The organism is Glycomyces tenuis DSM 44171, assembly GCF_000427885.1.
Taxonomy (GTDB): domain Bacteria; phylum Actinomycetota; class Actinomycetes; order Mycobacteriales; family Micromonosporaceae; genus Glycomyces; species Glycomyces tenuis.
In genome coordinates, this window is the sequence record NZ_ATYW01000014.1 from 56,713 (window position 1) to 114,383 (window position 57,671).

46 protein-coding genes and 1 pseudogene (1 of these 47 running past the window's edge) are annotated in these 57,671 nt (G+C 71.3%); 27 read left to right on the plus strand and 20 right to left on the minus strand.

The genetic code is table 11. The features are described 5' to 3' along the window. The first annotated feature begins 115 nt into the window (after positions 1–115). Both YWW_RS0115355 and YWW_RS36010 read left to right on the plus strand, forming a co-directional pair. Positions 116–1,558: a S8 family serine peptidase gene (locus tag YWW_RS0115355; protein WP_026930801.1), complete on the plus strand. Its 1,443-nt coding sequence runs from the start codon at positions 116–118 to the stop codon at positions 1,556–1,558. Positions 1,559–1,580: 22 nt separating this feature from the next. Continuing rightward, positions 1,581–1,739 carry a VOC family protein gene (locus YWW_RS36010; protein ID WP_155830197.1) on the plus strand — a complete coding sequence of 53 codons (159 nt, stop codon included), beginning with the start codon at positions 1,581–1,583 and terminating at the stop codon, positions 1,737–1,739. Between the two features lie 168 nt (positions 1,740–1,907). On the opposite strand, the gene YWW_RS36015 is transcribed toward YWW_RS36010, so the two are convergent. After that, the gene (locus tag YWW_RS36015) at positions 1,908–2,483 is read right to left on the minus strand and encodes a hypothetical protein (RefSeq protein ID WP_026930802.1); all 576 of its coding nucleotides are present in this window, start codon (positions 2,481–2,483) and stop codon (positions 1,908–1,910) included. 285 nt (positions 2,484–2,768) lie between these two features. Between YWW_RS36015 and YWW_RS30785 the strand changes: the two genes are divergently transcribed. Next, positions 2,769–4,577, plus strand: coding sequence for an AfsR/SARP family transcriptional regulator (locus tag YWW_RS30785; protein WP_051325875.1), 1,809 nt, complete (start codon positions 2,769–2,771; stop codon positions 4,575–4,577). A 255-nt stretch (positions 4,578–4,832) separates the two neighbouring features. On the opposite strand, the gene YWW_RS30790 is transcribed toward YWW_RS30785, so the two are convergent. Next, a complete protein-coding gene (locus tag YWW_RS30790; RefSeq protein ID WP_155830199.1) occupies positions 4,833–5,612 on the minus strand; it encodes an IclR family transcriptional regulator in 780 nt (259 codons plus the stop codon). Between the two features lie 98 nt (positions 5,613–5,710). On the opposite strand from YWW_RS30790, the gene YWW_RS30795 reads away from it, so the two are divergent. From YWW_RS30795 to manD, 4 genes are read left to right on the plus strand one after another with little or no spacing between them, the layout of a single operon-like run. After that, positions 5,711–7,132 carry an FAD-binding oxidoreductase gene (locus YWW_RS30795; protein WP_081687489.1) on the plus strand — a complete coding sequence of 474 codons (1,422 nt, stop codon included), beginning with the start codon at positions 5,711–5,713 and terminating at the stop codon, positions 7,130–7,132. Next, positions 7,129–9,306, plus strand: coding sequence for a malate synthase G (locus YWW_RS0115385; RefSeq protein WP_026930803.1), 2,178 nt, complete (start codon positions 7,129–7,131; stop codon positions 9,304–9,306). The genes YWW_RS30795 and YWW_RS0115385 overlap by 4 nt, the downstream gene beginning before the upstream one ends. A gap of 15 nt (positions 9,307–9,321) precedes the next feature. Continuing rightward, complete coding sequence (locus YWW_RS0115390) at positions 9,322–9,747, plus strand: GlcG/HbpS family heme-binding protein (protein ID WP_026930804.1); 426 nt, start codon at positions 9,322–9,324, stop codon at positions 9,745–9,747. A gap of 60 nt (positions 9,748–9,807) precedes the next feature. After that, complete coding sequence (gene manD / locus YWW_RS0115395; protein WP_026930805.1) at positions 9,808–11,046, plus strand: D-mannonate dehydratase ManD; 1,239 nt, start codon at positions 9,808–9,810, stop codon at positions 11,044–11,046. Positions 11,047–11,064: 18 nt separating this feature from the next. On the opposite strand, the gene YWW_RS0115400 is transcribed toward manD, so the two are convergent. After that, positions 11,065–11,931 (minus strand): N-acyl homoserine lactonase family protein, encoded by an 867-nt coding sequence (locus YWW_RS0115400; protein ID WP_026930806.1) that lies wholly within the window; start codon positions 11,929–11,931, stop codon positions 11,065–11,067. Between the two features lie 466 nt (positions 11,932–12,397). Between YWW_RS0115400 and YWW_RS0115410 the strand changes: the two genes are divergently transcribed. The 3 genes from YWW_RS0115410 to YWW_RS0115420 all read left to right on the plus strand — a co-directional run bounded on the left by YWW_RS0115410 (position 12,398) and on the right by YWW_RS0115420 (position 16,182). After that, a complete protein-coding gene (locus tag YWW_RS0115410) occupies positions 12,398–13,945 on the plus strand; it encodes a glycosyltransferase family 4 protein (protein ID WP_162145960.1) in 1,548 nt (515 codons plus the stop codon). Between the two features lie 104 nt (positions 13,946–14,049). After that, positions 14,050–14,736, plus strand: a complete 687-nt coding sequence (locus tag YWW_RS0115415) for a D-glucuronyl C5-epimerase family protein (protein ID WP_026930808.1) — start codon at positions 14,050–14,052, stop codon at positions 14,734–14,736. A 174-nt stretch (positions 14,737–14,910) separates the two neighbouring features. Continuing rightward, a complete protein-coding gene (locus YWW_RS0115420) occupies positions 14,911–16,182 on the plus strand; it encodes a M20 metallopeptidase family protein (RefSeq protein WP_026930809.1) in 1,272 nt (423 codons plus the stop codon). 22 nt (positions 16,183–16,204) lie between these two features. Here YWW_RS0115420 and YWW_RS0115425 read toward each other — a convergent pair whose 3' ends face one another. The 6 genes from YWW_RS0115425 to YWW_RS0115450 all read right to left on the minus strand — a co-directional run bounded on the left by YWW_RS0115425 (position 16,205) and on the right by YWW_RS0115450 (position 25,027). Beyond that, positions 16,205–18,280, minus strand: a complete 2,076-nt coding sequence (locus tag YWW_RS0115425) for an alpha-galactosidase (RefSeq protein ID WP_026930810.1) — start codon at positions 18,278–18,280, stop codon at positions 16,205–16,207. Positions 18,281–18,373: 93 nt separating this feature from the next. Then, the gene (locus YWW_RS0115430) at positions 18,374–20,812 is read right to left on the minus strand and encodes a carbohydrate-binding protein (RefSeq protein ID WP_051325877.1); all 2,439 of its coding nucleotides are present in this window, start codon (positions 20,810–20,812) and stop codon (positions 18,374–18,376) included. Positions 20,813–20,825: 13 nt separating this feature from the next. Next, positions 20,826–21,851 carry a LacI family DNA-binding transcriptional regulator gene (locus YWW_RS0115435; protein ID WP_026930812.1) on the minus strand — a complete coding sequence of 342 codons (1,026 nt, stop codon included), beginning with the start codon at positions 21,849–21,851 and terminating at the stop codon, positions 20,826–20,828. Positions 21,852–21,883: 32 nt separating this feature from the next. Further along, positions 21,884–23,206, minus strand: a complete 1,323-nt coding sequence (locus YWW_RS30800) for an ABC transporter substrate-binding protein (RefSeq protein WP_051325878.1) — start codon at positions 23,204–23,206, stop codon at positions 21,884–21,886. Positions 23,207–23,252: 46 nt separating this feature from the next. After that, entirely contained in the window at positions 23,253–24,071 is an 819-nt protein-coding gene (locus YWW_RS0115445; protein ID WP_169732267.1) for a carbohydrate ABC transporter permease, read from the minus strand. Positions 24,072–24,079: 8 nt separating this feature from the next. Then, entirely contained in the window at positions 24,080–25,027 is a 948-nt protein-coding gene (locus YWW_RS0115450) for a carbohydrate ABC transporter permease (protein WP_026930814.1), read from the minus strand. A 286-nt stretch (positions 25,028–25,313) separates the two neighbouring features. Here YWW_RS0115450 and YWW_RS30805 point away from each other — a divergent pair, with 286 nt between their 5' ends. Beyond that, positions 25,314–27,026, plus strand: a complete 1,713-nt coding sequence (locus YWW_RS30805) for an RICIN domain-containing protein (RefSeq protein WP_051325879.1) — start codon at positions 25,314–25,316, stop codon at positions 27,024–27,026. 111 nt (positions 27,027–27,137) lie between these two features. Here the strand turns inward: YWW_RS30805 and YWW_RS0115460 are convergent, their stop codons facing one another. Then, the gene (locus tag YWW_RS0115460) at positions 27,138–28,940 is read right to left on the minus strand and encodes a sugar-binding domain-containing protein (RefSeq protein ID WP_051325880.1); all 1,803 of its coding nucleotides are present in this window, start codon (positions 28,938–28,940) and stop codon (positions 27,138–27,140) included. Between the two features lie 306 nt (positions 28,941–29,246). On the opposite strand from YWW_RS0115460, the gene YWW_RS0115465 reads away from it, so the two are divergent. From YWW_RS0115465 to YWW_RS0115495, 7 genes are all read left to right on the plus strand, one after another. Beyond that, a complete protein-coding gene (locus YWW_RS0115465) occupies positions 29,247–30,260 on the plus strand; it encodes a LacI family DNA-binding transcriptional regulator (protein ID WP_026930817.1) in 1,014 nt (337 codons plus the stop codon). 148 nt (positions 30,261–30,408) lie between these two features. Further along, a complete protein-coding gene (locus YWW_RS0115470; RefSeq protein WP_026930818.1) occupies positions 30,409–31,329 on the plus strand; it encodes a carbohydrate ABC transporter permease in 921 nt (306 codons plus the stop codon). After that, positions 31,322–32,218: a carbohydrate ABC transporter permease gene (locus YWW_RS0115475; RefSeq protein ID WP_026930819.1), complete on the plus strand. Its 897-nt coding sequence runs from the start codon at positions 31,322–31,324 to the stop codon at positions 32,216–32,218. Before YWW_RS0115470 ends, YWW_RS0115475 begins: the two co-directional genes overlap by 8 nt. A 29-nt stretch (positions 32,219–32,247) precedes the next feature. Further along, a complete protein-coding gene (locus YWW_RS0115480; protein ID WP_051325881.1) occupies positions 32,248–33,570 on the plus strand; it encodes an ABC transporter substrate-binding protein in 1,323 nt (440 codons plus the stop codon). Positions 33,571–33,599: 29 nt separating this feature from the next. After that, positions 33,600–34,709: a Gfo/Idh/MocA family protein gene (locus YWW_RS0115485; protein WP_026930821.1), complete on the plus strand. Its 1,110-nt coding sequence runs from the start codon at positions 33,600–33,602 to the stop codon at positions 34,707–34,709. Further along, positions 34,706–35,629 carry a DUF6807 domain-containing protein gene (locus YWW_RS30810; RefSeq protein ID WP_051325882.1) on the plus strand — a complete coding sequence of 308 codons (924 nt, stop codon included), beginning with the start codon at positions 34,706–34,708 and terminating at the stop codon, positions 35,627–35,629. The genes YWW_RS0115485 and YWW_RS30810 overlap by 4 nt, the downstream gene beginning before the upstream one ends. Before the next feature lie 360 nt (positions 35,630–35,989). Then, positions 35,990–36,637 (plus strand): DUF4360 domain-containing protein, encoded by a 648-nt coding sequence (locus tag YWW_RS0115495; protein ID WP_051325899.1) that lies wholly within the window; start codon positions 35,990–35,992, stop codon positions 36,635–36,637. Positions 36,638–36,697: 60 nt separating this feature from the next. On the opposite strand, the gene YWW_RS30815 is transcribed toward YWW_RS0115495, so the two are convergent. The 3 genes from YWW_RS30815 to YWW_RS0115510 all read right to left on the minus strand — a co-directional run bounded on the left by YWW_RS30815 (position 36,698) and on the right by YWW_RS0115510 (position 39,292). Then, complete coding sequence (locus YWW_RS30815) at positions 36,698–38,068, minus strand: MFS transporter (protein WP_051325883.1); 1,371 nt, start codon at positions 38,066–38,068, stop codon at positions 36,698–36,700. After that, entirely contained in the window at positions 38,069–38,644 is a 576-nt protein-coding gene (locus YWW_RS0115505) for a winged helix-turn-helix domain-containing protein (protein WP_026930823.1), read from the minus strand. Between the two features lie 72 nt (positions 38,645–38,716). Beyond that, positions 38,717–39,292: a TetR/AcrR family transcriptional regulator gene (locus tag YWW_RS0115510; protein ID WP_026930824.1), complete on the minus strand. Its 576-nt coding sequence runs from the start codon at positions 39,290–39,292 to the stop codon at positions 38,717–38,719. Positions 39,293–39,387: 95 nt separating this feature from the next. On the opposite strand from YWW_RS0115510, the gene YWW_RS30820 reads away from it, so the two are divergent. The 3 genes from YWW_RS30820 to YWW_RS0115525 all read left to right on the plus strand — a co-directional run bounded on the left by YWW_RS30820 (position 39,388) and on the right by YWW_RS0115525 (position 41,643). Next, on the plus strand, positions 39,388–39,873 hold the full coding sequence (locus YWW_RS30820) for a nuclear transport factor 2 family protein (protein WP_081687493.1): 486 nt from the start codon (positions 39,388–39,390) through the stop codon (positions 39,871–39,873). 88 nt (positions 39,874–39,961) lie between these two features. After that, positions 39,962–40,903, plus strand: a complete 942-nt coding sequence (locus tag YWW_RS0115520; protein ID WP_026930825.1) for a daunorubicin resistance protein DrrA family ABC transporter ATP-binding protein — start codon at positions 39,962–39,964, stop codon at positions 40,901–40,903. Then, positions 40,900–41,643, plus strand: coding sequence for an ABC transporter permease (locus YWW_RS0115525; protein WP_026930826.1), 744 nt, complete (start codon positions 40,900–40,902; stop codon positions 41,641–41,643). The genes YWW_RS0115520 and YWW_RS0115525 overlap by 4 nt, the downstream gene beginning before the upstream one ends. Here YWW_RS0115525 and YWW_RS0115530 read toward each other — a convergent pair. The 6 genes from YWW_RS0115530 to YWW_RS0115555 all read right to left on the minus strand — a co-directional run bounded on the left by YWW_RS0115530 (position 41,627) and on the right by YWW_RS0115555 (position 51,111). Then, on the minus strand, positions 41,627–44,758 hold the full coding sequence (locus YWW_RS0115530; RefSeq protein WP_026930827.1) for an ATP-binding protein: 3,132 nt from the start codon (positions 44,756–44,758) through the stop codon (positions 41,627–41,629). The two genes, YWW_RS0115525 and YWW_RS0115530, sit on opposite strands and share 17 nt — an antisense overlap. Positions 44,759–44,830: 72 nt before the next feature. Then, positions 44,831–46,279 (minus strand): aldehyde dehydrogenase family protein, encoded by a 1,449-nt coding sequence (locus YWW_RS0115535; protein WP_026930828.1) that lies wholly within the window; start codon positions 46,277–46,279, stop codon positions 44,831–44,833. Next, on the minus strand, positions 46,276–48,003 hold the full coding sequence (locus YWW_RS0115540) for a GH39 family glycosyl hydrolase (protein ID WP_026930829.1): 1,728 nt from the start codon (positions 48,001–48,003) through the stop codon (positions 46,276–46,278). Before YWW_RS0115540 ends, YWW_RS0115535 begins: the two co-directional genes overlap by 4 nt. A gap of 2 nt (positions 48,004–48,005) precedes the next feature. Then, positions 48,006–48,914, minus strand: a complete 909-nt coding sequence (locus YWW_RS0115545; RefSeq protein WP_026930830.1) for a carbohydrate ABC transporter permease — start codon at positions 48,912–48,914, stop codon at positions 48,006–48,008. After that, positions 48,914–49,837 carry a carbohydrate ABC transporter permease gene (locus YWW_RS0115550; protein WP_026930831.1) on the minus strand — a complete coding sequence of 308 codons (924 nt, stop codon included), beginning with the start codon at positions 49,835–49,837 and terminating at the stop codon, positions 48,914–48,916. The genes YWW_RS0115545 and YWW_RS0115550 overlap by 1 nt, the downstream gene beginning before the upstream one ends. Next, positions 49,834–51,111: an extracellular solute-binding protein gene (locus tag YWW_RS0115555; RefSeq protein ID WP_026930832.1), complete on the minus strand. Its 1,278-nt coding sequence runs from the start codon at positions 51,109–51,111 to the stop codon at positions 49,834–49,836. Before YWW_RS0115555 ends, YWW_RS0115550 begins: the two co-directional genes overlap by 4 nt. Positions 51,112–51,436: 325 nt before the next feature. Between YWW_RS0115555 and YWW_RS30825 the strand changes: the two genes are divergently transcribed. After that, positions 51,437–52,171: a GntR family transcriptional regulator gene (locus tag YWW_RS30825; RefSeq protein WP_211228579.1), complete on the plus strand. Its 735-nt coding sequence runs from the start codon at positions 51,437–51,439 to the stop codon at positions 52,169–52,171. Positions 52,172–52,205: 34 nt separating this feature from the next. On the opposite strand, the gene YWW_RS30830 is transcribed toward YWW_RS30825, so the two are convergent. After that, a complete protein-coding gene (locus tag YWW_RS30830; RefSeq protein WP_035698549.1) occupies positions 52,206–53,372 on the minus strand; it encodes an RNA-guided endonuclease InsQ/TnpB family protein in 1,167 nt (388 codons plus the stop codon). 24 nt (positions 53,373–53,396) lie between these two features. Here YWW_RS30830 and tnpA point away from each other — a divergent pair. The 5 genes and pseudogenes from tnpA to YWW_RS30840 all read left to right on the plus strand — a co-directional run. Then, positions 53,397–53,805, plus strand: a pseudogene (gene tnpA / locus YWW_RS0115570) (IS200/IS605 family transposase). Positions 53,806–54,003: 198 nt separating this feature from the next. Next, positions 54,004–54,375: a YidH family protein gene (locus tag YWW_RS0115575; RefSeq protein ID WP_026930834.1), complete on the plus strand. Its 372-nt coding sequence runs from the start codon at positions 54,004–54,006 to the stop codon at positions 54,373–54,375. Beyond that, positions 54,372–54,719: a DUF202 domain-containing protein gene (locus YWW_RS30835; RefSeq protein ID WP_035698548.1), complete on the plus strand. Its 348-nt coding sequence runs from the start codon at positions 54,372–54,374 to the stop codon at positions 54,717–54,719. Before YWW_RS0115575 ends, YWW_RS30835 begins: the two co-directional genes overlap by 4 nt. A 93-nt stretch (positions 54,720–54,812) precedes the next feature. Next, positions 54,813–56,783, plus strand: coding sequence for an ABC1 kinase family protein (locus tag YWW_RS0115585; RefSeq protein ID WP_026930835.1), 1,971 nt, complete (start codon positions 54,813–54,815; stop codon positions 56,781–56,783). 131 nt (positions 56,784–56,914) lie between these two features. After that, a protein-coding gene (locus YWW_RS30840) for a LacI family DNA-binding transcriptional regulator (protein ID WP_211228580.1) crosses the window boundary here: on the plus strand, positions 56,915–57,671 show its 5' portion. The gene runs 524 nt beyond the window's last position; the window shows 757 of its 1,281 coding nt (coding positions 1–757); its start codon is at positions 56,915–56,917; the stop codon falls past the right edge of the window.

Sequence of the window (57,671 nt, forward strand, 5' to 3'; positions counted from 1 at the left end):
GGCCCAAGACTGGCACGCTAGCGGTAGAGAGAACACGCTCGCAACAGCGTCCCAGCCATACCCCTTGTGGCAGAGCGGCCTTCGCGGACATCGACCCATATAGGAGAGCTGCACAGTGACCGAACGACGATGGCGCGTCGTCCTCGCCGGAGCGATGACACTCGGACTGGCGCAACTGGCCGCGTCCCCCGTCGCGGCCGAGACCGACCCCGCCGCGGAGCGACTCGCGGACAAGGCCGCTCCGTCCCTGCTCGCGGAGCTCGAATCCGAAGGCGAGGCCGAGATCTGGGTTCGCTTCCACGGCGCGCCGGACTACGGCGACGCCCTCGGCGCCGACACGAAGACCGAGAAAGGCGCCGCCGCCGTGGCCGCGGCACAGGAGTTCGCCGAGCGCTCCCAGTCCGAGGCGGTCGACCTCCTCGCCGGCGCCGGAGTCGGCTACGAGTCGTATTGGGCGTCCTCATCGATCAGCGCCGTAGCCGACGAAGCCCTGGTCGCCGACCTGGCCGCGCTCGACTCGGTCGCCGAGATCCACCCGGCCGTCGAATACCCGGTGATCGAGCCGCCGGAACCGGACACGACCGACGCCTCGGCCGCCGCCGAGCAATGGGGACTCGACGACATCCGCGCCCCGGAGGTCTGGGAGCAGGGCTTCGACGGCACCGGTGTCGTCGTCGCCGGCAACGACAGCGGCGTCGACTACGACCACCCCGCACTGGTCGACCAATACCGGGGCGACAACGGCGACGGCACCTTCACCCACGACTACAACTTCTTCGACGCCCAAGGCGTCTGCGGCGGCGAGCCGTGCGACGAGCGAGGGCACGGCACGCACACGATGGGCACCATGGTCGGCGACGACGGGGCGGGGAACCGGATCGGCGTCGCCCCGGGCGCCGAATGGATCGCCGTGAACGGCTGCTGCCCCGACCGCGACACGCTCATGGCGGCCGGCCAGTGGCTCGCGGCCCCGACCGACATGGCCGGGAACGACCCCGACCCGTCGAAAGCGCCCCACATCGTCGTCAACTCCTGGGGCTCGCCGTACTGGCAGGACGACCCCTGGTACGAGGACGTCGTGGCCATGTGGCACGCCGCCGGCATCATCCCGGTGTTCTCCGCGGGCAACTTCGGATACCTGGGATGCCGCTCGACCGGCTCACCGGCGGTCTACTCGAACGTGATCGCGGTCGGCTCGCACGACAGCACCGGGACGATCGACCCGGACTCCTCCCGCGGGCCGAACTCCCACGGTGAGCTCAAGCCCGATGTCACGGCACCGGGGGTGGAGATCCTCTCCTCCGAACCGGGAGGCGCTTACGGCACGAGGTCCGGCACCTCGATGGCGGCGCCGCACGTCGCCGGCATGATCGCGCTGATGATCTCGGCGGAGCCGTCGCTGGCGGGCGACTACGACGAGATATACCGGATCCTGACCGGCACCACCGTGGACGCCGAGGACCTGAGCTGCGGAGGCACGGCCGAGGTCGACAACGTCTACGGCCACGGGCGGATCGACGCCTACGCGGCGGTCCAGAGCGCGCTCGCGCTGAACTGACGACCGTGCGGTTCGCCGCGCCGTGTTCGCCGTCGGCGACATCGACGAGCGCGTGGCCCGGCTGCCGGCCAAGGGCGCTCGGCCGGTCGGTGAGATCGTGCCGTACGAGGACCGCTATCGGCTCTGCCGCGTCCGCGGCCCTGAAGGCATCGTCGTCGGCCTGGCCGAGCCGCTCGACTGACCCCGACGCCGTCGAGCGCCGCCGGACGAGTCGGCCTCGGACACCCCGCGGAACGCCCGGCGGGACCCGTGGAGGAACGAACTCATCCGCGCCGGAACCATGAGCGGCACGGAAACGGGTGCGTCGCCCACTCGGCGACGCACCCGTTCGCTCACACTGCGGACACGGTCAGGAGATCTTGAACGCGTCCGCCCGGTTGTTCAGGGCGCCCAGCAGGCGGTCCTGGTCGATCCAGGCGCTGGCGTCGCCGGTGGCGGCGTCGCCCAGCTTGACGTCGCAGTGGTTGTAGGTCTGCACCGAGCTGACGTCGTTGATGAAACCGCCCGGGAGGTTGGCTCCTCCTTCGTCGTCCCCGTAGCCGGCGGAGCACCCGTACTCGTATTCCGGATTGGTGATCACGATCATCCAACCCGCCTGGTACTTGTTGAAGTCCGACCGCTGGTAGAGCCTGGCGACGACCAGGCCCTCCTCCGGCGGCTCCCCAGTGCAGCCGTAGCGTCCGTCGCGGACCGAGCAGTGGTAGAACGTCGTCGAGGCGCTCATGTCCACGTCCCCGAGGTCCTCGAACGTGACGGGCCGGTCGCTCTCGACCGCTTCGATCTGGATCTCGTCGGACTCCTCGGCCGCCGGAGCCTCCGCGCTCACCGGAGCGCTCGGGGCGAGTCCGATCAGGAGCAGCGCCCCCGCGACTACGACCGCGACTCGTGCCCATGCCGCGCGGGCCCTCGTGATGGTGGTTTCCATGGTTCCTCCTCAGCCCCGCCTTCCGGCGGATGCGAATCCGGCGCCGGCGGGGCGTGCATGTGTTCACTTGCGACTGCAATCTTGAACACCTCGGCTAGAAGGAATATCGACGGAACCCAGAAGCGGCCGGACCGCGCATATGCTTGCGGTGGAACGCCGGCCGCGGGGGGCATTTCCGACATCTGGTCACGCGATCTCGACGGAGACTCGATCATGGAGTTCAAGGTGCTCGGCGCGCTCGAGGTGCGCGAGTGTGGAACACCGCTGCCGCTTGGTACCCCACGGATGAGGGCGGTGTTGAGCGTCCTGCTGACCCATCCGAACCAAGTTGTCAGCGTCGACCGCTTCGTCGACGAGCTGTGGCCCGACGGTGGTCCGGCGGCGGCTCGCGGCCAAGTCCACGACTACGTCTCGCGGCTGCGCCGGGCCTTCCGGTCCGCCCCCACCGAGGCACCTGCGAGGCGGCTCGTCACCCGCAAACCCGGCTACCTGCTCGAAGTGGGGGAGGAGGAGCTCGATCGCCACCGGTACGAGCGGCTGTTGGCCGACGCCCGCTCCGCCAGGGAATCGAACGACCTCCAGACGAGTCTGAAGTGCTACCGGGAGGCCGACCGGCTGTGGCGTGGCGGGCCGTTCAGCGACGTGCCGCCGATCAGCTCGGTCGTCGCGGCACAGACCGCACTGGCCGAGCTCCGGCTGATCAGCCGGGAGGAAGGGTACGAGACCGCGCTCGACCTCGGAGTCGAGGAAGGACTGGTGACGGAGCTGTCCAGGCTGGTCGAGGCCTACCCGTTGCGAGAGCGGCTCGTCGCGCAGCTCATGCGGGCGCTGTACCGGACCGGCCGCACCGCCGATGCGCTCGGACTGGCTCGCAGGACGAGGCGACGCCTGGCCGAGGAGATCGGTGCCGACCCCGGGCCCGAGCTCAGGCACCGCGAACTGGCCATCCTTCGCGGCGAGCCGGACCCCCCGCCGCCGGCCGCGCGCGGCCGAGCCGGCGCCGCGGCGCTCGCGCAACTCCCGGCCGACGTCCCCGTCTTCATCGGTCGGCGCGCCGAACTCGAACAGCTGAGGGCGGATCCGAACGGCGGCCCGCGCGGCTCACACGGCCCGTCGATCACCGTGATCGACGGGATGCCCGGAGTCGGAAAGACCGCCTTGGCGGTCCACGCGGCGCACTCGCTCGCGCCGATGTACCCCGACGGGCAGCTCTTCCTCGACCTCCACGGCCATACCGAAGGGCTGGAGCCACTCGAACCGGGGGAGGCGCTCGGATCGCTCCTCCGCCGCCTCGGCGTGTCCGAGCCGCAGATGCCGCCGACCGTCGACGAGCGTGCCGCCCTCTACCGCGGCCTGCTGACCGGTCGGCGGATGCTCATCGTCCTGGACAACGCGTTGGCATCCGGACAGGTGGCACCGCTGCTCCCCGGTGCGGGCGGATCCATGGTGATCGTGACGAGCCGGAGTCGTTCGACGGGATTCCATCATGGGCGGTCCTTGACGCTGGGAGCGATGCCCCGAGACGAAGCGGCGGAGCTGATGCGCCTGTCCGTCCCCGAGGACCGGATCGACGACCGCACCCGGGAGCACATCGCGGAGGCCGTCGACCTGTGCGGTGCGCTGCCGCTCGCGCTGGTGATCTGCGCGTCCCGCCTGGGCGCGCACTCGACCTGGAGCTTCGAGTACCTGGTGGACAGCTTGCGCGGGTGGCGGCGGGAACTGATGGGCGCCGACGCCCCCGAATGCCCGGTGATGGCCTCGGTCGAGCTGTCATTCCAGCGGCTGGCCCCCGAGGAGCGGCGTCTGTACCGGTTTCTCGGCATCGGCTCCGAGCCCGGCGTGGACGCATACGAGGCGGCGGTGCTGATCGGCGTCGAACCGGATCGAGCGCGATACCTTCTGGACCGACTCTTCGAGGCACATCTGCTGGACGAGCCCGCCGAAGGGCGGTACGCGTTCCACGAGCTGCTCCGCCTGCACGCGCTCCGGGCCGCCGAGCGCGATCTGTCCGAGGCCGAACGCCGCTCCGCCGCAGACCGGCTTCGCGAGCACCGCCGGCGGAGCAGACCGGTCGCGGCGCCCCCTCGCCGATGAGAGGCGGAGCGGCTGCGGTGTCGGAGATCCAGTTGCGTTCGTCGAGGGTCCGGAGATGCCGGGCGGACTCGAAGTCGAAGGGGGGTTTGAGCAGTCGGACCTGGGCGGTGACTGATGTGCGGTGGCCGGGTGACAGGTGGCGGCGGGCGGCGGGCACACGGCCTGCCCCGCGCAGGGGCGTCTGGTTCGGTGGTGATGGGCGACGGGCGGGCCGAACGGGCCGGATGACGCCCAATCCGATGCGCAGGGCAGGCCCTACGACTTCGCGCCGTCGGGTCCGTCTCGGGCACCCGCGTCGTCCAGTTCCGCTCGGAGCTTGTCGGCGGCGAGGGCGAGCGCCCGCGCCGCCTTCGCCAGCAGCTCGTCGGTCATGCGGGGCTCGGGCCCGGACACCGACACGGCGTAGGGCAGCCCCGCGAAGAAGGGGACCGCGACGCAGCGGACGCCGAGCTCCATCTCGGAGTCGTCCACCGCGTATCCCCGGCCGCGGACGCCGTCGAGTTCGGTCAGCATCGCCGCGAGGTCCACGATGGTGTTCGGCGTGTGGCGGCGCATTCCCGCCCTGCCCAGGAGCCTGCGCACCGACTGCTCGGGCAGCTGCGACAGCAGCGCCTTGCCGACACCGGTGCTGTGCAGGGGCGCCCGGTGCCCGACCTCGGTGAACATCCGGATGGAGTGCGTCCCCGCGACCTGCGCGATGTATTCGGCCGCGTCCGAGGAGAGCATCGCGAGGTTCGCGGTCTCGCCCAGCTCCCGCGCGAGGTCGCGCAGCACCGGCCGGGCCCGGAGCCCCAGGAGGGCGTTCGCGTTCGCGGCCAGCTGCGCGATGCGCGAGCCGGTCGCGTACCGGCGGTCGGGGAGCTGGTGCGCGTACCCGCGGTCGACGAGGGTGCGCAGGAGCCGGTGGATCGTCCCCGCCGGGAGCCCGATCGCGGCGGCGAGCTCGCTGACGCTCATGGCCCGCCCCGCGGCGTCCAGCGCCTCGATGAGGTCCAGCGCCCGCTCGACCGACTGCACTCCAGGTCTCCGATCCATCAGTGCCCCCTTTCCCGTTGGCATCCGATTGCCACGCGCGCCGTCTGACGGTAGCATTCGATCATGCGATATCAGTATTCCACGATGCGGAATATCAGATGAGCGATCCGCTTGAGGAGCTTCGCGCGGCGCTGGGCGACGCCGCCCTCGTCACGGAGCCCGCGGCGAAGGAGCCGTACCGCCGCGATCGCGCGCTCGACCCCCGCCCCGGCATGCCCCTCGCCGTCGTCCTGCCGGAGACCACGGCCGAGGTCCAGGCCGTCATGCGGTGGGCGTCCGCGCACGGCGTGCCGGTGACGCCCCGCGGGGCGGGGACCGGGCTCTCCGGCGGCGCCACGGCGATCGAGGGCGGCGTCGTGCTGAGCACCGAGCGGATGCGCGCGGTCCGCGTGGACGCCGCCACCCGGATGGCCGTCGTGCAGCCCGGCCTGCTCAACGCCGAGGTCAAGGCCGCGGTCGCGGCGCAAGGCCTGTGGTATCCGCCGGATCCCGCGTCGTTCGAGATCTGCACCATCGGCGGGAACGCGGCGACGAACGCCGGCGGCCTGTGCTGCGTCAAGTACGGCGTCACCGCCGACTACATCCTCGGCGCGGAGGTCGTCCTGGCCGACGGGCGCGCGGTGAGGGTCGGCGGCCCGCGGCTCAAGGACGTCGCCGGGCTCTCGATGCTCAAGCTCTTCGTGGGCAGCGAAGGCACCCTCGGCGTCATCACCGAGCTGACCCTCCGCCTGCTGCCCGCCCCGCCGCCCGCGCGCACGGTGGTCGCATGGTTCGACGACACCGAGCGGGCGTCGGCGGCCGTCTTCGCCATCGCCTCGCGCATCCGGCCCTCCATGCTCGAGTACATGGACCGCACCGCGATCGGCGCGGTCGAGGACGTCCTCGGCATGGGCCTGCACCGCGACGCCGCCGCGCTGGTCGTCGCCCGCTCGGACGACCAGCATCCCGACGGCGCCGAAGTGGCGTCCATGCTCGGGGCCTTCACCGACCACGGCGCGTTCGAGACCTTCGAAGCGGCCGATCAGTCCGAGGGCGAGCGCTTCGCGCACGCGCGCCGGATCGCCATCCCCGCCGTCGAGCGCCTCGGCCCGCTGCTCCTGGAGGACGTGGGGGTCCCCATCCCGCTCCTCGCGGAACTGGTGGCGGGCGTCGAGGAGATCGCCCGCGCCCGCGAGGTCACGATCGCCTTCATCGCGCACGCCGGAGACGGCAACACCCATCCGCTGATCGTCTACGACCCCGAGGACACCGCGCTCACCGAACGCGCCCACCTCGCCTACGGGGAGGTGATGGACCTCGCCATCCGCCTGGGCGGGACGATCACCGGCGAGCACGGCGTCGGCCGGCTCAAGCGGCCGTGGCTCGTCGAGCAGATCGGCGACGACCTCCTCGAGGTGTCCCACCGCGTGAAGCGGGCCCTCGACCCTCAAGGCATCCTCAACCCCGGAACGATCTTCGCGGCCGACAGCGCCGCATCCGACGACAGCGCCGCACCAGACGAAGGAGCACACACTCGATGACGCACATCGCCGCCGGAGGACTCTCGGTCGACAGCGCACTGCACGCCTTCGTGGAGCGCGAGCTCCTGCCCGCCGCGTCGATCGACGCCCGGACCTTCTGGGACGGCTTCGCGCGCATCGTCGCCGAGCTCGGACCGCGCAACCGGGAGCTGCTGGCCGAGCGCGACCGCTTGCAGGCCGCGATCGACGACTGGCACCGGTCGCACCCCTCGCCGTTCGACCCGGGGGAGTACCGGAGCTTCCTGGAGTCGATCGGGTACCTCGCACCGGAACCGGCCGAGGTCGCCGTGACGACCGGCGGCGTCGACGACGAGGTCGCCACTCTCGCCGGTCCGCAGCTGGTCGTGCCGGTCTCGAACGCCCGCTACGCGCTCAACGCGGCGAACGCGCGATGGGGCTCGCTCTACGACGCGCTCTACGGGACCGACGCCCTGCCGGGGAAGGCGGCCCCCGGCGGCTACGACGCCGCCCGCGGCGCGCAGGTCGTCGAATACGTCAAGTCGCTGCTGGACGAGACCGTCCCGCTCGAATCGGGCAGCCACCGGGACGCCGTGTCCTACGCGGTCGCCGACGGCCGGCTCACCGCGGCCCTCGCGAGCGGCGAGCGCCGCGGGCTGCGCGACCCCGCCTCGTTCGCGGGCTTCACGGGCGACCCGCGCGACCCCGAGAGCGTGCTGCTGCGCCACCACGGAATCCACATCGAACTGCGCATCGACCGCTCGAGCGCCGTCGGGGCGGCCGACCCCGCGGGCATCGCCGACGTCCAGTTGGAGTCGGCGCTGACGGCGATCGTCGACTTCGAGGACTCCGTGGCCGCCGTCGACGCCGAGGACAAGATCGCGGCCTACCGCAACTGGCTGGGGCTCAACCGAGGCGACCTGGAGGCGAGCTTCGACAAGGGCGGGCGCACCGTCGTCCGGCGCCTGGCGGACGACCGGCGCTATACCGCACCCGACGGCGGCGAGCTCGTCCTGCCGGGCCGCGCGGTGCTGTTCGTCCGCAACGTCGGGCACCTGATGACCACGGACGCCGTCCTCGACACGTCCGGAGCCGAGATCGGCGAGGGCATCCTGGACGCCGTCCTCACCACGCTCGCCGCGCTGCCGGGCCGGGACGAGTCGAACGAACGGCGCAACGGACGCCACGGCTCGGTCTACATCGTCAAACCGAAGATGCACGGACCGGCCGAGGTCGCCCTGACCGTCGACCTCTTCGCCCGCGTCGAGGAACTGCTCGGACTCCCGGCCGACACCCTGAAGCTCGGCCTCATGGACGAGGAACGTCGCACGAGCCTGAACTTGAAGGCGTGCATCGCCCAGGCCCGGGAACGCATCGTCTTCATCAACACCGGCTTCCTCGACCGGTCCGGCGACGAGATCCACACCTCCATGGAGGCGGGCGCCTTCGTCCGCAAGGCGGACATGAAGCACCAGCGCTGGATCGCGGCGTACGAGGACCAGAACGTCGACATCGGACTCGAGGCCGGCCTGCCCGGCCACGGCCAGATCGGCAAGGGCATGTGGGCCATGCCCGACCTGATGGCCGACATGATCGAGCAGAAGATCGCCCACCCGCGGGCCGGTGCCGACACCGCATGGGTGCCCTCGCCGACCGCCGCCACCCTGCACGCCCTCCACTACCACCGCGTCGACGTCGCCGAGCGCCAGCGCGAGCTGCGGGGACGGCGGCGGGGAACGGTGGACGACCTCCTGCGGATCCCCGTCGTCCCCGCTCCCGAGTGGACCGACGCCGAGCGCCGGGAAGAGCTCGACAACAACGTGCAGTCGCTCCTGGGGTACGTCGTCCGCTGGATCGACCAGGGGATCGGCTGCTCGAAGGTGCCGGACATCCACGACGTCGGGCTCATGGAGGACCGGGCCACGCTGCGGATCTCCAGCCAGCTCCTGGCGAACTGGCTCCGCCACGGCGTCGTCGCCCCCGACGAGGTCCACGAGAGCCTCCGCCGCATGGCCGCCGTCGTCGACGCGCAGAACGCCGCGGACGCCGACTACCGGGCGATGAGCGCCGACTTCGACGCCAGCGTCGCCTTCCAGACGGCCGTGGAGCTCGTGTTCGAGGGCGCCCGGCAGCCGAACGGGTACACCGAGCCGATCCTTCACCGGCGCCGCCGGGAAGTGAAGTCCGCCATGCGAACGACGCCCGTCGACCGCTGAAGAGGAGAGACCGGGATGAACCAGTACGTGGAGAGCTTCGCCGTCAGCCATGTCGCGGCGCAGGAGATCGCAGCCGCCGCGATAGCGGAGGGGGCACGGCGCGACACCCCTGTCGCGGTGGCCGTCGTCGACCCCGCGATGGCGCTCGTGGCCTTCGTGCGCGCCGACGGCACGACGCCGCACAGCGCCGAGACGAGCCGGCGCAAGGCGAACACCGCCGCCTCGACCAGGAGGCCGAGCGGGTGGATGCAGGGGGACTTCGCCCTCGCGCTGCCGCTCGGCACGGGGAACCTCCTGACCGACATCCGCGGCGGCTTCCCGCTCGTCGTCGACGGGAAGCGCATCGGCGGGCTCGGCGTCGCCGGAGGCCCGCCGGACCTGGACGCGGAGATCGCCCTGGCCGCGCTCGCCGCGACGGGATTCCAGTCCGAGTTCGCGTAGCGCCGGAACCCTCGCCCGCCCCACACCTCGTCAGTCCGATCAGACCTTTTGGAGTCCCGCATGCTCATCGACCGCGCCGAAGTCATCGTCACCAGCCCCGACCGGAACTTCGTGACCCTCAAGCTCACCACTGACGACGGTCTGACCGGTCTGGGCGATGCGACCTTGAACGGGCGCGAGCTGGCCGTGGTCGCCTATTTGAAGGATCATGTGGTGCCGTTGCTGCTGGGCCGGGACGCGGCCCGCATCGAGGACACCTGGCAGTTCCTGTACCGCTCGGCCTATTGGCGCAGGGGCCCGGTGACCATGGCCGCGATCGCCGCCGTGGACATGGCGCTGTGGGACATCAAGGGCAAGGCCGCCGGGATGCCGGTCTACCAGCTGCTCGGCGGGGCGTCGCGCAACGGCCTGCTGGCCTACGGGCACGCCTCGGGCAAGACCGTCGAGGAGCTGTTCGACTCCATTCGCGCCCACCAGGAACAGGGCTACCGGGCCATCCGCGTCCAGACCGGCGTGCCCGGCTTGAAGTCGATCTATGGGATCGCCTCCAACGCCACCTATGAGGCCAACGACGGGGTCCGCTACGACCACGAACCGGCCCAGCGGGGCGCGCTGCCGAATGAGGAGGACTGGGACACCCGCTCCTATCTGCGGCACGTCCCGACCGTGTTCGAAGCCGTCCGCGCCGAGTTCGGGCCCGAGCTGCCGCTGTTGCACGACGCCCACCACCGCCTCACCCCCGTCCAGGCCGCGCAGCTCGGCAAGAGCCTGGAGCCGTTCGACCTGTTCTGGCTCGAGGACGTCACCCCCGCCGAGAACCAGGAAGCGCTCAGACTGGTCCGCCGGCACACCACCACGCCCCTCGCCATCGGCGAGATCTTCAATACCGTGTGGGACTACCAGCAGATCATTCGCGAGCAGCTGATCGACTACGTCCGCTCGGCCGTGACGCACACCGGCGGCATCTCGCATTTGAAGAAGGTCCTGGACTACGCCGCGCAGTACCAGATCAAGTCCGGCATGCACGGGCCCACCGACATCTCCCCGGTCGGCATGGCCGCGGCGATGCACCTCGGGCTCGCGGTCCACAACTTCGGCATCCAGGAGTACATGATGCACGGGGCCAAGACCGACCAGGTCTTCCGGCAGTCCTTCTCCTGGACCGGCGGCTACCTCCACCCCGGCGAGGAGCCGGGACTCGGCGTCGGGCTCGACCTCGACGAGGCCGGGAAGTACCCCTACGTCCAGGCCTACCTCCCGTTCAACCGGCTCGCCGACGGCACCGTCCACGACTGGTGAACCCGAGCGCCGGACGCTTCAGCGGCCGTCGAGGGCGCCCTCCAGGAGGGCGCTCGCGTTCGGGTCGTGGGCGGCGAGCACGGTCAGGCCCGGCTGGCGCTCGCGCAGGGCGTTGACGGCGGCGACGGTCTCGGCCAGCCTGCGCCTGTCGCCGACCCCGGGGAGCTTCCCGGCCGCGAGGAGCTCGGCGTCGCAGGTGAGGTCGCCGACCATGAGCAGCGGCCGCCGGCCGGGCCCGCGGACCAGCATCGACATCGACCCAGGGGTGTGGCCGGGGGTGGGCAGCAAGGTGAGCGCACCGTCGCCGAACAGGTCGAGGCCGGTGGTGAACGGCGCCAGCTCGGGGTCGGCGAGCGGCGCGAACTCGACGCGGTTCCAGCGCAGTCCGGGCAGGTCGATGCGGGAGCGCAGGAGGCCGCGCGCCTCGGGCAGCGGTCCGGCCAGGGACGCCCATTCGGCTTCGCTGACGAGGATCTCGGCGTGGCCGAGCTCGCGCAGGCCGCCGATGTGGTCGTGGTGGAGATGGGAGACGACGGCCTTGCCGACATCGCCGATGCGGTAGCCGAGCTGCGCGAGCCGGGCCGGGAGGGTCTCGTCGGCGCCGATGCGGGACTTGGCGATCCTGGTGTAGACGAGGCCCACCGGACCGGCGGGGAAGTAGCCGGGCTCGGTGACCGAGGCGCGGTCCTGGCCGGTGTCGAACAGGACCAGGCCGTCGCGGTGCTCGACGACGTAGACGTTGACCGGCCTGGGGGCGGTCCACTCGCGGGAGGTGAGCAGCCAGTGGAGGACGTGCTTCCGGGTGGGGCCGACGTGCTCGGGGCGGACCACGACCGATCCGGTGCTGACGACCGCGACGCGGCGGACGGGATCGTGCGGTTCCATCGGGACTCCAAGGTAGACGGTGTGTCGCGATGACCCGCGGCACGTGCTGACTCCAGGCCATTGTGACGCAGGCTCCATGGGCGCCATGGCGCCGCCGCCGTGCTCCGGCGGGGGTCCGCTGTTCCTGATATCGGTGCGCCACGCCGTCCAGGCCGTTCCGGCGCGCGTCCTCAAGACGCCTCCTCGTGTTCCGCGGCCGTTCACCACCGCTGCTCACCGTCGTTGCCGAGGCGGGCCAGGATGGCCGGGACCCGCCGGTCGGCGCCGTCGATCCGCGGCGGCCGCGGCACGGCGAGACCGTCCTGCCTGGTCTAATATCAATGTCGACGCTGCCGTCCTGTTCGGAGGGATGCTCGTTTGTCGCCGTCCAGGTCCCGAAGCGAGCCGGTGGCTCGATCGCCCCTCCATGGCCCACTCCTGTTCGTCGAAAACCGAGGCCGCCTCCATGACCCGAAACGGAATACAGATGAAGCACTCTCCGACTGCGAAGCGGCGCGTCGTCATGCTCGTCGACAACTCTGTCGACGGGGACTCGCGGGTGCAGAAGGCCGCCCGCTCGATGGCCGAGGCCGGATGGGACGTCCACCTGATCGGACGGGCCCCCGGGGCGGTGCCCGACACCTACATGCTCGGGCGCGCCCACGTCTACCGCCTGCCGCTCCAGGCGATCTCGCCGCGCCGCTCGCTGCTCGACCGCGCCATGCGGCTGCGCTTTCCCCTCGCCTGCAAGAGCACTCCCGCCGCCGAGATCCTGCAACGGGAGATCACGCTTTCCAAGATCGAGGAGGTGCAGCGCGCGCACGCCCCCGGCACGCATGGCGGGGGCCTCCTGCCGCGCCCGGTGCGCGATCTCACCGGGAAGGTCCGGCGCCGCTACCTCAAGGAGCGGGTCCGCCAGACGCGAGTCGGCGTCAAGTGGTGCAAGCGGCATGAACAGGGCCGCATCCAGCGCCTCGACACGGCGGTGCGGAAAGCCGTGCACGGCACGCGGGCCTGGCGGCGCCTCGACCCGACGCCGCTGCGCTACGACATCACCTACGCGGCGCTGATCGACGAGCTGCGACCCGACCTCGTCCACGCCCACGACTACCGCATGATCGGCGTGGGGGCGCGGGCCGCGGCCAGGGCTCGCGCCCGCGGCGAGCGCGTGCCGCTGCTGTACGACGCCCACGAGTTCGTGCCGGGCCTGATCGACGAGACCGCGCACCGCTGGCTGGTGTCCCAGGTCCTCCATGAACGCGAGTACCTCCAGTGCGCCGACGCGGTGGTGACCGTCTCGGAGCCGCTCGCCGAGCTCCTGGTGAGCGAACACGGGCTCGCCGAGCGCCCGGCGGTGGTGCTCAACACGCCGCCGAGTCCGGCCGCGGCGCCCGAACGCACCTGCACCGACGTCCGCGACGCCTGCGGCCTGCGGCCCGAGCAGCCGCTGGCGGTCTACTGCGGCGGCGCCTCTCCGCAACGCGGACTGCACACGCTCGTGGGCACCCTCGCCCTCCTGCCCGAGCTCCACGTCGCGCTGCTCGTCAACAAGCCCGACTCGGACTACGTGACGCGCCTGCGCCGCACCGCGGCCGAGGCCGGCGCGGCCGACCGGCTGCACGTGATGGGCTACGTGCCCTATGACGAGCTGCCGGAGTTCCTGTCGACCGCCGACGTCGGCGTGCACCCGCTGATCAAGGGCCCGATCAACCACGAGGTGGCGCTGAGCACCAAGTTCTTCGAGTTCATGCAGGCGAGGATCCCCGTCGTGGTCAGCGACGTCAAGGCGATGTCGGAAGCGGTCAAGACCACCGGCATCGGCGAGGTCTTCACCGCCGAGGACACCGGCGACCTGGCCGCCGCCCTCAAGACCGTCCTGTCCGACCCCGGCCCCTACCGCGAGCCCTACTCCAGGCCCGAACTGCTCGACCGGTACACCTGGGAGCGCCAGTCCGAGGTCTACGACGAGATCTACCGCCGCCTCCTCCTCATGCCCGCTCGGACATCGCCCTCGCCGTCGCCGACTTCGATCTGAAGCCCGGGGCCGACCCCTACCGGCGCGGCCGCGCGCTCGCTCTGGACTGCGACGACGACGGCGTCCAACGCTACGAGCGGGGCGGTCGGCGTCACCGCCACCCGGTGCGGCAGACGCAGTACGCCATCTCGCTGCTGGGGGAGTACGAGGCCACGGGGGACGCCGCCAAGCTCGCCGCGGCCGAGGCCAACGCGCGCGACCTGCTCGACACCGCCGCCACCGGCTGGGTCCTCGAATACGGTTTCGACTTCGCGCTGCACGGCGACAAGAAGAACACCGTCCACGCGCCCTGGCGCTCGGCGATGGAGCAGGGGCAGTTCCTCTCGCTGGCGACCCGGCTGTGGCGGGCGACGGACGACCGGTACTGGCGGGACGCGGCGGAGCACGTCTTCCGGACGCTCCTCGACGAGGACTCCGACAGGTGGACCACCTTCGTGGACGACGACGGGTACACCTGGCTGGAGGAGTACGCCGGAGACGTCGAGCCCATGCGGGTGCTGAACGGCCACGTCTTCGCGATGTACGGGCTGTACGACTACTGGCAGGCGACGAAGGACGAGGCCGCGCTCCTGCTCTTCAACAAGGCCGCCGCCACGGTCCTCCACTACGTGCCCAGGCTCCGCGTCCCCGGCGGTCCCTCCTGGTACGGGATGCGCGTCCAGGACGACCCGAAGGCGCAGTCCGAGAAGTACCACCGCATCCACATCAGGCAATTGGAGCACCTCGCCGCCATGACCGGCGCCGACCGCTTCAAGGAACTGGCCGAGCTCCTCCGCGAGGACTTCGCCTAGGAGCCGTCGGCGGTTCGCCGCCGTTCGGCCGGAAGCCGTTCCGCGCGAAGGCCGGAGGCGGGGGTTGGCCCTACCGTGAAGAGAGGCACTGGCATGACTGTTTTCAGGTCATGGCACGGCGCACACTGACGGGACCACCCACCGCGCGTCGACGACGCCAGGCCTGGAGGAACCATGACCACTCTCAACGCTCTCACCCGCCGCACGGTCATCGGCGGCGCCGCGGCGGCCGTCGTCACGGCCGCCGCCCCGACCCCCGCCCACGCCGCATGCGGCATCGGCCAGGACGCGATCGACACCGCCGCCGCGGACATCGAGGACGCGCTCATCGCGCTGCGCCGCGACATCCACGCCAACCCCGAAGGCCCGGGGGAGGAGGAGCGCACCGCTTCCCTGGTGGCCGAACACCTCAGGGCCGCAGGGCTGCAAGTGACCACCGGCGTCGGCGGCCACGGCGTCGTCGGCGTCCTCGAAGGCGGGCGCCGCGGACGCACGGTCGCCTTCCGGGCCGACATGGACGCCGTCCCCGCCCAGGACCAGCTCGGCGGCGGCGGCGGAGCGGAGCACCTGTGCGGGCACGACCTGCACACCGCGATCGGCGTCGGCGCGGCCCGGGTGCTCGCCGGGCTGCGGCACCGCCTGCGGGGCACCGTCGTGTTCCTGTTCCAGCCCGCCGAGGAGTCCCTCCAGGGAGCGGCGGCGATGATCGAGGAGGGCGTCCTGGACTGGACCGAGCCCGAGGAGGTCCACGCCCTCCACTGCGGACTGTATCCGGTCGGCGTCTTCGCGGTCACCCCCGGCTCGGGGCTGCCGGGCCAGGACCGGGGCGGCGTCGTCCTCACCGGAGCCGACGCGGCCGGCCGCGCGGAGCGGCTGGCCGCCGAGATCGCCGCGCTCAGCACCGTGCCGCTCCCCGAGACCTCGGCCGACATCGAGCGGCTCGTGGAGGACGTCCAGACACCGGACGGTCCACTGGAGGAGTTCGTCTTCATGCAGGCGTCCCCGATCGGGAACGCCTCCGAGGAGCGGGCGGAGGTCGAACTGGTCTACCGGTGCTGGCCCGAGGAGCGGTACGTCGCGATCCGCGAGGAGGTCACGCGGATCGCGGAGTCGTACGGGGAGGCCGAGGCCGCGTTCCCCGCCGAGCCGTTCCCGGCCCTGGTCTGCCCCGAATGGGAGGCTCGCACGCTCAAGCGCCACTTGCGGCGCGCGATGGGCCGCGGCTCCACGACCGTGATGCACGCCGCGTTCCCTTTCGGCGGGGAGGACTTCGCGCTGTTCATCGACCGGATTCCGGGCACGTACACCTTCCTCGGCGTCCGCCGGCCGGGAGCCGACATCGCCACGGCCGCAATGCACTTCCCCACCTTCGACCCCGACGAGGCCGCCATCGGGCTCGGCGTGCGCGCCATGGCCGGCTGGCTCGCCGAACGCGCCGGCCGCTGAGCCGACGCCGCCGCGCGGGCGGTCACTCCTCGACCAGGTGCACCATGGCGGAGGCGTAGTCGTCCAGGCGGAGCCGCAGGTCGAGCCCGTGGCTCGCGAGGACCGCGCCGTGGTGGACCCGCTCGGTGCCCCGCTCGCGGTACCGGGCCGCCGGATCCAGCCCGGCGAGCTTCACCAGCGGGTCGCGGTAACCGAGGCGGCGCCCCAGACGCCAGGCCAGCACCGCGGTCTCGCCATCGAGGCCGTACTGGACCCCCTTGACCGCTCCCGCCCGCAAGGGCCGCCTCCGGCCGTGCTGGACCAGGTGCCTGATGCGCTTGTAGTCGGCGACGAGTTCGGCACCGCGCTCCCGCTCGCCCTCGGTCCAGGCGTCGAGGTCGCCGCCGACGGCCAGGACGCCGGCCATGGCGACGTGGAAGCGGAAGTCGAGGGGGACGGACCTGCGGGTGAAGGGATTGGGCGCGTCGGTGACCCACGCGCCCATGACCTTCGCGGGGTAGACCTGCGCGAGCCCCTCCTGGATCGCGATGCGGTCGACCGCGTCGGTGTTGTCCGAGGTCCACACCTGGTCGGTCCGGCGCAGGATGCCGAAGTCGACGCGGCCGCCGCCGGAGGCGCACGATTCGATCCGCAGCCTCGGGTGGTCGGCCCGGAGCCGGTCGAGGACGCGGTAGAGGTTCCGCGTGTGCTCGGACCAGAGCCGGTCGGGGTCGGCCTCGCCGGGCCACCCGGCCTCGCTGAACGGCCGGTTCATGTCCCACTTGAGGAAGTCGATCTCGTTGCGGCTCAGCAGCTCGTCGAGCCAGGCGTGCATCCACTCGGCGACGTCGGCGCGGGCCAGGTTGAGCACGAGCTGGTGGCGCATCTCGCTGCGGCGCCGGTGCGGCCGGTGGTAGACCCAGTCCGGGTGCGCCCGGTAGAGCTCGGAGTCGGGGTTGACCATCTCGGGTTCGACCCACAGCCCGAAGCGCATGCCCAGTTCGTGGACGTGTTTGATCAGGGGGCCGAGCCCGTCGGGGAAGCGGTCGGGGTTGGGGTGCCAGTCGCCGAGCCCGGCGCGGTCGTGGACGCGGGAGGAGAACCAGCCGTCGTCCATGACGAACAGCTCGCAGCCCATCGCCGCCGCGCGCTCGGCCAGGGCCGCCTGGCCCTCGGCCGAGATGTCGAACTCGGTGGCCTCCCAGGAGTTGTAGGCGACCGGCCTGAGCTCCTCGGGATGGGGGAGGACGTGGGCGCGCGCGTAGTCGTGCCATGCCGCGGCCGAGGCGGCGAAGCCCTCGGAGGCGTACAGGCCCGCGGCCACCGGGGTCTCCAGTTCCTCTCCCGGAGCCAGGGAGACCGAGACCGGGTCGTGCCCGGAGCCGACCGAGACCGCGACGCGGCCGGTGGGGGCCTTCTCGACGGTCAGGCGCCAGGTGCCGCTCCAGGCGAGCGCGGTCGACCACACCTCGCCGTGCGCCTCGCCCGCCGTGCCGTCGTCGATGGCGACCCACGGGTTCGACTGGTGCCCGGTGATGCCGCGCCGCGACCCCAGGTGGGTCTCGCCGAACGGCAGCGTCGTGCGGTGCAGCCGCGTCTCGGCGCCCCACTCGCCGTACAGCTGGGTGAGCCGGTAGTCCTCGCGTTCGGGCACGACCCAGGACGCCGAGTCCGCTCGGATGACCTCGATCGGCTCGGCGCCGCGGTTGCGGAGCGTCAGCGTCCGCTCGATCACGTCGCTGTCGGCGAAGGCGCGGTAGCGGGTGCGGAGCTCCAGGCCGTAGTGGGCGTCGGTGAACACCAGCGTCAGCTCCCGCTCGGCCTCGACCGCCTCGGTGAAGGCGAGTTCGAGCTCCCGGGCGCCGTCGGCGAAGCGGACCTGCACGCCGTTGGCGCCGTAGCGGAACGCCGACGCGGGGGTCAGATCGAGGACGGCGTCGCACCCGTCGGTGACCGAGCGGCCCACCGCCTCGGGCAGCTCGGGCAGCGAGGCCGCCTGTTCACGGGTCAAACGAGGTCCCCAGTGGAGTCCTCGGAGGCGGTCGTGTTCGTCCAGAGCCACGACGTAGCTGGTGGACGGGGTGTCGATGACCCAGAGCCGGGTCGGGTGAGCGCGCATGCGCCGTCCTTTCGAGCGGGTCCGCCTGGGGCGGTGTGCGAGGTCAGAGCCCGCCCCGGCGGCCGGGGCGGGCTCTGCGGGGCCGGTGGGGTGTTACGGGTTCAGCGGTGCGACTTCGAACCGGTCGAAGTCGGCGGTGAACCCGTCCGCGTTGCCGATCGTGATCGTGTTGGCGCCCTCCTGAAGGTCGACGATGACGGGGAAGGACCAGAAGTCGTTCCAGCTCCAGGTGCCGCGCATCGGCACGGAGAGGACCTCCTCGCCGTCGACGGCGATCTCGGCCCAGCGCGAGACGATGTCGATGTTGTAGGCGTGGCCTCCGGTCCGCTCGTCGTTGGCGTAGTGGATGAGCAGCACGTGCGGGCCCTCCTCCGCGGCGTCGATCTCGAGGGCGGCGGTGCCGCCGCCCCCGACTCCGGTGATGACCTGGCCGCCTTCGGCGAACTCGTTGGCGCTCAGCTCGGCCCCGCCGGACAGCACGGCCTCGTCGGCGCCGATCGCGGTGACGTCGCCGCGGCCGTGGGCCACGGTGAGCGCCTCGACCTCGCCGCCGGTGCGGAGCCGGTTCACACCGGCAGGCAGGAAGACCGGGTCCTTCAGGTCGACGGCGGCGTTCTGGTTCTGCGGTCCGACGAGCACGGCCTCGTCCGCGCCGTCGATGTCGTAGTAGCCGTCGGCGGGCGCGTAGACGTCGAAGACGAGGTCCTCGCCCGCGGTGCGGGCGAACTCGCCGTCGTAGACCGTCTCGGGGTGCTTCACGTGGCGGGTGAGCTCGATCTTGTCGAGGGTGACCTCGCCGTTCGCGGTGCCGACGGCTCCGGACTTGGCGAGGGTGATGGTGTTCTCGCCCTTGCGCAGTTCGACCTGCTCGGTGACGATGGAGCGGTGCTGCCAGTTCATCGTGGACGGGTAGTCGACGAGGCGCTCCTCGCCGTTGACGCCGAGCACCTGCTGCGAGGGCCGGCCGCCGACGGCGTCATCGCGCCCGTACATGTGGGCGTAGAAGATGTCGAGGTCGTAGGTGCCGCGCTTGGGGACGTTCACGGTGAACTCGACGGCGCTGTCGCTCGCAGCGAGGTAGCCGACGTCGTAGGTGCCCGAGGCGGCGAAGCCGTTGCCGTTGCCGGGGTGCCCCTGCCGCACGACCTGCCCGGAGGTGATCGCGGCGTCCTCGGCCTCCCACGCGCCGTGCCACGGCTCGTCGTCGATGCCGGCGCCCTCGCCGGGGACGACGGTGATCCAGTAGGCGGCCATCGGGTCGGGGTCGCTCACGCCGATCTCGAGGTCCTCGGGCGATCCGGTGACCTGGCCGATCGGCACCGGCGCCGGGGAGGTCCCCTCGTAGCCGGTCCAGGCGATGCGGTGGACGGTGGCGGTGACCTCATCGCCCCAGAAGCCGGCGGTGAGGCCTTCGAGCGCGACGTCGAAGTCCTCGGCGGTGCCGCCGAGGAGGACCTGCGCGTGCTCGCGGTCGGCGTCGACGGTCGCCACGCCCTGGAGGGTGTCGATCGTCTCCGGGCTGGGCGGGGCGACCTCGACGGTCTGCCCGGTCATGCCGGAGTAGGTCTTGAAGAACCACCAGCCGCCGTTGGGGACGTTGGTCTGCGGGGCCGAGCCGGAGTAGCCGCCCGCGGCGGTCCAGTACGCCATGTCGGCGTAGACCTTGGTGTCCTCGAACATCGACGCCCACTGCACGAGCTGGCCGGGCACCGACAGGTCCCGGTTGTTGCCGTACTCGTTGATGTTGATCGGGATCGGGTCGATGCCGAGCTCGGACTCCATGGCGCGGTAGTCGGCGTGGTTGCCGCGGAAGTCGCGCAGCGAGTTCGGGGAGAGCTCGTGCCAGGTCATGTACTGCGGCAGCGTGTCCGTGTCGCGGGCGTGCTCGAGGAACCGCGGCATGAACTCGCGGTGGAAGTAGGCCTCGTTCGGTCCGGCGACGGGGGTGTCGGGGGCGAGCTCCTTGAGCAGGCGGTAGGTGCTGGTCCAGTCGGCGAGGAAGCGGTCGAAGTCCTCCTGCTCGCCGGAGCTCAGCCCGTACCAGATCCAGTCCGGCTCGTTGAACGGCACGTACACGAGGCGGTCGGCGTTCGGCTCGGCCTCCATCGCGGGGACGATCTCGCGCAGCAGCTCCTGGTAGGCCTCGATGCCGTCGTTCTGGTACGGCCAGTCGGGGTAGTGGTCCTGGAGGTTGATGAACGCCTGCCCGTCGCCGTTGCGGGCCAGGACCGCCGTGAGGGCGTCGGCGTCGCCGTTGGGGTGCTGCTCGCCGCCGCTCGGCTTGCCCGCCATGGTCGGCAGTTCGAGCGGGGCGATGAGGTTGTCGCCCGGCACGCCGTCGTCGGAGACGCCGTACAGCGAGCCGGTGGCGCCGTGGAGGATCTCGCCGGTGGCGGCGGCGAAGTCGACCGTGATCGTCTGGGCGTTCGGTTCGGGCCCGTCGGCCTCGTCGGCGAGGCTCACCGCGGCGGGTGCGGCCACGGCGACGATGACGCCGGCCGCGAGGGCGAGTCTCCAAGGGGGTCGGTGCATGATCGTGTTCCTCTCATCGTCGGTGATGCGGGGGTCCGGAGGTCTCGCGGACGATCAGTTCCGGTGATCGCCACGTGGGTCGGGGATGGGCGCCGCCCTCGAGCTTCTGGCGCAGCAGTTCGAACGCGCCGCGGCCGACGCCGCGGAAGTCGAGGTCGACGGTGGTGAGCGGCGGGACGTGGTAGGCGGCCAGCGGGCAGTCGTCGAACCCGATGACGCTCAAGTCGCCCGGGACGCTCCTGCCGGCGCGGTGGGCGGCGTAGAGGACGCCGAAGGCGAGGTCGTCGTTGCCGCAGAGGATCGCGGTGACCTCGGGCCGCGCCACGAGCCCGGTGGCGGCCTCGTAGGCCGAGCCGACGGTCCACCCCGAGAAGACGACCTCGGGGGCCTCGACGCCCGCCTGGGCCAGCGCCGCCGCCCAGCCGGCCTGGCGGCTCGCCTTGGAGGGGATCGCCAGGTAGTGCACGGCGGCGTGGCCCATGTCGAGCAGGTACCGGGTGGCGCGTTCGGCGACGGTGCGGTCGTCGAGCGAGACGAGCCAGTCCGCCGGGTCCTGGTCGACGCCCAGGTGCTCCCCGCCGGTGGCGACCGTCGCGCCCGGCTGGGTCCGCTGGAGCACGCGCATGGCCGCCGTGGTGGTCTCGTCGTGCGCGATGACGATCGCGGGGGCGCCGTCCTGCGGGAGCCGGCCGAGGATGTCGGTCTCGCTGTAGTCCTGGTCGGGGTCCAGCACCGAGATGAGGATCGTGAACCCGGCGGCGCGGGCGGCGTCCTCGATGCCGCGGAGCGTCTCGGCGGTGCCGTACAGGGAGGTGTCGGTGGTGAGGACGGTGACCGACCGGACGGCGCCCCCGGCGAGGGCGCGCGCCGAGCGGTTGGGGCGGTACCCCAGCTCGGCGATCGCGGTCTTGACCTTCGCTCTGGTGGCGTCGGCGACCATCGGCGCGTTGTTGATCACGCGTGAGACGGTCTGGTGCGACACGCCCGCCCGCTTCGCCACGTCGAAGATGCTGACGGCTTTGGATTCGGGAGCGCTCATGTCGGTCGGTCACCTTTCGGATCGGGTGCGGTTCACTCGGCGTTGGCGATCTCCACGACCGCCTCGGCCGCCTCCTGGGCGTCCTTCTGGCCCAGCCACACCTGATTGAACTCGTCCAGAGCGGCCGTGCCGAAGGCGGCGTCGTTCATCGACAGCGGGTAGCCGATCGTGGTGCCTTCGGCGGCGGCCTGGAAACCTGTCACGTCGATGCCCTCGCCCGCCCAGTAGTCGGCGAAGCCCTGGTTGAGGGAGGACACGCCCGGCCACACCGAGCCCATGCCGGTGGCGATGGCCTGGGCTTCCTCGGAGCCGAGGAACTTCACGAACTCCCAGGCCTCGTCCGGGTGCTCGGTGCCGGCGTAGATCGCGTTGGACAGCCCGTTGATGACCGAGCCCGACCCGACCGGGCCGGACGGGTTGTCGGCCACGGCCCAGGTGCCCGGCTCGAGCCCGTCGCGGTAGGTGCCGAGCATCCAGGACCCGTCCATCGTCGTCGCGGCCTGGCCGGCCACCACGTGCTCGGCGCCCAGAGCGCCGTTGGGCTGGTTGGTGACCTCGGCGGGAACGGCGACGCCCCACCGGTTGTACAGGTCGGCGGTGAACTGAATGGCCTCGACGCATTCGGGGGCGTCGATCGCGTACTCGCCCCACGGCTCGGTCTGGAGCGAGCAGCCGTTCTGGGCCGCGAAGTTCCACCAGTCGGTCTGGCCGGTCGCCGAGGCCATCGCCGTGCCGTACTGGACCACGTTCTCGGGGTCGAAGTCCGGGCTGAGGGCGTTGTCGCCGTCCTCGTCGATGGTGAGCTTCCGCAGGAACTCCACATAGGTGCCGCCGTCGACGGGGTTCCATTCGAGGTCGCTCACCGTGGCGGGGTCGATGCCCGCGGCTTCGAGCGCGTCGATCCGGTAGACCAGGGCGATCGAGTCCCAGTCCTTCGGCAGGCCGTACTGCTCGTCTTCGAACCGCCACGAGTCGTACAGGTTCTCGGGGTAGATCGACGGGTCCACGCCGTCCTCCTCGATGCGGTCGCCGATCGGCAGGAGCACGCCGTTGTCGGCGAAGGTCGGGAAGCGGGAGACGTGGTTCCAGAACACGTCCGGGGCGTCCTCGGCGGCGAACTGGGTGTCCAGCGCCGTCCAGTAGTCGTCCCAGGGGTTCTGTTCGAGCTCGATGGCGATGTCGGGGTGCTCGCTGTTGAACTCCTCGATCATCGCCTCCAGCGCGGGTCGCTGGTTGTCGTCCCAGAAGGCGTACCGGAGCGTGACCGCTCCGTCTTCGTCGCCGCCGCATGCGGCCAGCCCCAGTGGGGCGGCGACGGCGAGGGCGGCGAGGGCCGCCGATCGCGTCTTGTTCATCCTTCTCGCCTTTCTTCGTTGAGAGGTTCGGTGTGTCAGGTCTGGGTCACTTCATGCCGCTCAGGGCGATGGAGCGGACGATGTGGCGCTGGAAGGCCAGGAACACGGCCACCAGCGGGAGCAGGGCCATCGCGGAGGCGGCCAGGATCAGGTGGTACTCCTGGTTGAACTGGGACTGCATCTGGGCGATGCCGCGCGTGATGACCCTGGTGGACTCGGAGTGGGTGATGATCAGCGGCCACAGCAGGTTGTTCCAGGTGTTGACGAAGCTGATGATCGCGAGCGTGCCCAGGATCGGCTTGGCCATCGGGATCATGACCCGCCACAGGATCGTGAGCGTCCCGGCGCCGTCCACGCGGGCGGCGTGCTCGATCGAGACGGGGATGGTCTTGAAGTACTGGCGCACCAGGAACACCCCGTAGGGCATGAGGAAGCCGAACACGAACGGCAGGATCAGCCCCAGGTGGGTGTCGACCAGGCCCAGTTCGCGCACGATGATGAAGGTCGGGACCAGCGTGACGATCTGCGGCACCATCATCGTCGCGATGTAGGCCCAGAACAGCCCGTCCCTGCCGGGGAACTCCAGCCGAGCGAAGGCGTAGGCCGCCAATGTGGAGAACACCAGCTGTCCGACCGTGACCGCGACGGCCACGATCACCGAGTTCACCACGAAGGTCGCGAAGTCGTAGCGGCCCCACACCTCGGTGAAGTTCGTCAGGATCGGGTCGGCCGGCGGCGTCCACGGATCGGAGGTGAGGATCTCCTGCTCGGACTTGAACGAGGCGTTGAGCGTCAGCAGGTACGGGCCCACCGAGAACGCCGCCCCGGCCACGAGCACGAGGTAGAGGAGGATCTTCTTGACCACGATGGCTCCTAGCTGAAGTCGTAGACGGTGCGCTTGCGGAAGAACAGGACCTGCGCCAGCGTGATCGCGGCGATGATCGCGAACAGCAGCACCGCGAGCATCGAGGCGTATCCGGCGTTGCGCTGCGTGAACGACTCCAGGTAGATCTGGTAGTTCAGGGTCGCCGTGGCGCCGTCCGGGCCGCCGGCGGTCATGACGTGGATGGTGTCGAAGACCTGGAACGAGCCGATGACGCTGGTGATGAGCACGAACAGCATCGCCGGGCGCAGCAGCGGCAGGGTGATACGGAAGAACTGGTGGGCCTTCGAGGCGCCGTCCACGTTCGCCGCCTCGTAGAGCTGGCCCGGGATGGCCTGGAGGCCGGCCAGGAAGAACAGCATCGTGTAGCCGGTGTACTGCCAGATGTTCACCGAGGCGATGACGGGCATGGCCCAGTTCGTGTCGGTCAGCCAGGCGGCGCCGTCGATCCCGAACAGCTCGAGGAACCTGTTCAGGCCCCCGTTCATCGGGTCGAACAGCCATCGCCAGATGACGCCGAGCGCCACCGGCATGGCCATCCAGGGCAGGACGTAGATGACGCGGAAGGCGCCTCGGGCCTTGATCTTCGCATTCAGTGCCAGCGCCAGCAGCAGCGCCAGCACGGTCTGGGCCGGGATGTTGAGCAGCACGTAGTAGAACGTGTTGCCGATCGACTGGAGCGCCCGCTCGTCCCCGGCGAGCTCGCGGTAGTTCTCCAGGCCGGTGAACTCGGGGTCGGACAGGAAGTTCCAGTCGAAGAAGCTCAGTGCCACCACCACCAGGATCGGCACGACGAGGAAGACCGCGAAGCCGATGATGCTCGGGGCCAGCATCCCGTAGGCCTCGACGGCGGTCTTCGGGTCCCAGCGCCGCGCTGGTCGCGAACGGGAGGCGGCCGACTGCCGCGGGGGCCGGTCGATGTCGTGAACGATCTGCATGGCACCTGGCTCGTCTGGTAGGGGTCGGAGTGATGCCAACGAATGTTAGCGCTCACGGTTCACTCCCGTCAAGATGGGCATCGATATTTCCCTTGCGAGTGGAGGTGCGCGCGCATCCCACCACATCGCGTCGCCACCTGGGATGACGACGCAGATCTTGACGTTTGTCTATGTCTTGGCTTACAGTACGAAACTGTTAGCGCTCACTGTCCAGTCTCGATCGCCGGGAATCTCCGGCGATCCGCCTCCCGCCCTGATTCCAGACCCGCGCGAAGGGAACACCTTGATGAGCATCACCCCCGCAGTGAGACGCCGATGGCGTCTCCCCCTCATCCTGGCCGCGGCCTCGGCCCTGGTCGCCTCGCTGTTCGGCGCCGCCGTCTCCTCGCAGGCCCAGGTCTCGACGCAGAGCGTCCTCGTGGTGGACGCGAGTTCGCCGATCCGTCCGGTCAGCCAGGTCGGGAACGGCACGCTCTACGGACTGGCCGACGGGGACACCCCGCCGCTGGAGCTGCTCATGCCGCTGGGCCTCAACACGCTGCGCCAGCCGCCGCCGAACCACGACCACCTCCCCAACGGCGAGGACCAGCCCGGCATCGGCGACACCCTCTGGATCGCTCCCAACGCGATGGCCGCCGGAGCCGACATCACCGTCGACATGGCCGACTCGCTCCCCGGCTTCCCCTACGATTGGTTCGGCTGGGACGACTGGCTGGGGCGAGTGGACCGGATGATCGCCGACGTGCAGGCCCGGCCCGACGTCACCAACATCACCGCCTGGGAGATCTGGAACGAGCCGGACTGGACCTGGCCCGGCAGCGCGGGCAGCTGGCACGACGGCTGGGCCCGCACCTATGAGCGGATCCGCGCCAGTGACACGACCACGCCGATCATGGGCCCGAGCGACTCGCACTGGGACGAGAACCGGATGCGCGGCTTCCTGACCGCCGCCAAGGCCTCAGGCACCGTGCCGCAGGTCGTCTCCTGGCACGAGCTGTCGGGCTGGCAGGGCGTGGACCAGCACATCCGCGACTACCGTGACCTGGAACGCGAGCTGGGCATCGGGCCGCTGCCGATCTCGATCAACGAGTACGCCACGCCCGACGAGATCGACGTGCCCAGCAGCGTCAACCACTACATCGCCCAGTTCGAGCGCGAGGGCGTCCGCGACGCCGAGCGCGCCTTCTGGTTCGAGGCCGGGACGCTCAACGGCCTGCTGCACGACAACCAGCCGACCGCCTCGTACTGGATGTACCAGTGGTACGCCAAGCAGACCGGGCAGATCGTCGATGTCACTCCCACCGCCTACAACGACGCCGTCGCCGCCTACGACGCCGGCGCGCAGGAGGTCAGCATCGTCTTCGCCGGCGAGGCCGGGGACAACACGATCCAGGTCGACGGCATCGGCGGGCTGGGCTCGACGGTGCGGGCCACCTTGGAGTACGTGCCCGGTTCGGGCCGCACCACCCCGGTCGGCGGAGCGACCCACCTGTGGACGCAGGATTTCCCGGTCGACGGCGGCAGCGCGAGCATCCCCGTCGACGACCAGGACTACCTCGGCGCCTACCGCCTCGTCCTGACCCCTGGAGGTTCCTCCGGAGGCGACACGGGCGAGCTGCGCTCGACCGGTGCCGGCAGGTGCCTGGACGTCCCGGAGTCCTCGACCGCCGCGGGCACCCGGCTGAACATCTGGGACTGCAACGGCCAGGCCAACCAGACCTGGACGCACACCGCGAGCGGCGAGCTGACCGTCTACACCGGCCAGTCGCGCATGTGCCTGGACGCCTACGAGAACCAGACCACCGCCGGTACTCCGGTCATCATCTGGCCGTGCACCGGCGGCGCCAACCAGCGATGGACCGTCAACGGCGACGGCACCGTCGTCGGCGAGCAGTCCGGGCTGTGCCTGGACGTCGAAGGCGGCGCCACCGCCAACGGCACCAGAGCCCTGCTCTGGAACTGCCACGGCGGCGCCAACCAGCAATGGGCGCTCGCATGACCCCGCGCCCCGTCAGGTCGGCGGCCTGACGGGCATTGCGAGCGCGCCGCGGCCGGGCGCGGCCCCGCCAGGGGCACGCCCGGCCGCCCGTCTCGCACCCGAACGACGCGCCTAGTCGGCGTCCTCGGTCCGCTCGACGGCCGCCCGTCGCAGCTGGGCCTCGCGCACCCGCTCCACGTCCAGTTTCACCGAGCGGTCGAAGGAGTAGACGCCGTTCTGCTCCTGGAAGACGTCGGTGAGCTGGGTGTAGCAGTAGCCGAACATCAGCGGGTCGTCCAGCAGCGCGCCGGTGAGGCCCGCGAAGCGCCGGTGGAACTCCTCTTCGGACTCCGGCGCCTTGCCGTAGCCCCACGAGCTGTCGCCGCCGCGCTCGTCGAACGAGGTGCTGGCCGTGGCGTCGGGGCGCCACCAGATGCCGCCGAACTCGCTGCAGAACCACGGCTGCCCCGAGTAGGGCAGGGAGATCGCCTCTCCGCCCCGCGTGTTGGTGTGGGGCCGGCCCTCCTGCAGGCCGGACATCTCGGCGGCGAACTCGTCGGGGTCCTGGGTGTAGTTGTGCGAGTCCCAGACGTCGGACTCGAGGACGCGGTGCGAGTAGCCCGAAGCGTCCAGCACTGGCCTGGTCGTGTCCATCGCCTTGGCGGCGAGGAACATCGCCCTCGTCACGTCGTCGAGGACCTGCCCCCGGTCGGTGAGCGGCTGGTGCGTCTCGTTCAGCCCGCACCAGCCGACGATTGAAGGATGGGAGTAGTCGCGCTCGAGCGCTTCGAGCCACTGGGCGATGAAGTTCGGCGTGGGCCGCTGGTACTCGCCGCCCACGGCGGTGCCCTCCTCGACGGCGCCCCAGTCGCCGAACTCGCCCCAGCACAGGTAGCCCAGGCGGTCGGCGTGGAACAGGAAGCGCTCCTCGAAGACCTTCTGGTGCAGGCGGGCCCCGTTGAACCCGGCCCGGAGCGAGAGCTCGATGTCGCGCGCCAGCGCCTCGTCGCTCGGCGCGGTCATGAGCCCGTCGGGGTAGTAGCCCTGGTCGAGGACGAGCCGCTGGAAGACCGGGCGGCCGTTGAGCAGGACGGCCTTGCCGTCGATGCTCACCGAGCGCAGCCCGGCGTAGGTCTCGACCGCGTCGACGACCTCGCCCGCGGCGTCGCGGAGCGTGATCGTGACGTCGTAGAGGTACGGGTCCTCGGGGCCCCAGAGCCGCACGCGGTCGGCGGGCAGCGGCAGGGTGAGCCGCGGCGACAGGTCGAGGTCGGCGCGGACGCCCGCCTCGGCCACCACGCCTTCGCCGTCGCGCACGGTGGCGGTGAGCGTCCAGCCGGCCCGGTCGCCGGCCCGGCCCTCGCCGCTGCGCCGCAGCGGCTGCTCCAGGTGGAACGCCGAACCGGCCACGTCGGGGGTGAGTCGCGGCCGGGCGAGCGAGACCTCTGGCACCGGCTCGGCCCAGACGGTCTGCCAGATGCCGGTGGTCCGCGTGTAGAGGCACTCGTAGTTGCCGTGGCGGGTGGACTGCTTGCCCCTGGCCTGGGGCTCGCGGCGGCTGTCGCGCGCCCGCACGACGACCGTGGCCGTGCCCCGCAGGTGCCCGAGGTCGACGGTGAACGGGGTGAACCCGCCTCGGTGGCGGCCGTGCTCCCGGCCGTTCACCCAGACCGTGGCGTCGTGGTCGACGGCGCCGAAGTGCAGCAGCGTGCGCCGTCCCGCCCACGACTCGGGGACGGTCAGCTCGCGCCGGTACCACACGGCGTGCAGGAAGTCGGTGTCCTCCACGCCGGACAGCGCCGACTCGGGCGCGAAGGGGACGGTGATCGTCCCCTCCAGCGGGCGCTCGCGCAGCCCGCGTTCGATGCCGGTGTCCGCCCGGTCGATCTCGAACTCCCACGGGCCGTTCAGGTTCAGCCAGTCGGGGCGGACCATCGACGGACGTGGGTACTCCGGTCGCGGGATGCCGCCCGGCGCGGTGGTGCCTCGCTGCGTCACTCCAAGGTCTCCTCTTGTGCTCCGTGAATCGTCGCGTCGCGGTCCGGAGACCGTCGACCTGGCGCGGGGGCGCGGTGCCGCATCGGACGCGGCCTCGATCCTCCCGGATGTCCGGATCGCGCCCGTTTCGACGCCGTCCGGGGACGGCCGCCGAGCCGAATCGGCTCCCCGGCTCGACGGTCAACATAGTGAACGTTCATCCTTATGTCAAGATGGACTCCAGTCGAGAAGGGAGACCGGTCGATGACCGAACGCTCGAACGGCCGGCGGCGGCCGACCATCCGGGAGGTCGCGCGCCTCGCCGGGGTGTCGCACCAGACCGTCTCCCGCTACCTGCGCTCGCGCGAGGGGCTCAAACCCGGCACCCTCGAACGCATCGACGCCGCCGTCCGCGAGCTGGACTACCGGCCGAACCTGCTGGCGAGGTCCATGCGCACCAAGCGGACCGGGCGCCTCGCGGTGCTCATGCCGAACATGGTGAACAACCCCGCGCCCATGCTCCACGGCGCGGCCGGCGCGGCCCACGAGGCCGGCTTCACCGTCGAGGTCGTGGCCCCCGAGGGCGGCGCCGAGGAGCGCACGGCCCGGCTGCTCGAACTGGCCGACTCCGGGCACGTCGAGGGCATCCTGGCACTGGCCCCGATCCTGCCCTCGGTCGAGGAGCGCATCGACGGGGACGCCGCGATCGTCGTCTCCGCCGACTTCGACGACCGGATGCGCAGCCTCGGCGAGCTGTCCGACGCCGCGCCGGTGTACGAGCTGGTGGAGGGCCTGGCCGTGCTCGGCCACCGGCGCCTGTTCCACGTCGCGGGGAACCTCGAGTTCGCCTCGGCCCGGGCCAGGCGGGCCGCCTACCTGGACGCCGTCGAGCGCTTCGGCCTTGAATCGGTGGGCGTCCACGACGGCGACTACAGCGCGGAGCACGGCGTCGAGGCCATGCGCTCGCTCCCGGCAGGGCGGCTGCCCACCGCCGTGGTCGCCGCCAGTGACGGGATCGCGGCCGGGGTCCTGCGCGGGGCGCGGAACCGCGGCCTGGAGGTCCCGCGGGACCTCAGCGTCACCGGCTGGGACGACCTCGAGATCGCCAGGTACATCCCGCCCTCGCTCACCACGGTCCACGTGGACCTGCAAGGGCTCGGCCGCCGCGCCATGATCCGCCTGGTCGAGGCGCTCTCCGGCGTCGAGCTGGCGCCGCCGTCGCGGCCCCTCAACGAGGTGATCTGGCGCGAGTCGACCGCGGTGGCGCGCACGTTCTGACGCGCGGTCCGGTTCGCCGCGGGTGTTGACATCTGGTGGAACGTTCACTAGTTTGAGCGGAATCGCAATAGTGAACGATCACTAAACGTCGATCCGAAGGAGTGTCGATGCCCGCTCACCCCCGCACCCCCCGGCGCAGGTCGTCGCCATGACCGCCACCGCCGAACTGCGCGGCCTCCGCGGCGACCGCGCCAAGGCCAAACCCGAGAACAAGGCCGCGTTCTGGTTCCTGCTCCCGTGGTTCCTCGGCCTGTTCGCCGTCACGCTCGGGCCCATGGCCGCCTCGTTCTACCTGAGCTTCACCGACTACAACCTGCTGCAGCCGCCCGAGTTCACCGGCCTCGGCAACTTCGAGCGGATGCTCACCGACGAGCGCCTGCACTCATCGCTCGGGGTCACCTTCACCTACGTGCTGGTCTCGGTGCCCCTCCAGCTCGGCCTCGCCCTCGCGCTGGCCGTCCTCCTCGACCGCGGCGTCCGCGGGCTCGCCTTCTACCGCTCGGTGTTCTACCTGCCCTCGCTCCTCGGCGCGAGCGTCGCCATCGCGGTCCTGTGGCGCACCGTCTTCGGCACCGAGGGCCTGTTCAACGAGGGCCTCGGGCTCTTCGGCATCGAGGGCCGCGGCTGGATCTCCGACCCCGAAACCGCGCTGTCCACCCTCATCACCCTCAACGTGTGGACCTTCGGCTCGCCGATGGTCATCTTCCTGGCGGGCCTGCGGCAGATCCCCGCCATGTATTACGAGGCCGCCGCCGTCGACGGCGCGAGCCCCCTGCGGCGCTTCGCGAGCGTGACGCTGCCGCTGCTCACTCCGATCATCTTCTTCAACCTCGTCCTCCAGATCATCAACGCCTTCCAGTCGTTCACCCAGGCGTTCATCGTCTCCGGCGGCACCGGCGGCCCTGTCGACTCCACGCTGTTCTTCTCGCTGTTCCTCTACCAGCGCGGATTCGGGAACTTCGACATGGGCTACGCCTCGGCCCTGGCCTGGCTGCTGCTGGTCATCATCGGCGCCTTCACCGCGATCAACTTCTGGGCCTCGAAGTATTGGGTCTACTACGATGACTGACACGCTCACCAGGACCGCCGCGCCGCGGCGCGAGTCCGCCGTCCGCCCCGTCCGCCGCAGCCGAGGCCGCGTCCGCGCGTTCTGCAAGCACCTCCTGCTCGTAGCCTGCGCCGGCGTCATGCTCTACCCCGTGCTGTGGATGGTCGTCAGCTCGCTGCGACCGAACGACGAGATCTTCCGCAGCCCCGGCCTCATCCTCGCCGAGCTGGAGACCGGCAACTACGAGGCGGGCTGGAACGCCTTCGAGCACCCCTTCGGCTACTTCATGGTGAACTCGGCGATCGTGGTGCTCGGCGCGATCATCGGCAACCTCATCGCCTGCTCCATGGCCGCCTACGGCTTCGCCCGCCTCGAGTTCACCGGCCGCCGCTGGTGGTTCGCCGTCATGCTGCTGACGCTCATGCTGCCGATCCACGTCATCATCGTGCCGCAGTACGTGCTGTTCTCCGAGTTCGGCTGGGTGAACACCTTCCTGCCGCTCATAGTCCCCAAGTTCCTCGCCACAGACGCGTTCTTCGTGTTCCTGATGGTGCAGTTCATCCGCGGCATCCCGCGGGAGCTGGACGAGGCCGCCCGCATCGACGGCGCCGGGCACCCGCGCATCTACCTCAGGATCGTGCTGCCGCTCATGGTGCCGGCCCTGGCGACCACCGCGATCTTCACCTTCATCTGGACGTGGAACGACTTCTTCTCCCAGCTCATCTACCTCATCGACCCCGACATGCACACCGTGCCGCTGGCGCTGCGCGCCTTCGTGGACGCGCAGGCGGGCACCAACTGGGGCGCGACCTTCGCGATGAGCACCGTCTCCCTGCTGCCGGTGTTCCTGGTCTTCCTGTTCGGCCAGCGATTCCTCCTGCGCGGCATCGCCACCACCGGCGGCAAATGACACGCCCGAGACCGGAAAGGACCGCAACGATGCGATCGACCGACCCCTGCTCGCGCCGCGCCCTCGCCAAGGCCGGCCTGCTCGGCGCCGCCTCGGCGCCGCTCCTGGCCTCCTGCGGCTTCGGACGCGGCGGCGAGATGGTGCTCAGCGACGAACCGGTGGAGCTCCGGCTCTCCTGGTGGGGCTCCGACCTGCGCACACAGCAGACCAACGAGGCCGTCGCGGCCTTCGAGGCCGAGCACCCGAACATCACCGTCCGCGGGGAGTACAAGGAGTTCGGCGCGTACTGGGACGGCCTGGCGACCACCTTCGCCGCGAACGACGCGCCGGACGTCATCCAGATGGACGAGCAGTACTTCAAGTCCTACTCGGCCCGCGGGGCGCTCGTGGACCTGAACGAGGCCGAGGCCGCCGGGTTCCTCGACCTCTCCAGGATCGAGGAGGACCTCCTGGTGACCGGGCAGGCCGAGGGCGGCCAGTTCGCGCTGCCGATCGGCTCGGGGGTGATCGCGCTCGCCGTCAACGCGGACATGCTCGCGCAGTACGGCATGGACATGCCCGACGACACCACCTGGACCTGGGACGACTACGCCGCGATCGCCCTCGAGCTCACCGAGCGCGGCGGCGGCGACATCACCGGTTCCGGCATCACCGGCGGCGTCGACGTCGCCTCCGTCCGCTACTGGGTCCGCCAGCGGGGCAACGAGCTGTTCGGCGAGAACGGCGACGTGACCCTCGACCCGGACCTCCTGGTGGAGTTGTGGGAGTACTACATCGGCATGATCGAGTCCGGCGCGTCCGGCACCCCGCAGCAGATGGTCGAGGACACCGGCGTCGGCGTCGAAGGCGGCAGGCTCGCCACCGGCCGGACCGCCTTCGGCCTGATCCACAACACCCAGATCAGCGCCCTGCGCAGAGGCAGCGGCGCCGACATGCGGCTCCTCCAGATGCCGCAGCACGACGGGATGCCGGGGAACTTCATCAAGCCCTCGATGTACTGGGCGGTCTCGGCCGGCTCGGAGCACCCGGCCGAGTCCTCGCTGCTCGTGGACTTCCTCGTCAACAGCGAGGCCGCCGCGGACGTCCTCGGCACCGAGCGCGGGGTCCCGGCCAACACCGAGATCCTCGAATACCTCACCCCCCAGTTCGACGAGAGCGACCGGATCGCCGTCGACTACCTCGAGGCCGTCGTCCCCGGCGATCCGCTCATCGTGACCCCCAACGGCGGCAGCAATGTCAACCCGCTGATAACGCGCATCGGCCAGGAGGTCTACTTCGGAGAGACCGCGCCGGACGAGGCCGCCGAGGCGCTCATCGACGAACTTCAAGGCGAGATCGACGCCACGAAATGACACTGCGGAGAACAGGAGCACACCACCGCATGGAACGTCCCAGATACCGCGCCGCCATCGTCGGCACCGGCGGGATCGCCAACCGGCACGCGCAGTCGCTCGCCGAGCTCGGCGACCGGGCCGAACTGGTCGCCGTGGCCGAACTCGACCCCGACCGGGCCGCCGCCTTCGCCGAGCGGCACTCGGTGCCGGCGGTCTACGGCGGGGCCGAGGCACTGTTCGCGAACGAGCGGCTCGACCTGGTCCACGTGTGCACCCCGCCGAAGGCCCATGCGCCGCTGGCGATCGCGGCGATGCGCGCGGGCGTGCCGGCGCTGGTCGAGAAGCCCACGGCGCTCAGCCTGTCCGAGATGGACGAGCTGGCGAAGGTGCAGGAGGCCACCGGCACCCCGGTGCTCACGGTCTTCCAGCACCGCTACGGCGCCGCCGCCGTCCGCCTGCGCCGGCTGCTCCGGGCGGGCGCGCTCGGCCGCCCGCTCCTGGCGGTCTGCGAGACCCTCTGGTACCGCGACGACGACTACTTCGCCGCGCCCTGGCGCGGCAGCTGGGACGCCGAGGGCGGCGGCCCCACGATGGGCCACGGCATCCACCAGTTCGATCTGCTGCTCTCGGTTCTCGGGCCCTGGGCCGAGGTCCGGGCCGCCGCCGGGCGGCTCTCGCGGCCCACCGACACCGAGGACGTCTCGATGGCCTTGGCCCGCTTCGCGAACGGCAGCCTCGCCACCGTCGTCAACTCGGTGGTCTCGCCCCGCGAGACCTCCAGGCTCCGCTTCGACTTCGAGCACGCCACCGTAGAGGTGGAGCACCTCTACGGCTACACCGACGAGCACTGGCGCTTCACCCCGGCCCCCGGCCACGGGCACCTGGCCGAGCTGTGGGCCGCCGACGCCGCAGCGCCGCCCAGCGGCCACCGCCTCCAGATCGAGGCGATCCTCGACGCCTTCGAGGCCGGGACCGAGGCGGGCGTCTCGCTCGCCGACGCCCGCCGCACGCTCGAGTTCGCCGCCGCCACGTACGCCTCGGCCTTCCGCGGCCGTCCCGTCGCGGCCGGCGAGATCGCCGGCGACGACCCGTTCGCCCGCGGCATGGACGGCGGCGCCGTCCCGTGGGCCCAGTCCCGAAAGGAAGCCATCGCATGAGCGGTCTCCAAGCCCGCCACGACATCGGCTCGTCCCTGACCGTCCACGACGGCGGGACGGCGCTGCTGCGCTACGTCTACCGCCCCGACACGCCCCTGCTGGAGTCGCCGAAGCCGTACCTGAGCCCCCTGTTCACCCGCTCGGGGCGCCCGGTGAGCCTGTTCCGGCCCTGGGACCACGTGTGGCACAAGGGCATCGCCTGGTCCCTGCCGGTGGTGCAGGACGAGAACTTCTGGGGCGGGCCCACCTACGTCCACGGCAGGCACTACGTGCAGCTCGACAACAACGGCACGCAACTGCACCGGGAGATCGCCGAACTCGATGCCGACGGCGAGCGGGTGGTCTTCGCGCACGACCTCGAATGGATCACCCAGGGCGGCGAGCGCTGGTTCACCGAGCGCCGCGCCATCGCCGCGAGCCTGCTCTCGCCCCAGGCCTGGGCCCTGCGCTTCGACACCGCGATGACGAACGTGTCCGGGCGCGACATCGCCATCGGCTCGCCGACCACACGGGGCCGCGAGAACGCCGGCTACGGCGGGCTGTTCTGGCGCGGCCCCCGCTCGTTCACCGACGGCACCCTGGTCACGGCGGCGTCCTCCGGGCCCGGCAGCGAGCTGCGCGGGCAGCACCACGAGTGGATGGCCTTCGCCGGGCGCCACGACGAGGACGACGCCGCCTCGCTGGTGCTCATGGTCGACCACCACGAGAACCCGCGGCACCCGCCGCGGTGGTTCGCCCGCTCAGAGGAGTTCGCCGCCCTCAATCCGGCGCCGTTCTTCAGCGAGGAGTTCACCGTGCCCGCCGGGGCGACCGTGCGGTTCCGCTACGGCGTGGGCGTCGCCGACGCGGACGCGGAGGCCGCCCCCGAACTGGCGGCGGCGGTGCGCGGCGTCCTCGAGGCCGAATCCGGGCCCGCCTGAGCAAGGCGACCGCCCGGCGTCCGTCCGGGCGGTCGCCGCGACTCCTCATTCACGCCACAGAGGATCTGGTGCCCCAGCAGTCCGTGAGGCGCTCAATTGAGCAATAGGCCTGCACTGTGCACTTTCTCACCTTCATCATCAATCTAATGTGAATGTCCGGTACTCCTTGACTAGTTCGTTCTTTATAGATATACCTAAATGTACCGATTAAATATGCCCGACAGACCGGTTCCCGATCCATTTCTGTAAGGCAAATGGGAGCGCTTCCAGACCTGGAGAACAGCAGTGCGCTCAGCTCCGATCCCTGTACCGCAGTGGAGCAGTCGTCACCGATTCCCCTTAGCCCAGAAAGTGATGCACATGAAAGTCGTCAGAAAGATACCGCTGTTCGCCGGGGTGGCCGCATTGGCCGCGGCCATGATGCTGGCCAGTCCCGCCGCGCAGGCGGACACCGAGCTCGCCGCCGCCCCCGAGAACAGGATCACCGTGGACGTCGTCACCGTCAACGGCTCCGGCTGCCCGCAGGGCACCGCCGACGTCTCGGTCAGCAGGGACAACACGTCGTTCTCGGTGAGCTACAACAGATTCCAGGCGGAGGCCGGGGGCGGCACCGACGTCGTCGACTCCCGCAAGAACTGCCAGATCAACCTGGCCGTGGACGTCCCCGCCGGATTCACCTACGCGATCGCGAGGGCCGACTACCGCGGCTTCGCGCACCTCGAGCCCGGTGCCACCGGCATGCAGAAGGCGAGCTACTACTTCAGCGGAAGCTCGGTGACCGTCGGCTCCGAGCACGAGTTGAACGCCCCCTACAACGGTGACTGGCAGTTCACCGACCGGGCCGCCGGACTGGTCTACAAGCCGTGCGGCGAGCAGCGGAACTTCAACATCAACGCCGAGCTCCGGGTGGGCGCGGGCGACGACCCCGGCCAGAAGAGCTTCATGACGATGGACTCGACCCGCGGCGACGTCGAGACCGTGTTCCACCTCGCCTGGAAGCGGTGCTAGGACGAGACCGACGATCCGAACCGCGGCTCGGCGGCACGCACCGCCGAGCCGCGGTTCGGATCACCGCGGCGGGCGGGGAAGCGCTGCTCGCGCGGCATGGCCCGCGGCGGCGCTCGGTTCGGCAGTGCCCTGCTCGACGACGCGATCCGGTGCGCGGCGGCCCGCGAACGGGGGAGTGCCGGCCCCGAGATACAGGGCGGCCGAGGCTGCGAGGATCAGGCCCGCGACCAGCCAGGCGCCCGGTATCGACCAGGCCCCGGCGAGCAGCGGCAGCGTGAGGGCGGCGAGACTGCCGCCGCCCTGCATGAGCAGCGACTGGACCGAGATGACGGTCGCCCGCCGGCCCGAATCGACCCGATGGTGGGTCAGCTCCGCGTGGACCGGCCCGCGCAGCCCGAGGCCGAGGAACATCAGCGCGTAGCCGCCCGCGGCGGCGGCGACGGCGGCGGTGCCCTCCAGGCTCCCGGTCGTGAACAGCGCCACCAGGCCGAGGGCCGAGACCAGTGTGCCCGCCACCGCCGTCCTGGCGCCGCCGCCGCCCAGGAGCGAGGCCAGGAGGCCGCTCGCGGCCGATCCGACGGCGTTGGCGGCGAAGCCGATCGCGGTGATCACGCCGTAGGCGCCGGCCGAGGCGCCCGAATCACCGGTGACGTCCAGCAGGCGCCCCGGGGTCAGCAGTTCCACACTGGACACCGCTATGCCGATCGGCAGGGCGGTCGTCAGCAGCCGCCCCAGGGCCCGGTCACGCACGCCCAGGGCGGCGCCGGAGGCGATCGTGCGCGGCACTCCGGCCAGCAGCGCGCCGAAGCCGCCCCCGTCCGACGGGCGCGCCGTCTCGCGCATGCCGGTGACGACCACGATGAGCAGCACGACGTTCAGCAGGGCCGACAGCAGCATCGGCGCCGACAGCGCGGTCACCGCGCCGCTGTCGGGGAAGACGGGCGCCAGCGCGAGCGCCCCGCCGCCGATCGTCCCGGCCCCCAGGCTGACCGCGCCCGCGGTCTGGGAGGCGGCGAGCCCTTTGCGGATGTCGGCGTGCGGGCGCACGGCCTTGACCGAGTCGACGTACCAGGCCTCGGCGGGCCCGCTCGACAGTGCCCGCGCCATGCCGAGCAGCACGTACAGGACCCCGAACTGCCAGGCGCTCGCCGCCACGGCCAGGCCGCAGAAGGCGAGCGAGCCCAGCCCGGCCGAGACCGCCAGGACGCCGCGGCGCGAGATGACGTCGGCCAGGCCGCCGGTCGGCAGCTCGAGCAGCACGGTGGTCAGGCTGTAGAGCGCCACTATCAGGCCGGTGACGCCCAGCGGGAGGCCGCGCGAGTCCATGAGCACGATCAGCACGGCCATGCCGATGCCGTTGGGCAGCCAGTTCAGGGCCGTGATGAGGACGAAGCGGCGGCGCAGCGAGGCGAGGAGCGCGTCGGCGTCCATTCAGCTCTCGCCCTGCGGCCGGGGGAAGGCCGAGAGGAAGACGACCACGTCCTGGGCTCCCTCGGCGTCGTCGTCGCGGCCGGCGTACTCGTCGATGAGCGCCGCGGCGCGGTCCTTGAGCTCCCTCAGCGATGCGGCGGTGAGCCGGTAGTGCAGGTCTCTGTGGCCGAAGGCGGCGGCCCACTCGTCGCTCCACTTGTCCATCTGCGACTCCCACCGCTCACTGGCCTCGACGACCGAGCCGTGCTGGGCGCGCCGCAGGAACCGGGCGGCCTCGGCCCCCGCCGGATCGTGGTCGAAGTCCCGGTCGTTCCAGGAGGTGAAGCGGTGCATGGCGCGCCAGCGCCGATCGCGGGCGTTGGGCTGCTCGGGGTCCTCCTCGATGAAGCCGAAGGCGGCGAGCACCCGGAGGTGGTAGCTGGTGGCCCCGGAGCTCTCGTCGAACCTGCGCGCCAGCTCGCTCGCGGTGGCGGGCCCGTCCACCCGCAGCGATCCGAGGAGCTTGCCCCGCAGGGGATGGGCGACGGCCTTGAGGGTGGCCGCGTCGGTGACGCGTTTGACGTCGGCGTTCTCCATAGCCCTCAAGCTAACATTGCAAAATAAATTTTGCAAACTTTTCTTTGCGAAGTTCCGGCCCCGGTCGGCCGGTCACTCCTGTTCGGCCTCGCCGTGCGCGAGCGCGTGGAACGCCGGGCGGAGCACGCTCAGGATGCGGTCGGGATCGGCGCCGCTCAGCCCCTCCAGGCGCAGCAGGTCCCGTCCGAGGACGGTCCCGAGGGTGGCCGCGCCGATGAGTGCCGCCCGCAGGTGGCCCTCGTCGCCGGGGATGGCCTCGGCGATCCGGTGCTGCTGCTCGGCCAGGGTCGCCCGGATCTCCTCGGCGGCGGCCGGGTGGGTGAGCATCGAGCGGAGCATCGCCTCGGTGCCCGTCTGCCGGGTGCGGAGCTTGTCGCCGAGGGAGCGTAGCAGCACTTCGGCGATCTCGTCGGGGCCGCCCTGGGGCGGCTCGTCCGGTTCGATCTCGGTGACGCGGGCGAAGAGCGCGTCCTTGGAGCCGAAGTAGCGCATGACCAGTCCCGGATCGGTCTCGGCCTCGGCGGCGACGGCCCTGATGGTCGTCTTCTCATAGCCGCGCTCGGCGAACAGCCGCCCGGCGGCGGCCAGGATCCGCCGCTCGGTCCGCCGTCGACGTTCGGACCGGGAGCTCGGGGCGTCGGATTCCATGCACTTCAGTCTACAGGTGTTGACTCGATCCGCCCTGCGGGCTATGCTCGGTTCAGTCAACAGTTGTAGACTGAAATTTCGAAGGAGCGCATCCCATGTCACCGCAGGCAGAGCACGCCGGTCCCCGCGAGGTGCTGGCGAGGGCCCAGGAGCTGTTCTTGCGCAAGGACCTGAACGCCTTCGCGGACATGTTCGCCGAGGACGGCACCCACGAGCTCCCGTTCGCGCCGCCGGGGGTGCCCCGTCTCCTCAAGGGCCGGGAGGCGATCCGGCGGTACCTGACCTCGATCACCTCGACGCCGATGGTCCTGGAGGGCTTCGGCGATCTGACCGTCCACGAGACCGCCGACCCCGACGTCGTCATCGCCGAGTATGTGGCCCGGGGGACGGTGGTGAGCACCGGCAAGCCCTACTCGATGCCGTACGTGCAGCTGCTGCGCGTCGCCGACGGCGAGATCCTCACCTGGCGCGACTACTGGAGCCCCCTGGAAGGGGCGCGGGCGCTGGGTCCGCGCGGCATCGCCGCGGTCGCGCTCGGGCGGGTCCGGGCCTCGCTGCGCGGCGGGCGCCGCCGCACCTGACCGCGCCGGGGCCGCCGCGGCACCGTGTCAGCGGCCGTGTCAGCGGCATGTCAGGGCGGTGTCAGTTCGGGCGCCGACACTCGATCGCATGACAGATTCAGCGATCGCGGTCTCAGGACTGCGCAAGGCATTCGGGGACAAGACCGTGCTCGACGGCATCGATCTCGATGTCCGCGAGGGCACCGTCTTCTCCCTCCTCGGCCCCAACGGGGCCGGCAAGACGACGACGGTCAACGTGCTGACCACCTTGATGAAGGCCGACGGCGGCACGGCGCGCGTCGCCGGGCACGACGTCGCGACCGAGGCGAAGGCGGTGCGTGCGGCGATCGGCGTCACCGGCCAGTTCGCGGCCGTGGACGAGCTGCTGACCGGGCAGGAGAACCTCCAGCTGATGGTGGACCTGAGCCCGGTGTCCGCCAAAGAGGGCAAGCGGATCGTCACCGAACTGCTGGAGCGCTTCGAGCTGACCGAGTCGGCGAAGAAGCCCGCCTCGACCTACTCCGGCGGCATGCGCCGCAAGCTCGACCTGGCGATGACGCTGGTCGGCGAGCCGCGGATCATCTTCCTGGACGAGCCGACGACCGGCCTGGACCCGCGCAGCCGCCGCACGATGTGGTCGATCATCCGCGAGCTGGTCGCCGAGGGCACCACGGTCTTCCTCACCACCCAGTACCTCGAGGAGGCCGACCAGCTCGCCGACCGGGTCGCGGTGCTCGACCAGGGCCGCCTGGTCGCCCAGGGCACGCCCGACGAGCTCAAACGCCAGATCCCCGGGACCCACGTCCGGCTTCGCTTCACCACCGCCGCCGAACTCGACGCGGCCGCGCGGGTCCTCGCCGACTCCGCACGCGACGACGAGGCGCTGACCCTGCGGGTCGCCGGCGACGGCGGCACGCGATCCCTGCGGGCCCTGCTCGACAGGCTCGACGAGTACTCCCTCAGCGCCGAGGAGTTCTCCGTTCACACACCCGACCTCGACGACGTCTTCCTCGCCCTGACGGGCCACACCGCGGAGGTGGAGGCGAAATGAAATCCCATGCGATGGTGATGTTCCGCCGCAATGTCAAGCACGTCACCCGGAACCCGTTCTCGGTGTTCAACGGCATCCTGATGCCGGTCATCATCATGCTGATGTTCGTCTACATGATGGGCGACGCCTTCGACGTCGGCGTCGATTACATCGACTACGCGACGCCCGGACTGTTGGGGCTGGCCGTCTGCTACGGGCTGTCGAGCGTCGCGCTCGCGGTGAACTCCGACATGACCAAGGGCATCATCAACCGCTTCAAGGTCATGGACGTCTCCCGCAGCGCGGTGCTGACCGGTCACCTCATCGCCAGCGTGCTGACCAACCTGGTCGCCGTCGCGGTCCTGCTCGGCGTGGCCTTCCTGCTGGGGCTCGAGCCCGCGGCCGGCGCGGCCGACTGGCTCGGTGTGGCCGGCATGGTGGTCCTGCTCGGCGTCGCGGCCGGCTGGATGACGGTCGCCATGGGGATGGCGGCGAAGACGCCCGAGACGGCCGGCATGGCGAGCGTGCCGCTGGTCATGCTGCCGTTCTTCAGCAGCGCGATCGTCCCGGCCGAGACGATGGGACCGGGCCTGCGGCAGTTCGCCGAGTACCAGCCCATGACGCCGATCATCGAGACGCTGCGCGGGCTGCTCGCCGGGGCACCGGACGGCACCGACGCGATCATCGCGATCACCTGGTGCGTCGGCATCGCGCTCGTCGGTTACCTGTGGGCGAACGCCACGTTCAAGAAGCGAGCGTGACCGCGACCAGCTGATCCCAGCCTGCTCCGTCAACACCCCGAGCCGCCTCGGCGAACGCTTCGTCGCCGAGGCGGCTCCGCGCTTCCCGCTCGATCCGTGCCGCGTCCGGCAGGGAGCGGTCCGGCAGGCCGCGCACGGCGTCGCTCGCGGCGAGCAGCCGCGCGGCCTGCTCGGGCCGGTCGCGGCGCAGTGCCAGGTCCGCGACGCCGACGAGCATCCCCGCGATCATGGGCGCGTACCCCAGTTCGACGGCCGCTCGGTAGGCCGCCGCGCAGTGCTCACGGGCCTCGTCGAGATCATCGGTGAGGGCGCTCCGCAGGATGTGCAGCAGCGCCAGGAGGTTGTCGGCCTTGTCGCCCAGCACGCTCGTCGCGAGGTCGAGCTGCCTGCGGGCCTCCTCGGTGTCGCCGCGCCAGCGGGCGAGCTCCGCCTTCGACAGCGCCAGCTCCGAGAGCGCCTCCGGCCAGGTGACCCCCGAGGCGCGCCGCTGCGCCTCGGCCATCGCGGCCTCGCTCGCGTCCTCGTCGCCGAGCAGCCGGTACAGCTGGGCCTGCCGCGCCCGCATCCGGATGACGTCCTCGACGGCCCCGACCTCGGTCACGGCCTCGATCGCCTGCTCGTAGTACTCGCACGCGGCGGCGAACTCGCCCCGCATGGCGATGCGGTCCGCCAGTTCGGTCAGGGCGAACGAGATCCCGAACCGTTCACCGAGCGCCCGGAACTCGGTGAACGCCCGCTCGAGGTACGCGTCCGCGTCCCGCCCGGGATGGCCGAGCATGATCCGCGACTTGCCGAGGTGCAGCAGCGCGAGCGCGCGCACCCACGGGTCCGGGTTGTCCAGCAGCGACTCCCACGCGGGCAGGATCGCGTCGGGCCCCTCCAGCATGCGTTCCAGCGGAACGGCCACGGCCAGCACGGGATTGCCGGAGCAGCTGTACTGGGCGAAGCGGTAGGCCTGGTGGATCAGCTCCGCCACGTGGTTCTCGTCGGAGCCCCGCCCGGCGCTGGCGAACGTCACGGCGCTCCCGTACACGATGGCCCGGGTCTCGTCGTCGACCTCGCCGGGGGTCTCGAGGGCCGCGGTGATCAGCTCCTTGCCCTCGGCCCGGTGTCCGCTGAGCCACCAGTAGAAGCCGGCGGCCGCCGCGAGCCGCATCGCCTCCTGCGCCTCGCCGGCCGCGAGCGCCCCGCGCATCGCGGCGCTGATGTCGTCGTGCTCGGCGGAGAGCACGGCGAGCCATGCCAATTGCTCGGCGCGGAGGAGCCGCGGGTTCGCGGTCTCGGCGAGCTCGGTGAAGTGGGCGAGGTGCGCGCGGCGCGCCGATGCCGACTCCCCGGCCTCCGCGAGGCGCTGCGCGGCGTACTCCTTGATCGTGCCGAGCATCCGGTAGCGCGGTGCCCGGTCGCCCTCGGCGACGAGCAGCGACTTCTCGGTCAGCGAGCCGAGCAGTTCGAGCACCTGGCCCGGTTCGACGGCGTCACCGGAGCAGACCCGTTCGGCCGCTTCCAGGCTCGCCCCGCCCGCGAACACCGAGAGCCTGCGCAGGACCGTCCGTTCGGCGTCGCTGAGCAGCTCCCAGCTCCAGTCGACCATCGCGCGCAGCGTCCGGTGCCGCGGCAGCGCGGTGCGGCTGCCGCCGGTCAGCAGGCGGAACCGGTCGTCGAGCCGGCCCGCGAGCTGCTCGAGGGACATGGTGCGCAGCCTGGCCGCGGCCAGTTCGATCGCCAGCGGCATCCCGTCCAGCGCCCGGCAGACGCGGGCCATCGTCGCCAAGGTCCGAGCGTCGGCCGTGAGGTCCCCCCGCACCGCGCTCGCCCGGTCCAGCAGCAGCCGGACGGCCGGGGCCGACTCGATCTCGCTGGAATCGGCGCCCTCCGCCGGGAGGGCCAGCGGCGCGACCGGCCACAGCGCCTCACCGGTGATGCCGAGCGGTTCCCTGCTCGTCGCCAGGATCCGCAGCCGCCGGCACTCCCCGAGCAGCCGGTGGGCGACCGCCGCCGCCGACTCGATCACGTGCTCGCAGTTGTCCAGGACCAGCAGCGCCTCCCGGTCGCGGAGCGCGGCGACGAGCCGGTCCTCGGGCCCCGTGCTCGGCGCTTCGCCGTGCAGCGCGTCCCGCAGGCCGAGGCCGGCGAGCGCCGCCTGCGCCACGTCGCCGTCCGCGCCGACGGCGGCGAGCTCCACCAGCCAGGCCCCGTCCGGCAGCCCGCCGAGCAGGGTGCGCGCCGTCTCGGTGGCCAGCCTGGTCTTCCCCGCGCCGCCCGGCCCGATCAGGGTGGTGAGCCGGTGCCCGGCGGCGAGGCCGGCGACCGCGGCGACGTCGGCGTCCTTGCCGATGAAGCTGGTGAGCTCTTCGCGCAGGTTGGTCCTGCGCTGCTCCTCCCGCCGCCCCGACTCGCCCCGCAGCAGCGCGACGTGCAATGCGGACAGCTCCGGCGAGGGGTCGGCGCCCAGCTCCTCGGCCAGGGCCTCTTTCGTGCGCTGGTACACCAGCAGCGCCTCGGTGTCGCGACCGGCCGCGGCGAGGGCGCGCATCAGCGCGGCGACGAGCCGCTCCCGCACCGGGTGCGCGGCCACCAGATCGCTCAGCTCCGCGACCAGCTCGGCGCCGCGGCCGAGCTCGATCTCCGCGTCGAACCGGTCTTCGACGGCCTGGAGCCGCAGCCGTTCGAGCCGGGTGACCGCCGCGTCGAAGGCGGCGCTGTCGGCCAGGCCGATGTCCTGCATGGCCGCACCGCGCCACAAGGCGAGGGCCTCGCGCAGCCGCCGCGCCCGCTGCGACCCCTCCTCGCCTGCCCGCCTGAGGAGGCGCTCGAAGCGCACAGCGTCGACGGCGTCGGCCTCCACCGCCAGCCGGTAGCCGTCCGCCCGGCCTTCGACCGAGCCGTCCGGCAGTGCCTTCCGCAGTCGGGAGACCAAGCGATGCAAGGCGTTCGCCGCTTCCGAAGGAGGATGCCCGCCCCAGATCCAGTCGACGAGCGCCGCCTTGGGGACCACGCGGCCCGCCTCGAGCGCGAGGGCGGCCAGCAGCGCGCGCAGCCGGGCGCCCGGCACGTCGGCGAGGGCGCCGTCGTCCAGGCGGACCTCGAACGGTCCGAGCATCCCGATCTGCACCCGCTGATTCTGCCACGGCCGGCCGGCCACCCGCCGCTGACGCGGAGCCGCGGCGTCGAGCACCCCGCGCGGTCACCGATCCCGTGGCGCCACTTGGGTGTAGACGGCGACGGTGTACTCGTCGAGGCCCTCGGTGCCGCCCTCGCGGCCGTATCCGGAGGACTTGACGCCGCCGAACGGCGCCTCGGCGACGGCCAGCGCGGTGCCGTTGACGCCGATCATGCCGACGTCGAGGCGGGAGGCGACGTCGCGCGCCTCGCCCTCCGGCCCGAAGACATAGGCGGCGAGCCCCTGCTCCACGGCGTTCGCCCTGGCCACGGCCTCGTCGACCGAGCGGTACGGCAGCACCGGCGCGATCGGTCCGAAGGGCTCCTCGGTGAGGATCCGCGCGTCCTCGTGGACGTCGATCACGACGGTCGGCTCGTAGAACCATCCGGGCAGCGACTCGACGCGGCGCCCGCCGGTGAGCACCCGCGCGCCTCCCGCCCTGAGGTCATCCACAAGAGACGACACGGCCTCGAGCCGGCGCTCGTTCGCCAGCGGTCCGACCTCGACGCCGTCCCGGTCGCCCGGCCCGACGGTGAGCGCCGCCGCCGCGGCGGCGAAATGCTCCGCGAACTCCTCGGCGGCCTCGCCGGGCACGAAGAACCTGGTGGGGGAGATGCACACCTGCCCGGCGTTGCGGAACTTCGCGCCCGCGAGCGCCCTGGCGACCGCGGGCACGTCGGCGCCGGGCAGCACGATCACGGGCGCGTGCCCGCCGAGCTCGAGGCTGAGCGGCTGGAGGTGCTCCGCCGACAGCCGCACGAGCTCGCGGCCGACCGGTATCGAGCCGGTCAGCGTGATCTTCCGGATGACCGGCGAGCCGATGACCTGCCGGGCGATCGCCGGTGCGTCGCCGGTGACGAGGGCGATCACGGCTCCCGGGAGACCCGCGTCGACGAGGGCCTCGACGAGCGCGGCCGCGGCGCCGGGCGCCTCCTCGGCGGGCTTGACCAGGATCCCGCATCCGGCGGCGATCGCCGGGGCGATCTTCCGGGCCGGGAGCGAGGCGGGGAAGTTCCACGCAGAGAAGGCGGCGACGGGGCCGATCGGGCGGCGCTCCACGATGAACTCGCGTCCGCCGCTCGACCACCTCCGGCCGCGCTCGCGCGTCGCCTCGCCCGCGTACCAGTCGAAGTAGCCGGCGGACTGCTCGACCTCGGACCGGGCCTCGCCGAGCGGCTTCCCCTGCTCGGCGGTGATGGCCCCGGCGACCTCCTCGGCTCGCGAGCGCAGGATCGCCGCCGCCTCGCGGAGCACGCGGGCGCGCTCGGCGGGCTCGGACCGGCGCCAGGCCGCGAAGCCCCGGTCGACGGCGGCGAGGGCCTCGTCGACGTCGGCCTCGCCGGCCCGCGCCACCGATCCGACGACCTCGCCGGTGGCGGGGTCGCGGAGCTCGTCCGAGGCGCCGCCCGCCGCCGCGCGCCACCGCCCGTCGATGAACAGGAGCGCCTCCCGCCCGCCCGCGGTCCCGCTCATCGGGGCTCCAGCACGACGAGCGACACCGACGGCAGCGGCAGCCGCGTCTCGTACCGCAGGCCCCCCTCCGAGGCCTCGACGAGCCGCGGCTCGCCGACGGTCTCGAGGCCCTGCCGGGCGTGGATCGTCGCGAGGGTCTCCGCGTCCGGGTCCTGCGGCGAGCCGAGCCCCTCCCACACCGTGTGGGCGTTCGAGTGCTCGGCGTCGATCCGGTACTCGGTGACGGTGTAGGCGGGCGCCGCGAGCCCGGTGAAGCCCAGCGCCGTCGCGGCCGTCTCGGCGTCGGCGGCGTACTGGTCGTCGCCGTGCCGCCAGACCAGGGCCGCGACGGTCCCGTCCTCGGCGATCGACGCGAGGGCGTCGACCTCCTCGGGCATGCCGTGCTCGCGCCCGGACAGGTCGTCGATGGGCCACGCGGCGTCGGACTCGGCGCCGATGCGCCGCTCGCCGAGCTTCGCGAAGAGCCGGTAGGCGTTCATGAGCGGCTTCTCGATGCCGCCCTGCGTGGTCCACGAGCGCGTGCCCTCGAAGTAGCGTTCGCCTTCGAAGTAGAACGACCACGTCGTGGCCTGCTCGATGTTGTCGCGGTGGCGCCCGGACAGGTCGAGGAGCTTCTTCATGAGCTTGGCCTGGAACACCGGGTAGTACTCGGTGTTCTGGAAGCGGAAGTTCGGGTTGTCGTAGGCGCTGTGGTGGGCCGGGACGCCCGCGTCGCACTCGTCGATGATCGCGGGCAGGTCCGCGTACTCGGGGAACTCGCCCATCACCGACAGCAGCCGGTCGACCTCGAACAGCATCTTCACCGCCGAAGGGGACTCCCGCACGGGGGGAGGGGCGCCCATCGGGCCGTAGGTCCGCCACGGCGTGAACGCCGATCCCTTGGTGTGGAAGGAGACGTAGTCGAGCGGCGTCCCGGTGCGCGAGCAGTGCTCGAGGAAGCCGCGCAGGAACCCCGCGCCGTCGTCGCCGCCGGTGACCGAGGGCCCGCCGACGCGCGCCTGGGGGAGCACGCTCCGGATCGCCTCGGCGGTGACGGTGTACAGCTCGCAGTACTGCTCGGGCGTGCCCCTCCAGTAGAAGATGTCGGGCTCGTTCCACAGCTCCCACACCCAGTTCGAGACCTCTTCGGCCCCGTAGCGTTCGAGGACGTGCTCGGCGGTCGCGGCGCACAGCCCGGCCCACTTGCCGTAGTCCTTCGGCGGGAACGACCACAGGCCCTGCTCGTAGGCGCTGTAGACGGTGGGGCTCGGGATCACCGGGAAGACGTCGTACGCCTTCTCCGGCACGAGGTCCTTCGGGGTGAAGCCGAGCTCGACGAGCACGTGGTGGCCCGCCCCGACGATCGCGTCGTAGGTCTGGTCCAGCAGCGTGAAGTCGTAGTGGGGATTGCCGTCGGCGTCCTCGTGGTAGACGTTCCCGTTGCCCCAGTGCGGCTGCCCCCAGCCGCTGCCGGAGCAGAACATGTAGTGGGGCCGCACGTGGAACGGGCGCGGGGAGAACTCGCCGATGCTCCGCAGCAGCCGCTTCCCGTCCGGGCGGTACGTGTAGTTGATCTCGTCGTAGCCCATGCTCGCCCAGATCGGCGCGAGCTCCCCGAGCGGCGACGAGGCGTCGATGCGCACCTCGGCGCCGCGCACGTGCCGGGGGTCCGGATCGGACCGGGCCGCCTTCGGGTGCGCCCGGTTGGCCCCCGCGTGCTCGGTGGATCGCGTCGTGTTCGCCATGGTCAGCCTTTCAGTCCGGTGTTGCTGATGCCCGCGACGATGAATCGCTGGGCGAAGAGGAATACGAGCAGCGGGGGTGTGATGGCGAGGATGGTCGAGGCCATGACCACGCCGTATTCGCTGTCGCCGTAAGCGGATCGGAAGGTGATCAGGGCGAGCGGCAGCGTCTGCATCGAGGGTGTGCTGGTGGCGATGAGCGGCCACAGGAAGTCGTTCCACGCCGCGAGGAACACGAGGATGCCGAGGGTGGCCAGGCCCGGCCGGATGAGCGGCAGCACGATGTAGCGGTAGTTCTGCCAGGCGTTCGCGCCGTCGATCTTCGCGGCCTCGGTCAGCTCGACCGGGAGGTTCACGATGAACTGCCGCAGCAGGACGACGCCGAACAGCGACACGACGTGCGGGATGATGAGCGCGCCGTAGGTGTTCAGGAGCCCGAGCGCCGCGAACTGCTGGAACAGCGGCACGAGGATCACCTCGGTGGGGATCAGCATCGCGAGGACGATGAGGCTCAGGATGAGCGCGCTGCCGCGGAACGGCAGGCGGGCGAGCGCGTAGGCCATCATCGAGCACACGACGAGCGCCAGGAGGGTCGCGGCGACCGCCACGACGGAGCTGTTGAAGAACGCGACGAAGACGTTGACGGCGCGGCCGTCGGGCTGGACGAGCTTGGACCAGTTGGCCCCGCTGGGGTCCGAGGGGACGAAGCCCGCCCCGGACGTCAGGCGCTCGGCGTTGAACGACCCGATGAGGACCCACAGCAGCGGCAGGGTCCACCCCACGGCGAAGACGGCGCCGAACGCCGTGGCCGCGTACTTGGCGCGGCGGGACGGGCTGAGGCGGGAGCGTCCGCCGGTCTTCCCGGCGTCGGCGTCCGACGTGGCGCGGGGCGCGGTCTGAGCTGCGGTGCTCATCACGACTCCCTCCTTCGGGTGAGGGCGAGCTGGACGACGGTGACGATGAGGATGATGACGGCCAGGGTCCATCCGATGGCGGAGGCGTAGCCGGTCTGGAAGTCGCGGAAGCCCGACTCGTAGAGCATCTGGAGGACGACGCGCGTCGAACCGGCGGGCCCGCCCTCGGTGACGAGGTAGACCTGCTCGAAGACCTTGAAGGAGTCGATGAGCCGCAGGAGCACGACGAGCATGAGCACCGGCGCGATGGCGGGCAGGGTGACGTGGCGGAAGCGCTGGAACACGTTCGCGCCGTCGATCTTCGCCGCCTCGTACAGCTGGGCGGGGATGTCCTGGAGCGCCGCGAGCAGGACCAGCAGGGGAAAGCCGACGCGCCACCACAGGGTGATGAGCACGACGGCGCCCATGGCCTCGCCCGGCGTGCTCAGCCACGCCTGCTCCGGCAGGCCGACCGTGGAGAGGATCTGGTTGAGGTTGCCGCCGAGCGGGTTGAGCGCGGTCTGCCAGATGATGGCGACGGCGGCGCCCGTCAGCAGGTACGGCGAGATGAACGCCGCGCGGATCGCGCCCCGCCCGCCCAGCGGCTGGTTGAGCAGCATCGCCAGGAGCAGGCCGACCGCGACCAGGACGGGGACGTTGAGGACGACGAACAGCGCCGTGTTCCCGAGCGCCGACCGGAAGTCGGGGTCGCTCGCGAGGCTCGCGTAGTTGTCGAAGCCGACGAAGCCGCCGGTGCCCTCGGCCATGTTGGTGTCGGTGAGGCTCACCCAGAAGCCCGAGACGACGGGCACGCCCCACAGGAACAGCAGCAGCAGCATGAACGGGGCGGCGAAGAGGATGCCGACCCTGGTGAGCCGCCTGCGCCGCGGCGAGCGGGCGGCCCTGCGCGGGGCCGCCGTCCGGTTCTCGGTCGTCGCGCTCATCGTGCGGCCCCCCGGATCGCGGCGGTGGCCTGCTCGGCGGCCTCGGTCATGAGCGCCTTCGGGTCCTCGTTGCGGTAGACGATCGACTGGGTCGCGTTCGTCAGGTACGTGAACGCCTGGTTCCAGCGCGGCACGTAGGGCAGGAAGCGCGCGCGGGGCTGCTCGGCGACGAACGTGCTCATCGCGGTGATCAGGGGATCGTCGCTCGCCGCGATCTCGGCGTCGACGCCGTTGAACGAAGGCGCCTGGGAGCCGGCCCAGGTCACGCTGCCTTCGCGGACGACCCATTCGATGAACTCGGTCGCCTCGGCGCGGACCCAGTCGTCGTCGGTGCGCTGCTTCGGGATGCAGTAGACGTGGGAGGTGGCGGCGACGGCCGGTTCGACGTCGAAGAACGCCGGGACGGGCGCGACCGCGAAGTCCTTGCCGTCCTCCTCGTTCGCCCCCACGACGTCGATCAGTCCCCACGGGCCGATGAAGATCATCCCGACCTGCTCGTCCCGGAACTGCTGGCCCATCTGGACGCCGTCGAGCAGCTGGGCCGGCGAGATCCCGTCCTCGTGGACCCACCGCCGCTCCATCTCGATCGCCTCGATCGAGGGGTCCGAGTCGAACAGGGCGCGGTCGCCGTCGACGAGTTCGCCGCCGTTCTGCCAGTTCATGGTCAGCCACGGCATCCACGTCGCGGGCTCGCGGATGAAGCCCCAGACGCCGATGTCTCGGAGCGCCCTGCCGGCCTCGACGAATCCGGCGGCGTCGCTCGGCGGCGCGTCGGGGTCGAGTCCGGCCTCTTCGAAGAGCCGCCGGTTGTAGACCATCGCCTGCGGGCCGGTGCTCATGGTGACGCCGAGGCGCTCGCCGTCGACGACGCCGAGGTCCTGCGTCCCCGCGACGAAGTCGGATTCGGCGAAGCCCATCGCCTCGAGGTCGAGCGGGTGGAGGAAGCGGCGCAGCGGCGCGACCTCGTTGTTGTGCAGGGCCATGATCGCCGGCGGGTTGCCGGCGATGGACGAGGTCACGAGCTTGGTGAGGTAGTCGCCGCCGTAGGCGGGCGCGGACATGCGGATCTGCGCGCCGGTCGACTGCGTGTTGTAGGCGTCGACGATCCCCTGCATCACGGCGCCGTCCGGCCCCGTGTAGAAGGTGACGAACTCGAGCACGTTGCCGCCGGCCGCGGTCGTGTCGTCGAAGGGGGAGCTGCAGGCGGTGAGGAGCGGGCCGGCGGAGAACGCCGCCCCCGCTCCGAGGAGTTGTCTTCTGGTGATCTGGACCATTCGGCGCGCCTCCTTGCGCGACCCGGTGCCGTGGCCGGGACGTGGTCATCGGGGTGGTCGGTGCGGCACCCGCGTGCCGACGGTGCGACGCTATCCCAGTGATTGCACATTGTCAACAAGAAACAATTTGCAGATTTCTGCTAGAGTCGGTCCCATGCTCTCGCCCGGCGGAGGACAGGTGGACCTCGCTCCGCCGGGCGGAGCGGTGCGCCTCCCCGCGAACCGAACAGGCGCGATCGGGGCCTGAAGCGGCGGCGGCGCACCGGAATACACTGGTCTCCCGGGTCGCGGAGCGGTCCGGACACGAGCCGAAGAGAGGATGGGCGTGGCGACGTCAGACTTCCTGAGCGGGCCGGCGCTGCCGCCGGCCATGTCCACGCTCGTCGCCGATCGGTTGCGGGAGATGATCACCCGAGGCGTCCTCGCCCCCGGCGAGCGTCTCAAGGAGACCGAGCTCGCCGAGTCGATGTCGGTGAGCCGCGGCCCGGTGCGCGAGGCCATCTCGATCCTCGAGCGCGACGGGCTGATCGAGCTCCAGCGCCACCGCGGGGCGCGCGTGATCACCCTGACCTACGACGACATCGAAGAGGTCTACTCGCTCCGCCTCGCCATCGAGCGGCTGGCCATGGAGCGGTGCGCCGCGCGCATCACCGCCGAGACCCTCGCCGCCATGGACGAGGTCATCGCTCGCATGAAGGCGCTCACCGGCCCGCACGAGAGCGGCGACCACGTCGCGCTCGACCTGGAGTTCCACGACCTCGTCTACGAGGCCGCCGACCACACGCGACTGCGCCGGTCCTGGGAGCTGCTGCGCGGCCAGGTCTCGATGTTCCTCAACGCGCGCACCGACCGCGAGGACTTCCGCTCCTCGGCGTGGAGCGAGCACGCCGAGCTGCGCGAGGTGCTGGCGGCCGGCGACCCCGCCGCCGCGGCGACCGCGATCGAGAAGCACATCGGATGGACGCTCCGCCGCATCCGGCAGATGCGCGACACCGACCTCGACCAGCCCGCGGCCGGCCCCCTGTCGGGCCCGGGACCGGAGGGCAAGACGGGCCTTTGACATCCTCCCTGGCCTTCAGGCCGGGGTTCCTGCTTCAACCCGCTGCGCCCGGTTTCCCAGGTCTTATCAGCGGTCCACAGGCGTTTAACCTGTCCGCCTGCCCGGCGGCCAGGATGTTTCTCGCGGCGTTGATGTCGCGGTCGTGGACGGCCCCGCACGCGGCGCAGGTCCATTCGCGGACGCTGAGCGGCTTAGGGCCGTCCTTGACGCCGCATGCCGAGCACGTCTGGCTGGTCGGCAGCCACCGGTCGACCTTCGCGAAGTGCCGCCCGTAGAGCGCGGCCTTGTATTCGAGCATGTTCACGAACGCCGACCATCCGGCGTCGTGGATGCTCTTGGCCAGCCGGGTCCGGGCGAGACCGTTCACCGCGAGGTCTTCGACGTACACCGCTTGGCTGTCGCGGATGATCTGCGTCGATACCTGGTGGTGCCAGTCGCGCCGGGTGTCGGCGACCTTGGCGTGCTGCCGGGCGAGGGCGGCACGGGCCTTGGCCCGGTTCGCTGACCCTTGCTGCTTGCGGGAGAGTGCGCGCTGGAGGCGTTTGAGTTTGCGTTCGGAGCGGCGCAGGAAGCGCGGGTTGTCGATCTTCTTGCCCGAGCTGGTGACCGCGAACGCGGTCAGTCCCAGGTCGATGCCGGTCTCCTCGCCGGTCTCCGGCAGGGGCTCGGGGCCGGTCTCGACCACGAATGACAGGAAATACCGCCCGGCGGCGTCCTTGACCACGGTCACGCTCGAGGGCGCGGCGGGCATCTGCCTGGACCACGCGACTTTCACCTCGCCGATCTTGGCGAGGTATACGCGGCCGTTGTCGCGGATGGCGAAGGCGTTGGTGCCCAGCCGGATCGACTGCCGGGTGTCCTTGCGCGATTTGTACCGAGGCGGCGCGACCTTGGGACCCTTGCGTTGTCCCTTGACCGAGTCGAAGAACGCCTTGTAGGCCGTATCCAGGTCACGCAGGGACTGCTGAAGCACCACGGCCGACACCTCGGCCAGCCACGCCCGCTCGGGCGTCTGCTTCGCGGCGGTGATGTAGGTCTTCGACAACACCGCCGAGGACACGTACGTCTTCCCGGCCTCGTGCGCGGCCCTGCGGGCGCTCAAGCAGTCGTTCCACACCACCCGAGCGCACCCGAACGCCTGGGCCAGCGCACGGCGCTGACCCCCGTCCGGGTAGGCCCGATAGTTGTAGCGCAACCGCATGAGAAATATCCTACTATCGGCCTTATAGCTAATGATGACCGGTACCGCCTTGGCAGGCATGTGGTTTCGGATTTGCATGTCTATTTGGTCTTTGTGACCAAGTACCGGGGGCGGCATCTTCGATGATGCCATGCTCGACTACTGTGAGGGCGTCATGCGCAAGAACTTCGAGGCCGAGCTCAAGGGGTTCAACGCTGAGCGCGACCATGTGCACCTACTGGTCCACTACCCGCCGAAGGTGTCGGTCTCGCGGCTGGTCAACTCGCTCAAGGGCGTCTCGGCGCGCAGACTCTGCTATGAGTTCACCGGTCGGGTCAACCGTGCGATCATGCACGGGCACTTCTGTTCCCCGTCGTACTTCGCGGCCTCCTGCGGCGGCGTGCCCCTGTCGATCATCCGCCAGTACATCGAGCAGCAGCAATGCCCCGCATAGCGGTGAGGCGTTTCATCCCCACCCCTAAAGCACGGGGCTTTCACACCAAGGATCGGTAAGGCCTCGTGATCGGCCCGAGATCGAAGCGGGCGCCTCCCGTCGGGCGTTACGATCCGCTCATGCACGTTTCGCACGCCGACCGACCGATGCCCGCACACCCGCCGCAGAGGAACCGGCGCTCTCCGTTCGAGGTGGCCGATGGCTGAGCGGCGGTTTCCGCGCCATGTGTACGAGGACGGCGAGGAGCCCGATCCGCGGTTCTCGCTGGCGAACGAGCGCACCTTCCTGGCCTGGATCCGCACGTCGCTGGCGTTCACCGCCGGGGGAGTGGCATTGGAGGCGCTCGCGACGCCGTTGCATGACACGCTCAGGCTCATCGCCGCGCTCGTGCTCATCGCGATCGGCTTCGCGCTGCCGGTCCAGGCGTGGATCGGGTGGGCGCGGTCCGAGCGCGCCGTCCGCACCGGCCGTCCGCTCCCCTCGCCGGTCTCGATACTGCCGGTCGTCGTCGCGGTGATGCTCGCCGGCGCGCTCATCGTCGTCGCCGTCCTGATCGGTCCCGAGCGGTGACCGAGCCGCCCGGACCCTGGGACCGGGGGCTGCAACCCGAGCGCAGCAACCTGGCCTGGAGGCGAACCGCGCTCGGGATCACCGCCGGATCGGTGCTGGCCTCCCGTCTCCTGGCGGCCGCGCATCCCGGGCTCGGCCTCGTGCTGCCGTTCGCGGCCCTGGCCGCCGGGGGCATCCTGATGGCGGCGGCCGAACGGCGCTCGGACCGCCTGGGCCGGTGGCTTCGCGCGCGGCGGGCGGGTGGGCCGGCCCCCGCGGCACCGGGAGGCCGACTGCTGCTGTCCGTCGCCGTCGCGGCCGTGCTGCTCGCCGTGGCAGGCGCGTTCCTGGTATTGGGCGCCTAGGGCGAACGCCGGGCGCGCGGACGTTCGGGCTTGGACGGAGCGGCGTAGCCTGTGCTGGCGATCATCGTCTCGCCCGCTGAAAGGCCGACCTCCATGACCGAGCTGGTCCTCTCGCTCTTCGCCCTCGCCGTGACCACGGCCGCAGTCGGCTACGTCGCGACCCGGCTGCTTGATGTCAGGTACACCGTGTGGCGCCTGATCGTCGTCAGCGTCTGCGGTTACACGGGAATCCAGTATGGACTGATCCCGGCGCTGCTCAGCCCGTACAAGAACCGCGAGCCGACCCCCGAGGAGCTTCCGGGCGTCTTCGCCCTGTGGATGCTCGTGTTCGTCTGCTCGCCGGTGATCGCCATGATCATGCTGGTGATCTGGGAGGCGGTCGTCCCCACCGGGGCCGTGCCGCCCGCGCGCACGTGGTTCAAGGGTCTGCGCGCGAGGATCAGGCGCACCCGCCGCTACCTCCAGATCCTGGCGATCGCCGGCAGGCACGGCCTGATCGGCCTGCTGCGCGGCCGCCGCCAGGCCGGGCAGGACGCCGAGATGGCGCGGGCGCTGCGCCGCGCCCTCGACGACGCCGGCGTCACCTTCGTCAAACTCGGCCAGATCCTCTCGACCCGGCGCGACCTGCTCCCCGCCGTCTATCTCGCGGAGTTCGCCAAACTCCAGGACCAGGCGGCCCCCATACCCGGTTCGAGCGTGATCCCGCTGGTCGAGGCCGCCATCGGCGCGCCGATCGACGAGGTGTTCGCCCGCTTCGACGCCGAACCGGTCGCCGCCGCGTCGATCGCGCAGGTCCACACCGCCGTCCTGCGCGGAGGGGAGGCCGTCGTCGTCAAGGTCCGGCGCCCCGGCGCGGAGCAGACCGTCGAGCGGGACCTCGACATCATCCGCCGCCTGGCCCGCACCCTCGACCGGCACACCTCCTGGGGCCGGTCCATGGACGTGCTCGGCCTCGCCGACGGCTTCGCCGAAGCGCTGCGCGAGGAGGTCGACTTCACCGTCGAGGCCCGCAATCTCGCCCAGGTCGCCGCCGCGCACGCCCGGCGCCGCGCCGAGGTCGTCGTCCCCACGCCGCACACGGACCTGTCCGACGAGCGGGTCCTGGTCATGGAGCGACTGGCGGGCGTCCCGCTCGTGTCGGCCGCGGAGGGGCTCGGCGAACGCGGGCTGGAGCCCCGCGCCGTCGCCGCGGCGCTGCTGCGGGAGATCCTCGACGAGGTCATGGTCGACGGCATCTTCCACGCCGATCCGCACCCGGGCAACCTCATGCTGCTCGACGACGGGCGCATCGGACTGATCGACTACGGCTCGGTCGGCCGGCTCGACCGGGAGCTGCGCGCCTCGTTCGAGGCGCTCCTCCAGGCCGTCGACCGCCAGGACGGCCCGGCCATGGCGGACGCGCTCGTCGGCGTCTCGACCCGCCCCGACGAGCTCGACCAGGTCTCGCTCGAGCGGGCGCTGGGCTCGTTCATGACACGCCATCTGTCCCCCGGCGCGGCCCCCGACCTCAGAATGTTCAACGAGCTGTTCCGCATCATCGCGAAGCACCGCATCACCATCCCGCCCGAGCTCGCCGCGGTCTTCCGGGCCCTGGCGACCCTGGAGGGCTGCCTGACGGCGATCGATCCGGACTTCGACCTCATCGCCGAGGCGCGCGCGGCCGGGGAGGGCCACGTCGAGCGGCGGCTGCGCCCCGGCGCCGTCCAGGAGATGGTCATGGAGGAGCTCACGGACCTGATGCCGGTGCTGCGCAAACTGCCGCGCCGTCTCGACCGCCTGGCGGACGCGGCGGAGTCGGGGCGGCTCTCCGCCAATCTGCGGCTGTTCGCCAAGGCCGAGGACCGCCGCGTCATCACGGCGTGGCTGCATCAGATCCTGCTGACGGTGCTGGCCGCCGCGTCCGGCCTGATGGCGGTCATGCTCATAGGCATCGAAGGCGGTCCCGAGCTGACCGCGGAGATCGGCCTGTACCAGTTCTTCGGCCTCTCGCTGCTGCTCGTCGCCTCGGTGATGGCGCTCCGGGTGCTGGCCGACATCTTCACCAGGAGCGATCGGCGCGACTGAACCGCGAGCGCCCGCGCCGCCCCTCGGGAGGCCGCCGCCGCGCGGGAAGCGGTGCCGAACGATCGCGTGGAGCCATTCGTGGAGCCATATCTCGCTTCGGCCCCCAGACGCGGTGCTGCTAGCGTGGCTCCATGACGACCGGTACCGGGCCGCGGCGGGCGCGCGGTGAGATCGAGCGCCTCCCAAGCGGATCGCTCAGAGTCAGGGTGTACCTCGGCCTCGATCCGGAGTCCGGGAAGCGGCGCCATCTCGTGGAGACGGTGCCAGCCGGACCGGAGGCGGAACGCGAGGCCGAGCGTGTGCGGGACCGGCTGCTCGCCGAGGTCGAGGAGCGGCGCCGGAGGGCCCCGGGCCGCGGTCCCGTCCCGGCCGAGGACTCGGGCGCGTTCGAGGCGCCGAACCGGCGGCGGCCGCCCGGCCAGGCGACGGTCGCGGCGATCGCCCGGATGGCCGGCGTGTCGCCTCCCACGGTGTCGAAGGTCCTCAACGGACGCGCGGGGGTGGCGCCGGAGACCCGGCGGCGGGTGGAGCGGCTGCTGCGCGAGCAGGGCTACCGGCGCCCCGAGAAGGTCGCGCGGGCCGCGTGCGTCGAAGTGGTCTTCTACGGCATGCACGGGTACCTGGCGGTGGAGATCATGCACGGCGTCAAGCGGGTCGCCGTCGAGCGCGGCCTGGCGGTCGGCTTCACGGACGTGCTCCAGGAGGAGTCGGCGGGCCGCAGCTGGGCCCGCGACCTGCTGGCCCGCCGCCCCACCGGGGTGATCGTCGCGCGCATGGGCTTCACGCCGGAGCAGCACGGCCTGCTGAGCGCCAGCGGCATCCCGCTGGCGGCTCTGGATCCCCCCAGCGAGCCGCTGCACCCGATCCCCACGGTGTCCGCGGCCAACC

Coding starts and splice junctions, on each gene's coding strand:
- YWW_RS36015 (WP_026930802.1), bottom strand. CDS start 2,483: ATGGAAACCACCATCACGAGGGCCCGCGCGGCATGGGCACGAGTCGCG.
- YWW_RS30785 (WP_051325875.1), top strand. CDS start 2,769: ATGAGGGCGGTGTTGAGCGTCCTGCTGACCCATCCGAACCAAGTTGTC.
- YWW_RS30790 (WP_155830199.1), bottom strand. CDS start 5,612: ATGGATCGGAGACCTGGAGTGCAGTCGGTCGAGCGGGCGCTGGACCTC.
- YWW_RS30795 (WP_081687489.1), top strand. CDS start 5,711: ATGAGCGATCCGCTTGAGGAGCTTCGCGCGGCGCTGGGCGACGCCGCC.
- YWW_RS0115385 (WP_026930803.1), top strand. CDS start 7,129: ATGACGCACATCGCCGCCGGAGGACTCTCGGTCGACAGCGCACTGCAC.
- YWW_RS0115390 (WP_026930804.1), top strand. CDS start 9,322: ATGAACCAGTACGTGGAGAGCTTCGCCGTCAGCCATGTCGCGGCGCAG.
- manD (WP_026930805.1), top strand. CDS start 9,808: ATGCTCATCGACCGCGCCGAAGTCATCGTCACCAGCCCCGACCGGAAC.
- YWW_RS0115400 (WP_026930806.1), bottom strand. CDS start 11,931: ATGGAACCGCACGATCCCGTCCGCCGCGTCGCGGTCGTCAGCACCGGA.
- YWW_RS0115410 (WP_162145960.1), top strand. CDS start 12,398: ATGAAGCACTCTCCGACTGCGAAGCGGCGCGTCGTCATGCTCGTCGAC.
- YWW_RS0115420 (WP_026930809.1), top strand. CDS start 14,911: ATGACCACTCTCAACGCTCTCACCCGCCGCACGGTCATCGGCGGCGCC.
- YWW_RS0115425 (WP_026930810.1), bottom strand. CDS start 18,280: ATGCGCGCTCACCCGACCCGGCTCTGGGTCATCGACACCCCGTCCACC.
- YWW_RS0115430 (WP_051325877.1), bottom strand. CDS start 20,812: ATGCACCGACCCCCTTGGAGACTCGCCCTCGCGGCCGGCGTCATCGTC.
- YWW_RS0115435 (WP_026930812.1), bottom strand. CDS start 21,851: ATGAGCGCTCCCGAATCCAAAGCCGTCAGCATCTTCGACGTGGCGAAG.
- YWW_RS30800 (WP_051325878.1), bottom strand. CDS start 23,206: ATGAACAAGACGCGATCGGCGGCCCTCGCCGCCCTCGCCGTCGCCGCC.
- YWW_RS0115450 (WP_026930814.1), bottom strand. CDS start 25,027: ATGCAGATCGTTCACGACATCGACCGGCCCCCGCGGCAGTCGGCCGCC.
- YWW_RS30805 (WP_051325879.1), top strand. CDS start 25,314: ATGAGCATCACCCCCGCAGTGAGACGCCGATGGCGTCTCCCCCTCATC.
- YWW_RS0115460 (WP_051325880.1), bottom strand. CDS start 28,940: ATGGTCCGCCCCGACTGGCTGAACCTGAACGGCCCGTGGGAGTTCGAG.
- YWW_RS0115465 (WP_026930817.1), top strand. CDS start 29,247: ATGACCGAACGCTCGAACGGCCGGCGGCGGCCGACCATCCGGGAGGTC.
- YWW_RS0115470 (WP_026930818.1), top strand. CDS start 30,409: ATGACCGCCACCGCCGAACTGCGCGGCCTCCGCGGCGACCGCGCCAAG.
- YWW_RS0115475 (WP_026930819.1), top strand. CDS start 31,322: ATGACTGACACGCTCACCAGGACCGCCGCGCCGCGGCGCGAGTCCGCC.
- YWW_RS0115480 (WP_051325881.1), top strand. CDS start 32,248: ATGCGATCGACCGACCCCTGCTCGCGCCGCGCCCTCGCCAAGGCCGGC.
- YWW_RS0115485 (WP_026930821.1), top strand. CDS start 33,600: ATGGAACGTCCCAGATACCGCGCCGCCATCGTCGGCACCGGCGGGATC.
- YWW_RS30810 (WP_051325882.1), top strand. CDS start 34,706: ATGAGCGGTCTCCAAGCCCGCCACGACATCGGCTCGTCCCTGACCGTC.
- YWW_RS0115495 (WP_051325899.1), top strand. CDS start 35,990: ATGAAAGTCGTCAGAAAGATACCGCTGTTCGCCGGGGTGGCCGCATTG.
- YWW_RS30815 (WP_051325883.1), bottom strand. CDS start 38,068: ATGGACGCCGACGCGCTCCTCGCCTCGCTGCGCCGCCGCTTCGTCCTC.
- YWW_RS0115505 (WP_026930823.1), bottom strand. CDS start 38,644: ATGGAGAACGCCGACGTCAAACGCGTCACCGACGCGGCCACCCTCAAG.
- YWW_RS0115510 (WP_026930824.1), bottom strand. CDS start 39,292: ATGGAATCCGACGCCCCGAGCTCCCGGTCCGAACGTCGACGGCGGACC.
- YWW_RS30820 (WP_081687493.1), top strand. CDS start 39,388: ATGTCACCGCAGGCAGAGCACGCCGGTCCCCGCGAGGTGCTGGCGAGG.
- YWW_RS0115520 (WP_026930825.1), top strand. CDS start 39,962: ATGACAGATTCAGCGATCGCGGTCTCAGGACTGCGCAAGGCATTCGGG.
- YWW_RS0115525 (WP_026930826.1), top strand. CDS start 40,900: ATGAAATCCCATGCGATGGTGATGTTCCGCCGCAATGTCAAGCACGTC.
- YWW_RS0115535 (WP_026930828.1), bottom strand. CDS start 46,279: ATGAGCGGGACCGCGGGCGGGCGGGAGGCGCTCCTGTTCATCGACGGG.
- YWW_RS0115540 (WP_026930829.1), bottom strand. CDS start 48,003: ATGGCGAACACGACGCGATCCACCGAGCACGCGGGGGCCAACCGGGCG.
- YWW_RS0115545 (WP_026930830.1), bottom strand. CDS start 48,914: ATGAGCACCGCAGCTCAGACCGCGCCCCGCGCCACGTCGGACGCCGAC.
- YWW_RS0115550 (WP_026930831.1), bottom strand. CDS start 49,837: ATGAGCGCGACGACCGAGAACCGGACGGCGGCCCCGCGCAGGGCCGCC.
- YWW_RS0115555 (WP_026930832.1), bottom strand. CDS start 51,111: ATGGTCCAGATCACCAGAAGACAACTCCTCGGAGCGGGGGCGGCGTTC.
- YWW_RS30830 (WP_035698549.1), bottom strand. CDS start 53,372: ATGCGGTTGCGCTACAACTATCGGGCCTACCCGGACGGGGGTCAGCGC.
- YWW_RS0115575 (WP_026930834.1), top strand. CDS start 54,004: ATGGCTGAGCGGCGGTTTCCGCGCCATGTGTACGAGGACGGCGAGGAG.
- YWW_RS0115585 (WP_026930835.1), top strand. CDS start 54,813: ATGACCGAGCTGGTCCTCTCGCTCTTCGCCCTCGCCGTGACCACGGCC.